A 57,671-nucleotide genomic window follows, 5' to 3' on the forward strand; every position below is an offset into this window, starting at 1 on the left:
GCCTGCCATGACCGCCCAATCTCAGCCATTTTGCAGAACTCTCCGCACACTACCCCAGGTCCCCTCACTAAGCGCGTCCAAGCATTCGGCTGCGCCTCATGCGGACTTGCTATCCTCTCCCCGAAGGGGCGAGGAAGGGGACCACAGACGCCGTCATGCCGGACTTGATCCGGCATCCAGCAGGCGAGCGTCCGCGAGCCGGGGATCCACACCGTGATCCATCCCCGACCGCAGAAGGTGGAGACATTGCGGTTCGTCATCCTCGGGTCGGTGCCCGAGGATGACGAACCGAGAGGGCAGAGAATCACGACGGCGGGGACCACCGATCTCCCCCCTTGCGGGGGAGATGTCGGCGTAGCCGACAGAGGGGGGTGAACGTGAGGCCGGCGCGAAGGGAGGGATTACCCCCCTCTGTCACTTCGTGACATCTCCCCCTCAAGGGGGGAGATCGTATGCTGCCGGGATCTCGCCCTTCTGGTCACCGCCCCGGACGTCCCGTCTTGCCGGGCCTCCGCTTGCGGCGGGCTTCCTCGGCGGGGTCCTCGTAGGAGCCGGCACCGGGTTTGGCGCGGCGGACGGGGCCGGGGTCGTCGGGCTTCTGCGGGGTCTTGCCCGGCATCGGCTTTTCGGTGCGACCGACGGTCATCTCGTCCAAGCTATTTTTTCGAAAATAGCTTGGTCTTTCCTGCGCGGATTCGCTGTCTTGGTCGGCTGCGCCTTCCAAGGCATCCGCGCGATCGTTCTTCCTGAAATAGGTGCCGGCCGGCCTTTCGAGGTCGGTGCCGGGGCCCATGTTGTCGAGGTCGGGTTTGCGGAAGTAGGAGGTCCCCTCCCCAGATCTCCCCCCTTGCGGGGGAGATGTCGGCGAAGCCGACAGAGGGGGGTGTTCTGCGGCATCCCGGGTGGGGGACGATACCCCCCTCTGCCCCTGTCGGGGCATCTCCCCCGCAAGGGGGGAGATTGAGCCAGCGGCGCCATCGCGGCCGCCATCCTTGCCCCTGCCCTTCACCGGCTTGCCGGTGGCCGCGGCTTTCCGCGAGGCGCGGGTGTTCTCGACGCCGGTGTCGCGCGCCATGGGGTCGTCCATCAGGTCGAGCTCGACCGATTTCAGGCGCTTGATCTCGTCGCGCAGGCGGGCGGCGGTTTCGAAGTCGAGGTCGGCGGCGGCGTCGCGCATCTGTTTTTCGAGCGCTTCGAGATGCGCCGACAGATTGGCGCCGACCAGCGCGCCCTCGTCCGCCTTGCCGCCCTTGCCGCCGGGGGCGGCGATGGAGGCGCGGACGTGGTCGCGTTCGTAGACCGAATCGAGGATGTCGGAAATGTGGGCCTTGACCGATTCCGGGGTGATGCCGTGGGCCTTGTTGTACTCTTCCTGCTTGGCGCGGCGGCGCTCGGTCTCCTCCATCGCCCGCTCCATCGAGCCGGTGATCTTGTCGGCATAAAGGATCACCTTGCCGTCGACATTGCGCGCGGCGCGACCGATGGTCTGGATCAGCGAGGTCTCGGAGCGGAGGAAGCCTTCCTTGTCGGCGTCGAGGATGGCGACGAGGCCGCATTCCGGGATGTCGAGGCCCTCGCGCAGCAGGTTGATGCCGACCAGCACGTCGAAGGCGCCGAGCCGCAGGTCGCGGATGATCTCAATGCGCTCCAGCGTGTCGATGTCGGAATGCATGTAGCGCACGCGCACCCCCTGCTCGTGCAGGTATTCGGTCAGGTCCTCGGCCATGCGCTTGGTCAGCACCGTGCAGAGCGTGCGGTAGCCGGCCTCGGCGGTGGCGCGGATCTCGCCGAGCACGTCGTCGACCTGGGCGCGCGCGGGGCGCACCTCGACCGGCGGATCGATCAGCCCGGTGGGGCGGATCACCTGTTCGGCGAAGACGCCGCCCGCCTGCTCCATCTCCCAGGCGCCGGGCGTGGCCGAGACGGCGACGGTGGAGGGTCGCATCGCGTCCCATTCCTCGAAGCGCAAGGGCCGGTTGTCGAGGCAGGAGGGCAGCCGGAAGCCGTATTCGGCGAGCGTCGCCTTGCGGCGAAAGTCGCCCCGGTACATGCCGCCGATCTGCGGGATCGAGACATGGCTCTCGTCGATGAACAAAAGCGCATTGTCGGGAATGTATTCGAACAGCGTCGGCGGCGGTTCGCCCGGCGCGCGGCCGGTCAGGTAGCGCGAATAGTTCTCGATGCCCTGGCAGACGCCGGTGGCTTCGAGCATTTCCAGATCGAAGCGGGTGCGCTGCTCGAGCCGCTGGGCTTCGAGCAGACGGCCCGCGGCTTCGAGCTCGGCCATCCGGTGCTTGAGTTCCTCGCGGATCGACTTGATCGCCTGGTTGAGCGTCGGCCGCGGCGTCACATAGTGCGAGTTGGCGTAGATCTTGACGCTTTTCAGGTCGCCGGTCTTCTGCCCGGTGAGCGGGTCGAACTCGGCGATGCTCTCGATCTCGTCGCCGAACAGCGAGATCCGCCAGGCCGCGTCCTCAAGGTGGGCCGGGAACAGCTCGATGGTGTCGCCGCGCACGCGGAACGAGCCGCGCTGGAAATCCATGTCGCGGCGCTTGTACTGCTGCGCCACCAGGTCGGCCAAGAGCTGGCGCTGGTCGATGCGGTCGCCGACCTGCATCTGGAAGGTCATGGCGGTGTAGGTTTCCACCGAGCCGATACCGTAGATGCAGGAGACGGAAGCGACGATGATGACGTCGTCCCGCTCCATCAGCGCGCGCGTGGCGGCGTGGCGCATCCGGTCGATCTGCTCGTTGATGGTCGACTCCTTCTCGATGAAGGTGTCGGTGCGCGGGACATAGGCCTCGGGCTGGTAGTAATCGTAATAGGAGACGAAATACTCAACCGCGTTGTCCGGGAAGAAATTCTTGAACTCGGAATAGAGCTGGGCGGCGAGCGTCTTGTTGGGCGCGAGGATCACGGCGGGGCGCTGCGTCTCCTCGATCACCTTGGCCATGGTGAAGGTCTTGCCCGAGCCGGTGACGCCCAAGAGCACCTGGTTGCGCTCGTTCTCGTTGGCGCCGGCGACGAGATCGGCGATCGCGGTGGGCTGGTCGCCGGCGGGCTTGTAGTCGGTCGCCATCTTCAGCCGGACGCCGCCCTCGGATTTCTCCGGCCGCGCCGGGCGGTGCGGGGTCCAGGTCTTGCCGTTCTTGAACAGCGGATTGCCGCTCTCGATCAGGTCGGACAGCGCTTTCACGGTGGCGGTGTTGGCACTGGTGGCGCCCGAAGCCTCCGCCTCCTCGACCGAGATGTCGAGGCCGGCGACCGCGTTGAGCCCGGCGGCGGCGCGGGCGCGCGGATCGTTGCTCGACCCGATCGAGGTGCCGCGGGCGGTCTTCTTGGCCTTGAGCTGATCGGCCTCCGCCTTCTCCGCCTCGGCGGGCGACTCGCCAGCCTTCTTGCGATGCTTGCCGGCCGCGGAGCGGATCTCGCGGTTTTCCGCCTGGCGGCGGGCCTTGACCGCGTCGCGCTCGGCTTCCTTCGCCAGCTCCGCCGCCCAGTCGGCGATCGATCCGGGCGCGGATGCGGGCACGCCCGACAGCGCGCGCTGCGGCGCTTCGCCGAAGCCGTCTGGAGCGGTGTCGTGGGACTGCGGCCCGCGCGAGCGGGCGCCTTTTTCGGAGGATTGAGCCATTCCGGCAATATGGGAGGAGTCGAAGGCGAAGGAAAGGGGCGGCGCGGCAATTGCCCGGCGCCGTGGCGGCATGCTGACAACAGGTGTCAGCAGCAACAGGCAGGTTTCGCCCCGCGCGGGCCCGGCGGGCGCTTGCGCAGCCCCCTGCTCCTGCCCGCCGCGGCCTGTATCCGGCCGCCGGCCTATTCCCTTGTCCGCATGCGAGAAACAATCTGGGTTTGGTCGCCAGATATGCTAATAAATGTTATGGAAAAAATTCCTGCACCGGTCTAGGTTCCGCCGCCGCAGCCGGATTTTCCCGAACGAACAGAGCTCAATGGACACCACCCTCTCCGCCCCGCTGATCTTCCTTGATTCCGAAGCCGTCATCAACGGCTGGAGCGAGGGTGCCACCCGACTGCTCGGCTGGAAGGCCGACGAGGCCATTGGCCGCCCGTTCAGCGACATTTACGACGACCGGGGCTTCTTCATGAGCGCCACAGGCCCGGTGGATCTCGATTCGGTGTCGGTGCCGACGCCGGACGACGGCCGCGTGGTGGCGCTGCGCAGCTCGCAGACCACGCATCTGCTGGAACGGCTCGACCTGACCATGACCAATGCCGACGTGCTCGGCGCCTGGAACTGGGACGTCTCGGAAGACCGGATCTTCGCCGACAAGCGCTTTGCGCAGATCCTGGCGCTCGATGCCAAGCTGGCCCAGGAGGGGCTGCCGCTCGAGGTGTTCCTCGACCGCATCCACGAGGGCGACCGCGCGCGGGTGGCCTCCGACATCGTCCGCACCATCGAGACCGGCGACGCCTATATGAGCGAGTTCCGGCTGATGCGGCCCGACGGCTCGGTCTCGCATGTGCTGGCGCAGGGAAAGCTGGTCAAGGGCCAGGCCGGCAAGCCCGACAGGTTCCCCGGCGTGCTGTTCGACGTGACCGCGCGCAGGCGCGCCGAGGCCGAGGCGCAGGCCCAGCGCGAGCGCTACCGCAACCTGTTCCAGAACCTCGAATCCGGGTTCTGCGTGATCCGCATGATCTGGGACGAGGACGGCAAGCCGGTGGATTACGAATTCATCGAGGCCAATGCCGCCTTCGAGCGCCACACCGGCATCGTCGATCCGGTCGGCAAGTGGATGCGCCGCGACATCGCCGCCGGCCATGAACAGCACTGGTTCGACATCTATGGCCAGGTCGCGCGCACCGGCGTGCCGATCCACGACGAATTCGAGGCCAGCCGGCTGGGCAATCGCTGGTTCGAGGTCCAGGCCTTTTCCATCGACGGGCAGGAGCGCAACAATGTGGCGATCCTGTTCACCGACATCACCTCCGCCAAGCAGGCGGAACTGGCGCTGGTGGCCAGTGAGGAGGAATTCCGCTCGCTGTCGCAGTCGCTGCTCAACCACATCTGGACCGCCAGCGCGGACGGCGGCATCGAATGGGTCAACGACCAGCTGATCACCTATAGCGGCGTATCGATCGACGCGCTCAAGGGAGACGGCTGGACCACGCTCGTCCACGCCGAGGACCTGCCGGATGCCCGTGCGGCCTGGGCCAGCGCGGTGGAGACCGGCGAGGTCTACCAGACCGAGTTCCGCATCCGCCGCCATGACGGTGCCTATCGCTGGCACGTGGTCCGCGCCACGCCGGTGCGCACCGAGACCGGCGCGATCCGGCGCTGGGTCGGCTCCAACACCGACATCGAGCACGCCAAGCTCAACGAGGCGGCGCTGGCCGATCTCAACGCCAATCTCGAACAGCGCATCGCAGAGCGCACCGAGGAGCTGCTGCAATCGCAAAAGGCGCTGCAGCAGTCGCAGAAGCTCGAAACCATCGGCAAGCTCACCGGCGGCGTCGCCCACGACTTCAACAATCTGTTGCAGGTGGTGGCCGGCAATCTCCAGCTGCTGGCCAAGGACGTGGCCGGCAACGAACGCGCCGAGACCCGGGTCAAGAACGCGCTGGCCGGCGTCGACCGCGGCGCCAAGCTCGCCAGCCAGTTGCTCGCCTTCAGCCGGCGCCAGCCGCTGGAACCGAAGGTCATCAATATCGGCCGTTTCGTGACCGGCATGGAAGACATGCTGCGCCGCTCGATCGGCGAGTCGATCGGCATCGAGGTGATCGTCGCCGAAGGCCTGTGGAACACCTCGGCCGACCCCACCCAGGTGGAGAACGCGATCCTCAACCTCGCCATCAATGCCCGCGACGCGATGGGCGACGCCGGCAAGCTCACCATCGAGGCGTCGAACACCCGGCTCGACGACACCTATACCTCTTTCTTCGACGATGTCATGAGCGGCGAGTATGTGCTGGTCGCGGTCACCGACACCGGCACCGGCATGGACGAGGACACGCTCGAGCAGGTGTTCGAACCGTTCTTCTCCACCAAGCCGGAGGGCAAGGGCACGGGCCTGGGGCTGTCGATGGTCTATGGCTTTGTCAAGCAGTCGGGCGGCCACATCAACATCTACAGCGAGCCCGGCCACGGCACCACCGTCAAGCTCTACTTGCCGCGCGTGCACGGCGAGGAGGAGGCGGACACCACCCCGGTCGCCGGCCCGGCCAAGGGCGGCACCGAAACGATCCTGGTGGTCGAGGACGACGATGACGTGCGCGCCACCGTGGTGGCGACGCTCACCGACCTCGGCTACCGGGTGCTGACCGCGCGCGACGCCCAGGCAGGCCTCGCCGTCATCGAAAGCGGCCTCGAGGTGGATGTGCTGTTCACCGACGTGGTCATGCCCGGCACGCTCAAGAGCCCGGAAATGGCGAAGATCGCGCAGGCCAACCATCCGGACCTGGTGGTGCTGTTCACCTCCGGCTACACGGAAAACTCGATCGTGCATGGCGGCAAGCTCGACGCCGGGGTGGAGCTTTTGTCCAAGCCCTATACCCGCGAGGCGCTGGACGGCCGCATCCGCCACCTGCTCGCCAACCGCAAGCAGGCCGCCAGCGCCCGCGCGACGGCTTCCTCCGGCGATCGCCCCGCCGCCTCCGGCGAGGCGACCACGCCCCCGCGGCCGCTGACCATCCTGCTGGTCGAGGACGAGGCGCTGATCCGCATCAACACCGCCGACATTCTCGGCGACATGGGCTACACCGTCATCGAGGCGGGCACGGCGGCCGAGGCGCTGAAGGCGGCGGAAGCCAGCGAGTTCGACATCCTCGTCACCGATGTCGGCCTGCCCGACATGAAGGGCGGCGAACTGGCAAGCCGTGTCCGGCGCCTCAAGCCCAGGGTCGGCATCGTCTTCGCCACCGGCGAAACCCATGTCCCCGAAGGCGCCGACGAGGACGCGATGCTGCTGACCAAGCCCTATTCCGACGAGTCGCTGAAGGCGGTGCTGGAGCGATTGCGCTAGCGCGCAGGCGGGCTCGCGCCCGGCGCGGCGCAGGCCTGGCCCTGTTCGCAGGCAAGGTCGCCCCCGCGTGCCCGCAACCGCCCTGCCCGCGGAAATGCGAGCCATCGCCTGTCGCTCCGGGAAAGCCCCGGGCCAACCGCTCGCGCGGCGTGCCGCAATCCGGCACAGCCGGCCCCGGCGGTGGCACTAAGACACCTTTAACAATCCGGGCATTACAATCGAAGGTAGATTATTGCCTTTGACCTTTTTCATGCCGGATTGCGCAGATGTCGTTCAGCATTCACACCAACCGTTCAGCGATGACGGCGCTTGCCACGCTGAGGCTGATCGATGCGCAGCTGGACACGACGATGCAACGGGTCACGACCGGGCTCAGGGTCAATGATGCTTCGGACAATTCCGCCTACTGGTCGATCGCAACCACGCTGCGCTCCGACATCAAGGCCAAGGACACGGTCCTCGACGCGCTCGGCCTGTCGCGCGCCATGGCCGACATCGCCTCGGCGGGGATGAGCCAGGCGGTCGACATCGCCGCGGAGATCAAGTCGAAGCTCGCCCTTGCCAGCGAACCCGGCGTCGACAAGACCAAGATCAACAAGGAGCTTGCCGAACTGAAGGCACAGCTCGGCAATGTCGCGCAAAGCGCCTCCTTCAACGGCCAGAACTGGCTCTACGGGTCGCCGGGGACCGTCAGCATGCCGGCCTCGATCAAGGATTACGGCGGCTTCGTCAGCGTCGGCTATATCGAGATCGACAAGGGACAGACTGTCCTGATCGACCCCGCGGACGACGCCAACGGGATCCTGACCAGGGACCGCAACGTCACGACCCAGGGCGGATCGGCCGAAGCCTTCTACCTGCTCGGCGCGGGCACCTCGCCGACGGCCAGGGAAATCGCGCTTGACGCCAACACCACGGCGGACGACCTGACCGGCATGATGCGGGCGATGGACAGGATCGAGCAGGACCTGATCGACGCCAACGCGCTGATCGGCGTCAAGGCCAAGGGCATCGAGCGGCAGGAGGCCTTCACCAAGAAGCTGATCGAGGTCTCCAAGAAGGCGCTCGGCCGACTGGTGGACGCCGACATGGCGGAGGAATCGACGCGGCTCAAGGCGCTGCAGGCGCAAAAGCAGCTGGCGATCCAGTCCCTGTCGATCGCCAACACCCAGGCGGACTCGATCCTGCAGCTGTTCCGCTAAGGGAACGGGCGGGGCGGCTGACGCAGGAACTTCGCCCCCTCACACCCCCAGCAGGTCCTCGAGATGGTGCCGGTCGATGCCGAACATTGCCTTGATCTCGGCGATCTGGCCGAGCACCGCGGCGCGGTCGCGGCCGGCGCGGCCGTCTTTTTCGGCGACGATCAGGTTGTTTTTGGGCGTGTGCGCGTCGGAGACGAACTCAAACACGCGGGTGCGGTAGCCCGACAGTTCGAGCAGCAGCGCGCGAAGCGTGTCGGTCGCCATCTCGGCCTGGCGTTCGAGGAAGATGCCGTGGCGGAGCAGCGGTTCAAGCCGGCGATCGGCCTCGCCCTCGCTCATCGCCCGGCGGATCTGCTTGTGGCAGCACGGCGCCACCGCAATCAGCGCGGCGCCGGCATCAATCCCCTTGAAGATGGCGTCGTCAGTGGCTGTGTCGCAGGCATGCAGCGCGATCACCGCGTCGGCGCCGGCGGCGTCGAATTCCATGATGCTGCCCGCCTCGAAGCAGAGGCCCGAAAAGCCCGAGGCGCGCGCGGTGGCATTGCCGGCCTCGACCAGATGCGGACGCATTTCCACACCCACGATCCGGACCGGGCGGTTCACGACGGTCGCGAGATAGTCGTAGAGCGCGAAATCGAGATAGCCCTTGCCCGCCCCCATGTCGAGGATCCGGGGCGGCTGGGCCTTGAGCGCTGCGACGAGCGGCGCGAAGATCTCCACCATCTTGTTGATCTGGCGGAACTTGTCCTGCGCGTCATGGCGGATCCGGCCGTCCTTGCCGGCAAGGCCAAGTGCCGTGAGCCAAGGCTTGCCGGTCTCGGCGAGCGGGCGGTTCTTGGCGCGGTTGTGCTCGGTCGAGGGTGCCTCGCGGGCTTCGACCTCGGTGCGCTTCAGGCGCATTTTCGCGCCGTTGCGCTCGAACATGAGATCGAAGCCGGTGGTCGACAGCCGCGCGCTGCGGAACGCGGTCGCGAGCCCTTCGCGCAGCAGGTCGAAGGCCTCGGCCTCATCGTAATTCTTGATGGTGTCGCGGGTCTTGTATTTGTACGTGAACGAGTAGCGCTCGCCCGCCTTGGTCGAAATCTTCTTGATCTCGACCGATTTCAGATCCGGCTCGTCGCCGTGATAGCCGCCGAGCCTGAGCCGGACGAGCGTGCCGTCCGCGAAGGCCTCGGCGGTGGCGGCAAGCAGCTCGGCGATACGGTCGGGCGGGGTCACGGGCACGTCCTTCAGGGAGATCCGGGATGGAGCCGGAAAACTCCGGCATTTGACGGTTCTTCTACCTCTCCTGCGCAAAGAAGCAAACCGGGCCCATGCTTGAAGCAGGGGCCCGGCTTGATCGTCTCATCTCTGCAAGAGCGCCGCGGGATCAGCCGAGCGCGCCGTTGTACCAGTCATGCAGCTTGACCTCGGTCGAGCCGCCGGCGTCGCTCAGCATCCTGGCGAAGGCTTCCGGGTCCTGTGTTCCGCCGTCGCGGCCGCGATAGTGATAGGGCACGACCATGGCCGGCGCGAACTCCGCCACCGCGCCGGCTGCCTGCTCGGCATCCATCGTGAACGGCAGGTTCATGCAGACGAAGGCGAGATCGATATCCTCGAGCGCCCGCATTTCGGGCGTGCCCTCGGTGTCGCCGGAGATATAGATGCGGCTGCCGTCGATGGTCAGCACGAAGCCGAGATCGCCGCGCGCCTTGGGGTGGAAGTCCTGCCGGTCGGCCGAGGTGTTGTAGGCGGCGATCGCCTCGATGGCGACGCCCATCTTCTCGGTGCTCTCGCCCGGTGCGATGACATCGGCGCGGCCCTGCAGATCCTCCGGCATCATGCCCTTCACATCAGCATTGGTCAGGACCGGTGCAGGAGCGAGCGCAGCCAGAAGATCGGCATTGTAGTGGTCGCCGTGGCGGTGGGTGATCAGGATCAGGTCGGGCTTGGGCAGTGCTTCATAGGCCAACGCCTCGCCGACGGGATCGACATAGATGGTGCCTGCCGGGCTCTCCATGACGAAGGAAGCGTGCTCCACGGGGTGGATGGTGATCTTGCCGTCCATCAGGTCGAGGCTGGCAGCATTCGCGGCCGCCTGGCCGAGCGACGGCAGCAGCGTGATGGCTCCCACAGCGGCGGCGCCGCCAACGATAAAGCTGCGTCTGGTGGTCATGGCAATCTCCTTCGGCATCGTTGCGGTTGGGGTATCGGGTTGTTCAGCTAAATGCGGCCGCGCGCCGGGAATTCAAGAGGCCGTCACCTCAAGACCCGCACCCAGCGCGCCAGATTGAGCAGGCTCGTCAGGGCCGCGGCGACATAGGTAAGCGCCGCGGCTTTCAGCACGCTGCGGGCGCTGGCGAGATCGTCTTCGCCGAGATAATTGCCCTCGCGCAGGATCGGCAGCGCCTTGTTGAAGCTTGCATCATACTCGACCGGCAGCGTGACGAGATGCACCACCACGCGCACGCCGAGCAGGCCGATGCCGATCACCGCGAGCGCGAGCATCGCGGCCGGCGTGCGCAGCGCGATCGCCAGCACCGGGGCTGCGATGAAGAACACCGAGGCGATGCGATCGGTGGTCATCGCAAGCCGCGCCAGCGTCTGGCGCAGCCTGAGCCCGCGCTCGCCGCGGTGATGCTGGATCGCATGGCCGACCTCGTGGGCGGCGACCGCCACCGCCGTCAGGCTGGCCCCGTCATAGTTGTCCGCCGACAGCCGCACGGTGCGGGCTTCGGGATCGTAGTGATCGCCCGCATCGGTGCGCTCCACCCGGACGCCGTCGAGCGCGAACCGCTCGACCAGATGCTGTGCCATCTCGCCGCCGGTCCCGGGGAAATCCGGCCGCGCGGCGCTGTGCTTGCGCAGCGTGTGGCCGACCCAGAATTGCGGGCCGTAGATGAGCGCCAGAACCGCGAGAAGCGCGATGATGCCGAGAAAGGCCATGTCAGGCACCGTGAGCAAGAAGAGGGATCATGGCGTGTAGATAGGCGATTCCCGCGCGCGATAAAGGGCGATCAAACCATCTCCGCGGCTGCACCGACCCGGGCGGGCACGCAGGCTCCCGGCCGTCACGCCCGCCTCTCCGACCGACAGCCTCCGTGTGAAGGGTTGACGCCCCGGCCGATCTGTCCTGTTCTAGGTGCTGCCGGCCTCCCGGACATCCGGAGGCCAGGACACCAGAAAGGAACGGACCCGATGCCCCATCCCGCCCGCCTTCCCCACCGCATGGCAGCGCTCGCCTGCGCCCTTTCCCTCAGCCTCGCGCCCACCGCAGCCTTTGCCCAGGAAGCGGCGATCTACAGTTCCATGGATGCGGTGCATCCGGTCTGGGCCAGGGAGGCGATGGTCTCGGTGCAGGAGGCGGTGGCGGCCGAAGTCGGGCTTCAGGTGATGAAGGACGGCGGCAATGCGGTCGATGCCGCAGTCGCCGTGGCGCTCGCACTGGCGGTGACGCTGCCGCGCGCGGGCAATCTCGGCGGCGGCGGCTTCATGCTGGTGCATGACGCCAAGAGCGGCGAGACCAAGGCCATCGACTACCGCGAGATGGCGCCCGCGAGTGCGACGCGCGACATGTATCTCGATGCCGAGGGCAATGCCGACAGCCAGCTGTCGCGCTATTCGGGCCTCGCCGTCGGCGTTCCCGGCACCGTGGCGGGCATGAAGCTCGCGCTCGACACCTATGGCACGATGACGCTCGCCCAAGCCGCGGCGCCCGCAATCAGGCTGGCCGAGGACGGCATCACCGTTACCGCCGACCTGGCCGACAGCCTGAAAGCGCTCGAAAAGCGGCTGAAAGCTTCGCCCGCCTCGACCAGCATCTTCTTCAAGGAAGACGGCAGCTTCTATGAGCCCGGCGATGTGCTCAAGCAGCCGGATCTGGCCGCGACCTTGAAGAAGATCGCGGCCGAAGGTCCGGACGGGTTCTACAAGGGCGAAGTGGCCGAAAGGATCTCGGCCGCGGTCGCCGACGCCGGCGGCGCGATGAGCCTCGAGGACCTGGCAGGCTACAAGGCGGTGATCCGCGACCCGGTCAAAGGCAGCTATCGCGGCTACGACATCGTCTCGATGCCGCCGCCGAGTTCGGGCGGCACCCACATCATCCAGATCCTCAATGTGATGGAGGGCTATCCGATCGGCTTTCTCGGGCACAATTCCTCCGACACGATCCACCTGATGGCCGAAGCCATGAAGCGGGCCTATGCCGACCGCTCCGACTATCTGGGCGACCCGGATTTCGTCGATGTGCCGGTCGCAGCGCTCACCTCGAAGGCCTATGCGGAGAAGATCCGCGAGGGCATCAGCCTCAACCGCGCCACGCCCTCGGCCTCGATCAAGCCGGGCGACCTCGCGCCCTACGAGAGCGACCAGACCACGCATTTCTCGATCGTCGACAAGGACGGCAACGCGGTGTCGAACACCTACACGCTCAATTTCTCCTACGGCTCGGGCATCACCGCGGCGGGCACCGGCGTGCTCCTCAACAACGAGATGGACGATTTTTCCGCCAAGCCCGGCGTGCCCAATGCCTATGGCCTGATCGGCGGCGACGCCAATGCGGTGGAGCCGCGCAAGCGGCCGCTGTCCTCGATGAGTCCCACCATCGTCCTGAAGGACGGCAAGCCCTATCTGGTGACCGGCAGCCCGGGCGGCTCGCGCATCATCACCACCACGCTGCAGGTGATCTCCAACATGATCGACCACGGCATGAACGTGGCGGAGGCCACCTATGCCTCGCGCATCCATCACCAGTGGCTGCCCGACGAGATCCGCGTCGAGAAGGGCGGATTGAGCCGCGACACGGTGGCGGCGCTTGAGGAAAAGGGCCACACCATCTCGGTCAATTCGGTAATGGGCTCGACCCAGTCGATCCATGTCGACGCGGAAAGCGGCCTGCTGCTCGGCGCTTCGGACCCGAGGCGAACGGGCTCGGCGACGGTGGGGTATTAAGGAGGCGCCGGTCTTTCCCGGCTGCCCCCTCAGCGCGAACCGACCTGTGACGGGTAGACGCCGAAGCGCAGATAGAAGGCGCGGCTGAAGCTTGAGGCATGCTTGTAGCCAAGGCGGAACGACAGTTCCTTGACCGAGACCTGCCCGGTCTGCAACGCCTTGTAGGCATGGTCCAGCCGGGCATTGGTCAGGGTCTTGAAGATGCTGGCGCCGAACAGCTCCTGGAACACATAGTCGAGCCGACGCTCGCTCATCCCGGCGGTTCGGGCAAGGTCGCTCGTCGATGGCGGCGTCCTCAGATCCGTCAGAAGCTGCTCATAGGCCTCCTTGGCTGAGCGGACCTCGCTCGACGACAGGCTGCCATAGCGCGCGTCCGAGCCGCAACATGGTCATCAGCTGGATCGTCAGGCTTTCGAATGCCAGCGAGCGCAAGGGCTCCTCATAGGTGTTGATCTGCATGACCAGCATATGCATCAGGCTCCGGTTCTTGATCGGAGCCTGCAGGCTTTGGCTGATCGTGTCGGCCGTGAAGGGGGACAAGGCCTTGGGCAGGCGTCCGCCGAACCAGTCGGCCAGGGTCTCGACCGCCACGAAGGGAACGAAGGAGCGGTTGAGCGTCGGCCCCGTGAAATCGTAAAGCGGGGCACCCGGCACCAGCCGCAGCGCCCGCGGCGCAAGGTTGGAATCATAGGGTTCGGGCCCGAGGTCGGAGATGATGATCCGCCCCTCCCCCTTGTAGGTGAGCGGAATGAAGATCAGCGGCTGCAAGGCCTCTGTCGGCATGCGTGGTTCCATCACGCCCGGCCTGCGGACATCGACGGTGCCGTCGACCCAGAACATCTTGGAATTGGAAAACTGGCCGAGACGCGCGGTCACGGTCATGCCGGGGGCTTCCACCGTGACAGCGCTGTCCTTGCTCATCCAAACCGACGTTGCCGGCTCCTGCAGCCAATCGATCAAAGCACACCGCCTGCGCGCATGAAAAGTAATTTACACGAACAACATCGTCAAAATTAAAGGATGCAGCACCTGCGGGCAAGTTCCTCTCCGTTTTTGCTATGTCGTTGCGATTTATGACATGCGTTCGCATGTGGTCAGCCCAATCGACCTTTCCTAAAACCTGGAGACGCAAGAAGAGTCCCGTCCGGACATGGCCAAACCATGCCTGCCGGACGCCGAAATCCGAGGATGACATGCCGAAATCTCCAGTGTCCGCCAAAGCCCATCGTGTTCCCGCGCAGCCGGCCGCGGGTGTGCACAAGCCAACGGCGGCGGTGCCGGGATTGCGATCCGGCCGGTTGGCCCTCTCGATCTCTGTCCTGGCCGTCGCCGCAGCCATGCCGGGACCCGCCGGGGCCGTCGACTGGCTCGGCACGCTCGACAATGACTGGTTTGCGGCCCCCAACTGGAACGGCGGCGTGCCGAACGCGGGCGTGGCTGCGATCATCGACACGCAGACGCCGAACGCCGCGGTGATCGACGGCGCCCTGGCAAACACCAAGGAACTGATCGTCGGCGACAGCGCCACCGGCGCCTTGACCTTCACCAACGGCGGGATCGCCGCCAGCGAACAGGGCTATATCGCCAACACCGCCGGCAGCAACGGAACGGTGGATTTGAGCGGCAGTTCGGTTTGGAGCATTGCCGATACGTTGCGCGTCGGCGGCGGCGGGACCGGCACCTTGACGGTGTCCGGTGGCAGTGTCCTTCTCCTCAACAACGGCTATATCGGTCACCTCGCCGCCGGTGTGGGCATGGCGACAGTCAGCGGACCGGGCTCGACGGTGTCCGCAGACCAGTTCTTTGTCGGCCATGGCGGATCAGGCGACCTGACGATTTCCGACAAGGGCCTGGTCTCCGACACCAACGGCGTCATCGGCGCCTTGCCCGGAGGCAGCGGGACCGTGACCGTGACCGGTGCGGGGTCCGGATGGAACTCGGCGGATGCCCTATCCGTCGGCTATGGCGGCACCGCCACGCTTTCCATTTTCGACGGCGGCGCCGTCACGAGCACGACAACCTATCTCGGTGTCAACGCCACCGGCAAAGGCACCGCGACGGTCAGCGGCAGCGGTTCGACGTGGACCACGGCAGACGAACTCCATGTCGGCAGCTTCGGATCCGGTACGGTCACCATTTTGAGCGGCGGCGTGCTCGATACCGGAAGCAATGGCGCCTTTACCTCGTATCTCGGCGAATTGGCCGGCGGCACCGGCGAGTTGAGCGTCAGCGGAGCCGGCTCTCTCTGGAAAGGCTCGCAAGACATCCAGGTTGGGGCGGCCGGCACCGGCACGCTGGCGGTAACGGCTGGCGGGGCGGTCACGCTCGCCCGGGACCTGCTGTTGGGTGCGGTTTCGTCCGGCACCGGCGAGGTCACGATCAACGGCAGCGGCTCATCCCTGACGGGCGTCCGCGATCTGGTCGTGGGCGATCTCGGCACCGGAACCTTCACGCTGTCCGGCGGGGCCACGGCAAGCTTCGGCGACGACCTGATCGTCGCGCAAGCGGCAGACAGTTCCGGCACCGCCACCGTGACCGGCGCCGGTTCCGCCCTGATCGCGACCAATTCCGTGGTCGTCGGGGACTCGGGCAGCGGCAGCCTTTCGATTGCCGCGGGCGGCACGGTGACCTTCGACACCGGCTCCATCGGCAACACTGTCACCGGCGCCGGCTCCGTGGCAATCACCGGTCCGGGAGCGGAACTCGCGGGCTTCACGCTCCTCGTCGGCAGCAACGGCAAGGGTGCGGCGACCCTTGCCGATGGCGGCAAGCTGATGCTGAACGGCGGCACCGGGCTTCTCTATCTGGCCAACATTGCGGGCTCAGAAGGGACCCTCAATATCGGCGCCGCGGCCGGCGATGCCGCGAAAGCGGCAGGCGTGCTCAATCTCGGCAAGGTGATTTTCGGAGACGGCGCCGGAACGCTGAACTTCAATCACACCGAAACCAACTTCGCCTTTGACGTTCAAGCCGCGGGCACCGGCGCCATCAACCAGATCGCCGGCGTGACCAGGCTGACCGCAAACAATTCCGGCTTCCTCGGCGCCACCACGGTGTCCGGCGGCAGCCTGATCGTCGACAGCCTGCTCGGCGGCACGGTCGCGGTGACGGGCGGCACGCTTGGCGGCTCGGGAAACCTCAAGGACGTCACCATCGCCTCGGGCGGCACCATCGCGCCGGGCAACTCGATCGGCACGCTCCATGTCGCCACGGCGGTGTTCGACCCGGGCTCGGTCTATGCGGTCGAGGTCGAGAGCGGCGGCAGTTCCGACCGGATCGCTGCCTCGGGCGCCGTGACCCTCAACGGCGGCACGGTCAATCTGATCGCCTATCCGGATTATGCGCTGGACACGTCCTATACGATCCTCACCGCAGCCGGCGGCGTGGCCGGAAGCTTTGACAGCGCCAGTTTTGGCGGCTCCCTCTTCATTTCGCCATTCCTGAGCTACGACGCCACCTCGGTTTACGCCAAGCTGCAAAAGACGGCGGGGTTCGAGAGCGCGGCGCTGACGCCAAACCAGAAGGCGGCGGCGGGCGGCGCCGAAAGCCTGGGCGGCGGCAACGCGCTTTACGATGCGGTGGTGATGCTCGGCAGCCAGGCCGAGGCCCAGGCCGCCTTCGACGGGATTTCGGGCGAAATGCACGCCTCGGCCAAGACGGCGCTGATCGAAGCCAGCCGGTTCGTACGCGAAGCCGCCAATGACCGCACACGTTCGGTTCTCGGCACGGCCGGAGCGGACGGGGAAGCGACAGGATCAGCCGGCGTCTGGGCGCAGGGCTTTGGCGCCTATGGCAGCACCGCAGGCGACGGCAACGCGGCCGAACTCGACCGCTCGACCGGCGGCCTGTTCATCGGCGCGGACGGCGAGGCCTTCGACGGCTGGGCACTTGGCGTTCTGGCCGGCTACAGCCGCTCCTCCCTCGACGCCGCAGCGCGCGCTTCATCTGGCGATGTCGACAGCTATCATCTGGCGGCCTATGGCGGAACGCGGTGGCAGAATTTCGCACTCCGCGTCGGTGGCGCCTATAGCTGGCACAGCGTGGATGTGAACAGAACCGTTGCCTTCACCGGCTTCAGCGACAGTCTTGCGTCCTCCTATTCCGCCGCCACGGGCCAGGTTTTCGGCGAACTCGGATATGAGTTCAGGCTGGGCGAGGCCCGGTTCGAAGGCTTCGCCAATCTCGCCCATGTCAGCCATTCGACCGAAAGCTTCCAGGAAAGCGGCGGGGTGGCTGCGCTTGCCGGCACAAACGACACCGCCAGCCTGACCTTCACGACCCTTGGCATTCGCGGGGAAACCGAACTCGCGATCGGCGGCGCCGGAACCGCGCACCTGACCGGCATGATCGGCTGGCGGCACGGCTTTGGCACGATCACGCCCGCCCAGACCCTGGCCCTTGCCGGCGGCACCGGCTTTACGGTGTTCGGCGCTCCGGTGGGGCGCGATGCGTTGCTGCTCGAAACCGGCATGAATTTCGACCTGAGCGCCAGCGCGAGCCTCGGCCTGAGCTATTCCGGCCTGATCGGCTCCGGCCTGTCCGATCACGCCTTCAAGGCCAATCTCGGCGTCAAGTTCTAGCCGTGGAAGGCGGCCCGGCCGGAAGCCGGGCCGCCCGCCGCCTTACGGCTTGCCGTTCTCCCAGGTCACATCCTGGCCGAACAGCGGCACGGTGGAGATCGCCATCTTGGCCGAGCCGTCCTGCACCTGCTGCGAATTGACCAGATAGATCAGCGTGTCGTTGGTCTTGTCGTAGATCCGGTGCACCACCAGCGACTTCCAGATCAGCGAGCGCGATTCCTTGAAGACCACGTCGCCATCCTCGTCGAGATCGATCTTGCCGATGCTGATCGGGCCGGTCTGGCGGCAGGCGATGGAGGCATTGGAGGGATCCTCGAACCAGTTGCCCTTCTGCAGCCGGTCGATCACGCCGCGGTCGAAATAGGCCACATGGCAGGTCACGCCCTTGACCTTCGGGTCGCTGACCGCGTCGATCAGGATATCGTTGCCGAGCCAGTCGACGCCGACTTCGCCGACCTGTTCGGCCCGCGCCGGCGCCATCAGGCACGACGTGGCCACGAGCGCGGCCGAGGCCGCGGTGAGCATGCGGGTAGAAAATGACATCTGCAGTCTCCTTGAGGGCGGCGCAAATCCGGAGGCTCCGGTGCGGCTCGCGTGAATCCGACGCCAAGGATATGGGGCTTTCCCGTGACAAATCAAAGATGCCTGTGGTCGCAGCCGGAAAAGGCGGGCGGCGAATGCCGGCCATACGGGCTGTGCGGAAAGCCAACAAGCCCGCCCGCGACGGCTTGGCAGAGCCCGCGCCGCGGGTTAGATAGAACCCATGACACTGCCCGACGCACCCCGCCGCCGCTCCTCCCTGCGACACCAGGCGCCGCTTGCCCTGGGGCTGGTCGCCGCTGCAGTGCTGACCGGGCTCGTCTTTGCCGCCTGGCAGAGCAACGGGCCGGCGCTGTTGTACGCGCTTGCCGCCAGCGGTCTGGCCTGGTGCCTCTGATCCGCCCATGATTTTTCAGGCCCCGGTGGCGCGGTTCTGAGCCGGCCGCCGCCCGCGCCCATCTGGAGACGTCGATGAAAACCTTCCGCATTGCCCTGTGGGTCCTGATCGCGATCATGGCCGGGATGCTCGGCTGGCTCACCTATGAATGGCAGGTCAACCAGAACAGGATCGCGGGCGAGCCGTTCGGCGTGCCGTTCGAACTGGTGGACCAGTCGGGCGCGCCGATCACCGAAGCCGCGTTCCGCGGGCGGCCGACGGCGCTGTTCTTCGGCTTCACCCATTGCCCGGAGATCTGCCCGACCACGCTCTACGAACTCAATGGCTGGCTCCAGCAGGTCGATCCGGACGGCGGAAAGATCGGCGCCTATTTCGTCACCGTCGACCCGGAACGGGACACGCCGGAGCTTCTGGGCTCCTATATTTCCGGTGTCAGCGACCGCATCACCGGCATTTCGGGCTCCCCCGACAAGGTTGGCGACGTGATCCGGGGCTTCAACATCTACGCCAAGAAGGTGCCGATCGAAGGGACGGACGGCGATTACACCATGGACCACACCGCCTCGGTGTTCCTGCTCGACGCAAAAGGCCGCTTCATTGGCACCATCGCCTATGGCGAAAATCCGGAAATCGCGGTCAAGAAGCTCGAAAATCTGCTGAAGTCGTGACCGGGCTTGGGAACAATCCCGTCCGGGAGTAGTTTAGGCGCGACACCGGCGCCCGGGCCTTCGGCCGGCTGCGGACCTTGACGGCCCGGCAACCGGACGGCGACAGGGGGCTGTCGCCAACACATGGCTGCAGCAAGGCCCGGGACACGGCGAACCGGACGCGAGGGGAACTGGCATGGACGACATCGTTCTCAAGCTTGCGGTGATCGGGGCGGCCGGCATCGGCGCGCAATGGCTTGCCTGGCGGCTGCACCTGCCGGCGATCGTGCTTCTGCTTGCAGCCGGCTTCGCCGCAGGCCCGGCGACCGGCTTTCTCGATCCCGCCGCCGATTTCGGCACCGCCTACCGGCCGATGGTCTCGATCGCGGTCGCCATCATCCTGTTCGAGGGCGGGCTCACGCTCAATTACGCGGAAATCCGCGACACCTCCACCGCCGTGCGTCGCATCATCATGTATGCGGGACCGCTGACCTGGGGCATGGCGGCCTTTGCCGCGCATCATATCGGCGGGCTGAGCTGGCCGACGGCGGCCGTGCTCGGCGCGATCCTGGTGGTGACCGGCCCGACCGTGATCATCCCGCTGTTGCGCCAGGCCCAGCTCGATGCCCGCCCCGCCTCGCTGCTGCGCTGGGAAGCCATCGTCAACGACCCGATCGGCGCGCTGTTCGCGGTTGTCGCCTTCGAAGTCATCATGGTCTATATCGGCCTGCACGAGGCCGACAACCTGTTCGTGCTGATCGTCATGGGCGCAGTGGTGGCGGTGGGCGGCGGCTGGGCGGTGGGACGGCTGCTCGTCTGGTCCTTCGTGCGCGGCCACGTGCCCGAATATCTCAAGGCGCCGGTGCTGCTGGCGACCGTGGTGGCGGCCTATGCGGCCACCAACATGGTGCTTGAGGAGGCGGGGCTGCTCACGGTCACCGTGATGGGCGTGGTGCTTGCCAACAGCCGCATCGCCTCGCTGACCGACATGCGCCGCTTCAAGGAAACCGTCACCACGCTGCTGGTCTCCGGCATCTTCATCATCCTCACGGCATCGCTGAGCCTCGAGGACATCCGCTCGCTCGACTGGCGCGCGGCGGCATTCGTGGCGACGCTGCTGCTGATCATCCGGCCGATAGCGATCATGCTCGCCACCATCGGCTCGGGCGCCACCCTGCAGGAACGGATCCTGACCTCCTGGATCGCGCCGCGCGGCGTCGTGGCTGTCGCCGTCTCCGGCCTGTTCGGCACGCTTCTGGCCGATATCGGGGTTGCGGACGCGGGCCGGATGGTGGCCTTCAGCTTCGCCGTCGTGGTCACCACCATCGTGCTCCACGGCTTCACGCTGTCGCCGCTCGCGCGCCTGCTCAAGCTCAAGAAGGCGACCCGCCCCGGCATCCTGATCGTCGGCGGCTCGCGCTGGTCGACCGCGCTTGCCAAGAAGCTCACCGAAGCCGAAGTGCCGGTGATGCTGGCCGACCAGAACTGGAACCATCTCGCCGAGGCGCGGCTTGCGAGCATCCCGGTCTATTTCGGCGAGGTGCTGTCCGAAAACGCGCACCACGTGATCGACCCCAAGCATTTCTCCTCGCTGATCGCCACCGGCGACAACGACGCCTACAACGCGCTGGTCTGCACCGATTTCGGTCCGGAACTCGGACGCGGCAACGTGTTCCAGATCGGCCGCATCGACGAGAAGGCGCGTCAGTCGCTGAGCTTCACGCTCGGCGGGCGCGCGCTGACCAAGGAGCCCGTGAGCTTTCACGACCTGCGCGAAAAACTCTTGCAGGGATGGACCTTCCAGCTCACACGGCTCACAGAGGAATATGGCTGGGACGCCTACGAATCCTCGCGCCCCGAAGGCGCGCTGATCCTGTTGTGGATCAAGCCCTCCGGTGCGATCGTGTTTGCCGCCACCACCGCCAACACGCCGGGGCCGAACGACCGGGTGCTGAGTTTTGCCATGCCCAAGGACGAGGCCCGGGCCGAGGCGGCAAGCAAGACCGCGCGCAAGGCCGAGGCGACGCCCGCGGCCAAGACCGCCAAGGACCCAACACCCCTGCCCAAGGGGGACGAAACTGACGAAGGAAAGACGCAATCGTGAGCGATCACCGGTTTTACATTGTCACCGACGAAGCCGGCGCCAGCCGCGCCCTCGACCTGCTCTCGGTGCTGTTCGAGGAAGACGGTCTGCCGATCGCCACCATGGAGACCGACGAGGCCAACAAGATCTGGGAAGCCTCCGTCTATGCCAGCGGCGAGCCGGACCCGGCGCTCAAGCAGCGCATCGCCGCATGCCTGGGCGAAGATTTCGCCGGCACTCCGATCGAGATCGAAACCTTCGGCGACACCGACTGGATCGCCAAGTCACTCGAAGGCCTGAAGCCGGTGCGCGCCGGGCGCTTCCTGGTCCACGGCGCCCATGACCGCGCCGCGGTGCGCACGAACGACCTCGCCATCGAGCTCGAAGCCGGCCAGGCCTTCGGCACCGGCCACCACGGCACCACGGCGGGATGTCTCGAAATGATCGACAGGGTCATGCGCGCCTATCCCGGCGGGCCGCGCGCCATGGATCCCGTGCTCGATCTCGGCACCGGGTCCGGCGTGCTCGCAATCGCGGTGGCAAAGCTCGGTCCGGTGCGGGTGCTTGCCACCGACATCGATCCGGTGGCGATCCGCGTCGCCCGCGAGAACGTCAAGAGCAACCGCGCCACCGCCCGCATCGCCTGCGTGACCGCGCCGGGGTTTCACTCCACCGCCTTCGCCCGCAAGGGGCCGTTCAAGCTGATCATCGCCAATATCCTGGCCCGGCCGCTGATGCGCATGGCGCCCGATATCCGGCGCAATCTCGCCCCCGGCGGCTCGGTGATATTGTCGGGCATCCTCGCCGAACAGCGCCGCCAGGTGCTTGCGGCCTATTCCGGCCAGGGCCTGCGCCATGTAAGCACGCTCTGGCGCAACGGCTGGGTGACGATACATCTGAAATGATGCCGGCAGCAGCAGTGGACACCCGGGTCGGCCCGGCGCCGTCCGTCGCCCAGCTCCGGCGACCGGCCCCAGCGACCGGCACCAGCAACCGGCATGTCGCCCCGAAACGCAAAACGGCCCCCGCGAGGGAGCCGTAGCGATCAGTCCGGGCCTTGTGGGGCGGCCCGGCAAGATGCGGGTTGCGACGACCCGGCTTAGAAGAAGTAGGCCTGTGCGCCTTCGCGCTTGAGCTCTTCGCGGGTGCGGCCGAGTGCCTTGAGCTGGGCGTCGTCCATGCTCAGAAGGGCGCCGTTGACATAGCGGCGGACCTGACGTTCACGGGCACTGACGAGGCGGTCGAAGGCGGTCTGAAAGATGTTACCGGACATGTGTATCCCCTTTGGGTAAGTGATTGCTCTGTCCTCCTGCATCTTCAAGATAGGGATTCCGGCGGCGAAAGACAGCGCTTATGTTGCAGTGCAGCTATGCACAAGCTGCATGCATGAACGGGCCATGCCGTGAATTTGTGCATAGACCTCCGCGGCCTTGTGCGTGGTGCGCCTTGCGCGGGCAAAACCGGGCGCGGGACGCCGCGCGCGGCGGCGAACAATAAGACGCCCTCGCCTGCAGCGCGCGATTTTCCTTTGCCGCGCAAGTCTGTAAGCTTGCCACGGCCCGCACCGTGGCCCGACCAACCGCAAATGCCCGACAGCCGCCAGAAAGATCAGTTCATGTTCCAGAATTTCGAAGTCCTCTCCTCTCCCGACCAGGCGGCAGGGCGCCTCGCGCGGCTGCGCGCGACATTTGCCTCCCTCGGCGTCGATGCCATCGCCGTGCCGCGCTCGGACGAGTATCTGGGCGAATATGTGCCGGCTTGCGCGGAGCGGCTGGCCTGGCTCACGGGTTTCACCGGCTCTGCGGGCCTCGTGCTGGTGCTCGCGGACACAGCGCAGATCTTCGTCGACGGCCGCTACGCGGCGCAGGTGCGGGTGCAGACCGATCCGCAGGTGTTCGGTTACCAGGACCTGATCGCCACCCCGCTTGCGTCCTATCTCTCCACCGCCGCACCCGCCGGGCTGAAGCTCGGCATCGATCCCTGGACCTGGCCGGGCAGCGAGGTCGAGCGGCTTGCGGCGGCGCTCGACAAGATCGGCGGCGAACTGGTGCTGCTTGCGTCGAACCCGGTGGATGCGATCTGGGACGACCGCCCCGCTCAACCGCTCGGCACGGTCAGCATCCAGCCGCTCGACTTCGCCGGCGTCCAGGCCGACGAGAAGCTTGAGATGATCGCCCGCACCGCCGCCGAGGCCGGGGCCGACGCGGTGATCCTGGCCGACCCGTCCTCGGTCGCCTGGAGCTTCAACATCCGCGGCCAGGACCTGCCCTCGACGCCGCATCCGCTTTCGCGCGCCATCATTCCCGCCGACGGCCGCCCGCGCCTGTTCATCGACAAGCGCAAGACCGGCATTGAGGCGGAAGCCTATCTGACGCAACTCGCCGATCTCGAACCGCCGTCGCAGTTCGACGATGCGCTTGCGGAACTCGGCCGTGCCGGTGCAAAACTGATGGTCGACCCGGCGGTCGCGCCGCATGCGATCGCCCTGCAGGTCAAGGCGGCCGGCGGCGAGGTGATCGAGGCGCCCGACCCGGCCCGGCTGCCGCGCGCCTGCAAGAACCGCGCGGAAATCGCGGCCAGTGCCAAAGTGCATGTCCAGGACGGCGCGGCGATGGTGCGTTTTCTCGCCTGGCTCGATGAGCAGGAGCCCGGCACGGTCGACGAGATTTCGGCGGCGCAGGCGCTGGAGAAATTCCGCGTGGCAACGGGCGAGAGCCTGCAGATGCCGCTCAAGGCGCTGTCCTTCGACACGATTTCCGGCGCCGGGCCCAATGCCGCGATCATGCATTACCGGGTCAACACCGCCACCAACCGGCGGGTAGAGGCCGGCGAGATGCTGCTGATCGATTCCGGCGGGCAATATGTGGCCGGCACCACCGACATCACCCGCACGGTCGCGGTCGGCGCGGTACCGGAGGAGCAGAAGCGCTTCTTCACGCTGGTGCTCAAGGGCATGATCGCGATCAGCCGGCTGCGTTTTCCCGAGGGCACACGCGGGCTCGAGATCGACGCCTTCGCGCGCATCGCACTGTGGCAGGCCGGCGCCGATTTCGCCCATGGCACCGGCCACGGGGTCGGCAGCTATCTCTCGGTGCACGAAGGCCCGCAATCGATCTCGCGGCGCGGCGCGCAGGTGCTCAAGCCCGGCATGATCCTGTCCAACGAGCCCGGCTACTATCGCGACGGCGGCTTTGGCATCCGCATCGAAAACCTCGTCACCGTGCATGAAGCGCGGGGGATCGAGGGCGGCGACAGCCCGATGCTCGGCTTCGAGACGCTGACGCTGTGCCCGATCGATACGCGGCTGGTGCAAAGGGAGCTGCTGGAGCCGGGCGAAATCGACTGGCTCAATGCCTATCACGCGCGGGTGCGCGCGGAACTGTCGCCGCTGCTCGCGGGCGATCCGGCGCTCGCCTGGCTGGAGCAGGCCACGGCCGCCCTATGACGGCTCTCCGCCCGCCCTGCTCCGCGCCCGGCAGGAGGACCTTGCGATGGTGCTCGAGATCCTGATCCTGGCCTCCGCGCTGGCCGTGGCGGCGGTGCTGTTTTCGCCGCGGGTGCGCGGCGTGAAGACCTGGAAGGCGATGTCGACGCCGCTCGCCTCGATCATCGGCAGCGGCTTTCTGGTGTTGGGGCCGCTTCTGAGCCTCTCCTACGGCAAATACGCGCCGCTGGCGATGGTGGCGCTGTGCGCGGGCGCCTATCTCTATGGCGCCGCGATCCGCTACAACATGGCGGCGATCGAGGTCGCCGAAGCGGGCGGCGGCGCAGAGCCTGCCGCGGTACCCAGGCTCGAAACCGCTTCCTCGGCCCTGCTCGGCTTCGCCTATGTGATCTCGGTCGCCTATTACCTCAACCTGCTCGGCGCCTTCGGGGTCAGTCTCACGCCCTTCAACCAGCCGCTCTATGCGAAACTCCTGACCTCCGCCGTCTATGGCGTGATCCTCGCGGTCGGCTGGACCCGCGGCTTCAAGTCGCTCGAACGCATGGAGTATGTCTCCGTCACGGTGAAGCTTGCGATCATCGCCGGGCTGCTGGTGGGGCTCGCGGACTATTTTTGGGGCACGGCGTCCGCCGGAAAACTGGTCTTCAACGCCCCCACCGTAACCGGGCTGTCGGCGCTGACGCTGGCCTTCGGCCTGATCGTGACGGTGCAGGGCTTCGAGACCTCGCGCTATCTCGGCGCCAATTACGACCGCCGCACGCGCGTGCGCTCAATGCAGTGGGCGCAATGGGTCTCCACCGCCATCTACATGGTCTATATCGTGCTGACCGCCTATGTGTTCGCGGCTGGCGAGGTCAAGCTCTCCGAGACCGCGATCGTCGACATGATGGCGGTGGTCTCGCCGATCCTGCCGGCGATGCTGGTGGCCGCGGCGCTCGCCGCACAGTTCTCGGCCGCGATCGCCGACACCTCCGGCTCGGGCGGGCTGTTTGCGGAACTGACGGCGAACCGGATCACGCCGAAGCTCGCCTATGCCGGGCTGAGCGCGATCGGGCTGGGGCTGACCTGGACCGCCAACGTGTTCGAGATCATCAGCTACGCCTCGTGCGCCTTCGCGCTGTATTATGCGGTGCAGGCGGCGATTGCCATGCTCTACGCCCGCCGGAAGCGCGAGACCGGCCGTGCCGCGGGCTTTGCAGCGCTTGCGCTGCTCGGCCTCATGATCGTGCTGTTCGGCCAGGCGGTGGAGGCCTGAAGCCGGGCCGCGTGCGCGCTACAGCCCCCACGCGCGGAGCGCCACCACCAGCGCCCAGCCGATCGCGAACATGCCCATCATCGGCAGGCGCAGGCCGATCACCAGGCAGACGGCGAGCGTGATCGCCTCCGCCGAGCCGTTGGAGACTGCGGCCGGGGCCACCAGCGTGGCCAGCACCGCCGCCGGCACCGCGTTGAGCGCGGCATCGACCCGGGGCGGAATGCTGCGCATCCGCGACAGCATCATGTGGCCGCCGACGCGCGTCGCATAGGTGACCACCGCGGCGGCGAATATGATCCAGACATTGACCGGCAGGCCCCAGAAATCCCCGTTCACGACGCCTCCTCCCGGGCCGCCGGGGCGGAACCGGCGGTGTCGGGCACCGGCGGCAGCAGCACCGCCACGATCACGCCCGCAAGCGCGCCCAGGCTCACATGCCAGGGAGAACCCACGGTATGATAGGCCGCGATCGAGGCCAGGCCCGAGGCGATGACCACCGGCAGCCAGCCCGAGCGTTGCCGGAACCCGAGCACCAGGCCCAGAAAATAGATCGGCAGCAGCGCATCGAGCCCGATCGCTTCGGGATCGGTGATCAGCCGGCCAAACACGGCGCCGAGAAACCCGCCCAGCACCCAGAAGAGATAGATCGGCACCGCCATGCCCATGTACCAGGCAAAGCTGAGCGGCTTGCCGCCGTCGGCCCGCGTCTCGGCAGAGGCGTATTGCGGATCGGTGAGAAAGAAAAAGGCAACCGCCTTGCGCCACCCCGGCATCAGCCCCATGCGCCGGCCGAGCGCCGCAGAATAAAGCACGTGCCGGAAATTGACCGCAAACACGGAGAAGACGATGATCCAGGGCGCGATCCCGGAGCTGAACAATTCGAGCCCGACCATCTGGCTTGCGCCGGCAAACAGAAGCGCGCTCATCAGCACCGCCTCGCCGACGCTCAGCCCGTTGTCGACCGCAAGCGCCCCGAACAGAAGCGCAAACGGCGCCGAGGCGGCAACAATGGGCACGCTGGCGCGAACGCCTGTCAGAAAATCCGTTCGGGATGGGGACATGGAAAGCTCTCCTGCCCCGATGGATAGGTCAGCCCTGCTGACCAGTCAAATCAATAGGATTGAAGTGGAGGTTGAAGCGGCTTGGTCGTCCGCCGCTTCCACACCTACCCCTTCCGCGCCACATAGACCGTCTGCGTGAAGGGCTGGTGGGTGAGCGGGTTGGGGAAGGTCACGGGCTCGGCGCGGGCTTCGGCGAAGACGGAGGCGAGGCGCTCGGTGAAGGCGGGATCGGGGCGGGCGTCGGACCAGAGCGCGAAGACGCCGCCGGGCTTGAGATGCGCGGACAGGCGCCTGAGCCCGTCGGGCTGGTAGAAGCTTTCGCTGCGGGCGTCGAGCAGCGCATCGGGCGAATGGTCGATGTCGAGCAGGATCGCGTCGAAGCGCCGGCCGGGGGTTTCGGGATCGAACCCGTCCGTGCCCCGCGCCAGCGCGAAGAAATCGCCCTCGGTCAGGCGGCAGCGCGCATCGCCGGTCAATTCCGGGCCGAGCGGCAACAGGCCGGTGCGGTGCCAGTCGAGCACGGCTTCGAGATATTCGACCACGATCAGCGAGGCCGTGCGCGGTTCGGCAAGGGCTGCGCGGGCGGTGTAGCCGAGGCCCAGTCCGCCGACCACGACATCGAGCGCATCGCCTTCACACGCGGCCAGGCCCAGTTCGGCGAGCGCGATCTCGGAAACCGTGAACAGGTCCGACATCAGGTGCTCCTCGCCGAGCTTGATCTCGATGACATCGACATCGAGCCGCGCCTCGCGCCGGCGGCGCAGCACCAGCGGGCCGATCGGCGTCGGGCGGTAATCGAGTTCTTCGAACAGTCTCATCCAATCCCCGCGCCCTGAGCGGGCGTTCAGTGCATATGAGGCAGGGACGCCGCATGCTCAGGCCTTATCGGCGTTTTGCCCGGGGCTGGCAAGCCGGGACGGCACTCCGGACTGCCGCGGCGGGACGGTCAGCGCGGAAGCGCAGCGCGCGCGGCAACGGAGGGCCCGGAGCGGATGCCGATCCATCCCCTGAAGGCAAGCGCGGCATAAAACAGCTCGACATCCGCGAACCCCGCATCCTCGAGCAGGGCCTCGTCCTGCGCGGGCGACAGCACGGGGAGCAGCTGCCTGAGCCTTGCGACGATCCCGGCCGCCTGCGGTGCCGGAACCCCGGAGGCTGCCGCGAACCCGGCCGCGCGGCCGAGCCATCGGTCGGGCGCGGCTCCCTCGGCTGGAAAGCTGTAATGGGCGCACACGAAAGGCGCGCCCGGCCTCAGGCGGCCTGCGAGCGCGCGCAGCGTGGCGAGCCTCTCCGGCGCCGGCAGGAAATGCAGCGTCAGCAGGCACACGGCCGCATCGAACGGCCCCTCGGGCGCCGTGTCGACATAGCCCTCGTGGAACGCGACCCGCGCGGCGGCCGCGCCGAGGTTGGACCTGGCGAGATCCAGCATCGGCCCGGAGGGATCGACGCCCACGAAGCGCCAGCCGGGCTGCATCCGCGACAGCATCCCGAGTTCCATGCCGCCGCCGGCGCCGAGCACCAGGATCCGGGCGTCGCCCGACACCCGCTCGGCCAGCAGCACGCCGGACATCCTGTGCAGGTCGTGCAGGCCGGGCACCAGTTGCGCGGTCCGCTGCCGGTAGGAAGCAACCGCCCCGGGATCGGAAAAACCGGTCATGTCCCCTCCCCTGAGCGGAAGCGCAGGTTACGCATCCGGCCACAGCAGCGAGCGGTGCAACTGGGCGCCGGCCCAGGCGCCATCGGCCACGGCAAGGGTGACCGAATGCGGCATCCGGGCCACGTCGCCGCAGGCGAACACGCCCGCAAGCGAGGTCTGTTTGGCGGCATCGGTGCGGATCTGCACGCCCATCGGCGTCTCCTCCAGCGCGCAGCCGGCCTCTGCGGCGAGCGGGCTCGAGGGAACGCAGTGCGGAGCCGTGAACAGGCCTGCGAAACCAAGCCGGCGGCCGTCGTCCAGCACCACGTCCGCGACACCGTCGATGCGGGAGATGGGCACCGGCTCGAGGCTGACAGCGCGGCCTGCCAGCGCCTGCCGTGTGGCCGCATCGGGCTCCACCGCACCGTTGGTCAGAAACGTCACCGTCCCCCAGTCCGAGACCATCTCGGCCTGGTGAGCGGACATCGGCCCCGTCGCGATCACGCCGATCCTGCCCCGGTCGAGCTCGTAGCCATGGCAGTAGGGACAGTGGAACACGGACGTGCCCCAGCGCTCGGCAAGGCCAGGAATCTCCGGCAGCTGGTCGGCAAGCCCGGTGGCAAACAGCAGGCGCCGGCCATGATGATGCCGGCCATCGGCCATGGTCACCGTGAAATCGTCCTTCCCGCCGTTCACCGCGACCGCCCGGCCATCGATCCATGACAGTGTCGGATAGGCTTCAAGCTGGCGCCGCGCCGTCGCGGCGATTTCGGCGGCGGCAATGCCGTCCTGGCCGAGGAAGCCGTGCGACGGCCCGGCAAACCGGTTGCGCCGCTCGCCCGCGTCGATCACCGTCACCGCCCGTCGTGCGCGCACCAGCTGGAGCGCCGCGGCCATTCCGGCATAGCTGCCCCCGATAACAATCACATCCTGCATTCCGCTTGTCCTTTCCGGTGCCGCCACGGCTTGGGCGCACACAAAACCGCCCACGGGCTTTCATGTAACTTTAAATGATACATGAGGGCAGGCAAGTCAACCCCGGGCTCGCCTTGGCGAAACCCGCGACCGTTGCGAAAGCCGAGGCGATGGCAGACGTGATTCGCGTCCACCGGGCGCAGCACCGGGCGGGCCCGCGGGACGATTTTCGACGCCGCGGGGCGTGACAAATCGGCCACAGACGGCGGTTTATTCGGCACAATGCGGCCGCGCCGCCCGGTCGGGATTCCTAATACAGGCCCAGCGTATTCAAGCAGGGGTCGCAGTGGACAGTGCCGTATGGCGGGCATTTGACTGAGCTTTGCCAGGGGCGGCACCTGCGCGGCCCACACGGCCGCGTTGTCCTGTCCGGGTGGGGCATCGGCAAGCCGTCCCCTGCACCAATCCTGTGCGGCATTTGCGAATTTTACAGCAGCGAAAAACGTGCAAGACAGGGACCGTGCGTTTCGCATGCCGAACTCCGTGTCGCAGAGCCGCGCCCCGTTCGTATGGTGACCACCGACCCCTTTCTCCGACATGCGCCTTGCACGATGCCGAGGCGCCGCTCCAGCCGAGGACCGCCACATGACCGCCGCCCGCTTGCCGCACACCGCCCGCGCCAACCGTTCCTCGGCGATCGCCCGGCTGATGGCGGCGACCTCGCTCGCCTTCATCGCCTTTCCGGCCGCCCATGCGGCAGACTTCGTTTCGGATGCCGGTCCGCAAACCATCAGCACCGCCGTGATCGCCGACAACTTCATCGTCGGGCAGAACGGCACGGCCGACGTCACGCTCGACACGCCCGGTTCCTTCACCACCACCTCGGCGACGGCTGGCGATATCATCCTGGGGGACGCGGTCGGCAGTGACGGAACGATCACGACCAATGGCGCCACCAGCCTGGTTGCCAACCGCTTCTATATCGGCCTTGGCGGCAATGGCACGCTGACCGTGAACAACGGCGGCACCATGACGGCCCGCGGTGACGACCGCAAAGTCTATGTCGGCTATTTCGTCGGCAGCACCGGCACCCTCAACCTCGATGGCCCGGCCACGACGATGACGGCCTACGACTTCAACGTCGCCTGGATCTCGACCGGAAACGCGACGCTGTCCAACGGGGCGACCGCGACGATCGAGCAGGATGTCACGATCGGCAAGAACCCCTACACCACGGGGACGCTGACCATCACCGGCACGGGATCACGCGTTTCCTCCGACCGCCTCTATGTCGGCGAACTGGGCGCGAGCAACGGCACGCTCACCATCGAGAACGGCGGGGCTTTTGAAGTAACGGGCACCAGCAGGGCCTATATCGGCAACACGGCCGGCAGCCGCGGCACGGTGAACGTGACCGGCAACGGCTCGTCCTTTGCTTCAAATCTCCTGTTCGTGGGCTGGAACGGCACGGCCGAGATGACCATCTCGGACAAGGCAACGACAACGATCGCGGCTGATGTCTATGTCGGAACCTATGGCCCCAGCACAGGCACACTGACGGTCACCGGGTCCGGATCGGCACTGACCGCCGACCGGATCTATCTCGGCGACAGCGGATCGGGCACGCTCAACGTGCTCGACGGCGGCTCGGTCACCGCCACGGGAACAGGCAAGATCTATCTCGGCAACACGGCCGCGGGGAAGGGTTTTGCGACCGTCAGCGGCACTGGATCGCAGATATCGGCCGTCGAGATCAATGTCGGCTGGAACGATGCCGGTGTCTTGACCGTCGACGACGGCGGCTCGGTCACCACCGCGGGCTCACTGTCGCTCGGCTACAACGCGACGGGCAGCGGCACGATGACGCTTGCCACGGCCGGCGCGGTCTCCATCGGCGGCGGAACGGGCACGGTCCATGTCGCCACCGCCGCCGGTTCGACCGGCACGATCAACATCGGCGCGGCGTCAGGCGATCCCGCGGCAGCCGCCGGCACGCTGAACGCCGCGGCCATCAATTTCGGCGCAGGCGACGGCAAGATCGTCTTCAACCACACCGATACGGCCTATCAGTTCGGCGCCAACATATCCGGCGCCGGGTCGCTCTTGCTCGAAAGCGGGACCACCATCCTGACGGGAACCAACACGTACACCGGCGGAACCACCGTCAAGGGCGGACACCTGTTGGTCAACGGCTCGGTCACCGGCGCAACCACGATCGAGAACGGCGGCGTTCTCTCTGGCACCGGTACGCTGGGCACCCTTGTCGTGCAGGGCGGCGCAACGCTGGCGCCGGGCAATTCGATCGGCACACTCACCACGGGCGATATGACCTTCGCCGATGGCTCGGTCTATGCCGTCGAGGTCAACGATGCCGGTGCGTCGGACAAGCTGGTGGTCAACGGCACGGTCACCATCGGCTCCACCGCGAGAGTGGTGGTGACGCCTGCCAACGGCATCGATGACGGTTCCACCTATCTGCCGTCCACCCCCTACACCATTGTCTCGAGCACCGGCGGCGTGACCGGCACCTTCGCCGCGGTCACGGAGTCCTTCGCCTATCTTGATGCGATGCTGGCCTATGGCAGCAACGACGTGACGCTGACGCTGACGCGCACCCCCGTTGGCCCGGGGCCCGTTCCCTTTGCCGACAAGGTTTCCACCCGCAACGGCAAGAACGCTGCCAATGCCATCGATGCGATGGATCCGGCCTCGGCCCTCTACAACGCGGCCCTCACGCTTCAGGACGGCGAGACCGAGAGCGCCTTTGCCCAGCTTTCCGGCGACATCCACGCCAATACCATGGCGGGCCTGATGCAACGCAGCGGCGCGAGCCGGCAGACCATCCTCAACCGCATCCGCGGCGCCTTCGACGGCTCGGGCACGACGACCGGCCCCGTCACCGCCTATGGCGAGGGCGCATTCGGCGATCTGCTGCCCAGGACGCTTCACCCCAATGCCTGGATGAGCGGCTTCGGCTCCTGGTCCGACCATGACGGCGACGGCAACGCGGCGGCTTCGAGCGCCAAGGGTGGCGGGGTGCTGTTTGGCGCCGACGCGCCGCTGGGCGACGGCTGGCGGCTCGGCCTTGCCGGCGGCTATGGCCACGACGACATCAAGAGCCTTGCCGTCAACTCCCTGGCCAAGGTGGACAGCTACTATCTCTCCGCCTATGGCGGGCGGCAGATCGGCCCGGCAACGATCAGCTTCGGCGCCCTGCACGCGTTCCAGCAAGTCGAAACCAGCCGCGTGGTGAGCCTCTCGTCCTACAACGACACGCTGACGGCGAGCTATGACGGCTCCACCTCGCAGGCCTTCGTCGAAGGGGCGTGGCGGTTCGAGCGGGATCTGTTCCATGTCGAGCCCTATGCCAACCTGACCTACACCTATCTCCACACCGATGGATTTACCGAGCAGGGCAGCGCCACCGCGCTCACCTCCGGCAGCAACTCCTACGACCAGCTGTCGAGCACGATAGGCGTCCGCTTCGACCGCTACATCGCCTTCAACAACATGCTCGGCAAACTCTCCGGCGGGCTCGGCTGGCGCCATGGCTATGGCGACCTGTCGCCGCAGACGAACCTGGCCTTCAGCGGATCGCAGAGCTTCACGGTCGCCGGCGCCGCGCTCGCCCGTGACACCGCGCTGGTCAATGCCGGCATCTCCTTCGACCTGACCGACAAGGCCACCGTCTCCCTGCGCTATGACGGCCAGTTCGCCGACGGGCTGGAAGACCAGACCGTGTCGTCGAGCCTCCGGGTCAAGTTCTGATCGAAGCCGCCGAACGGACAGTGCGCGCGCCCCGCAACCTGATGGATGCGGGGCGCGCGCGTGTTTTGTGAGGCAGGGTCCTGAAACCCGGAAACTGCGGCCGGATCGGGCCGCCTTTGCGGGCCGGCCGGCGTCCGGCGCATCAAGATTGCGCAAAACCCGTTGATACACCGGTCTCAACCTTGACGGATCGGCCCATGGCGTCCATCGACGGAGGAGATCCGTCGCAGAACTGCCATTCTCGACCTTTGCCACATTGAACCGGACCACGGGAAGCAGCACCAGCCATGGCAGAGAACTATCGCAAGCCCACGCTCGACAAGGACCTGGACAAGCTCGCGACCATGGAAGAGGCCACCGGCCTCATCAATCGCGGCTTCGTCACCCCCGGTCTGGCGCTGGTCTTCATCGTGCTGTGCGCGATCATCGCCGGCGTGTTCGTGACCGGCCAGCCCGGCGCGGTCACCATCATCGCAGCCGCCATGATCGGCGCCTATATGGCGCTCAATATCGGCGCCAACGATGTCGCCAACAATGTCGGCCCGGCGGTCGGCTCGCAGGCGATGACGCTTGGCATGGCGCTGGCGATCGCGGCGGTGTTCGAAAGCGCGGGCGCGCTGATTGCCGGCGGCGACGTGGTCGACACCATTTCCAAGGGCATCATCGACCCGGCCGCCGTCTCCGATCCCAGCATCTTCGTCGCCGCGATGATGGCGGCGCTGGTGGCGGCGGCGATGTGGATCCACCTCGCCACCTTCATCGGCGCGCCGGTCTCGACCACCCATTCGATCGTGGGCGGGGTGATGGGGGCGGGCATCGCCGCCGCCGGCGTCGATGCGGTCAGCTGGTCGACCATGGGCTCGATCGCCGCAAGCTGGGTGATCTCCCCCTTCATGGGCGGCATTATCGCGGCCCTGTGCCTGGCCTTCATCAAGGCCGCCATCATCTACAAGGACGACAAGATCGCCGCCGCGCGCCGCTGGGTGCCGGTGCTGATCGCCATCATGGCCAGCGCGTTTGCCGCCTACCTGTCGATCAAGGGGCTCAAGACGCTCGTCGAAATCTCGCTCGGCCAGGCCGCCCTGATCGGCCTGGCAACGGGCATCCTGAGCTGGATCATCGCCCGGCCGGTGATCGCCCGCCAGGCACGCGGGCTCGAAAACCGCAACCAGTCGCTCAGAAAGCTGTTCGGCCTGCCGCTGATCTGCTCGGCAGCGCTGCTGTCCTTCGCCCATGGCGCCAATGACGTGGCCAATGCGGTGGGGCCGCTGGCGGCGATCGTGCACACCGCCGAATATGGCGATGTCGCCAGCAATGTGACGATCCCGCTGTGGGTGATGGCTGTCGGCGCGGCCGGCATCTCGCTCGGCCTGATCCTGTTCGGCCCGAAGCTCATTCGCATGGTCGGCAACCAGATCACCAAGCTCAACCCGATGCGCGCCTATTGCGTGGCACTGTCGGCGGCCGTCACCGTGATCCTCGCCTCCTGGCTCGGCCTGCCGGTAAGCTCCACCCACATCGCCGTGGGCGCGGTGTTCGGCGTGGGCTTCTTCCGCGAATGGTACACCGAGAATTCCGCCCGTCGCGCCGACTATGTGGCCCGCCACCAGATCAATCCGCCATCGCGCACCACGGCCAACGGCAAGATCGCCGAGCAACGCCGCCGCAAGCTGGTGCGCCGGGCGCATTTCCTGCAGATCATCGCCGCCTGGGTGGTGACCGTCCCCGCCGCCGCCGTGCTTTCGGGCGTGCTGTTCGTGGTGCTGCGCGCCGTCCTGATCTGAGCCGCCCGCCGGCGCTCGCCCTCCCCTCCCCGCCAGTCGCGTCAGCCCGGCCCGCCGCGAGTTCTGTGTCGGCGGCCGCCGGGCACCGGCGCCAAGCCGTGTCGCTTTGACAGCCGGCAACGGAACAACCATCCCCGCCCCGCGTTCACTCTGCGTACACTGCCGATACCGGAAAGGACGCCCCCGATGACCATTCAAAACACGCCCCCGAAGCCCATGGCCGACGACACCATGGCAAGCGACACCATGACTTCCGACCCGATCGCCCGCCCCACGCCGGCTCCCGAAACGCCGCCGACCGCGACGATGGCTCCCGGCACCCGGGCCGCCGGCACCCGAACCGTCGAGGAGACGACGACCGAAGCCCGCCAGGGCTCGACCAGCAACGGCACCGCCCGCCGGGTGCTGTTCATCTCGCTCGGTCTGGCACTGATCTGCCTGGTCGCCGTCGTGATCGTCTACATGGGATGACGCGGCAGCCTGGATCCTAGGATCCGGACTCTTCTTTCCCGTGGCCTTGCCGCCACGCGACAGGGCTTAGGCCGGTTATCCTGAGGAATTCCCGGTTGAAATTCGACTTGGTCTGGAACCCGGCCTGATACATGGCCTGGGTGACGGACAGATCGGTTTCTGCAAGCAGCCGGCAGGCTTCGGCGATGCGGTGGGAATTGACGAATTGCGAGACATTGCCGCCGGTCAGGCGGTTGACCGCGCCCGACAGCGTGCGCGCCGGCACGCCCGCGCGCCGGGCCAGCCGCGAGAGCGTGAGATTTTCGTCGCGATAGAGATGCTGTTCGGAAAAGAGAGCCTCGATCCGCGCCAGCACATCGCGGTCGGCCGCGGCCAGCGCCGGGTCCGGCCCGGGCGCTGGCGCAGGCGCAACTGTCGCCCGGACCCGGGAGGTCGCCATCGCCGCCCAGCCGATGAACAGGAGCATCAGCACATTGGCGTTGCCGGCAAGCGCTGCGACATTGACCCCGATCGACCATTCGAAATCCGCAAGGATCACCAGATCGAAGGCTGCCGCCACCAGCAAGGCGCCGGCGGCGATGCGCAGCGCGCGGTGGGCGCCGGCAACGCTGTCGAACCGCACCTCGTCGAGCGCATCGGGACCGGCCCTGCCGAGGGCGAGGAGCGCCAGCGCATAGCCGACGAAAAGCGCGACAAGCGCCCCGTCGATCAGCCTCGGCGCGAACACCATCAGCACGAGGATGTAGGCAAGCGGCACGGCATGCACCGAAGTGCCAAGCCGGTGGACGGCCTCGTCACGATGCACGAGGCTGCGAAACCCGACATAGACAAGCGGCGGCAGACAGGCGGCGAGAACCGGCATGAGATAGCCCACCCCGGTCACGCCATAGCCCCAGCGCAGGCCGACCATCACCGACTGCAGCGCGCAGAGCGCAATCAACGCGACGAAGACCGGATTGGGGCGCTCGTCCCGGCCGCGCAGCAGGGCTGCGAGCAGGGCAAGGAGGAAGAGCGCAACCACGAACGGCAGCGGCAGAAACAGCAAACGGCATCTCCCGGGAAGGATCGGATCTCGCCGCATCATGACCCAAATCGCGATTGCGTACGACCTCAATCATGATCGAGGACGCCGCGGGCGGGTGATGGCGCGAAGCTTGCCGGCATCGACACCCACCCGGAAGGCACCCCGACCATGAAACGAGCCCTGAACTTCCTTGCCGCCGCGCTGGCGACGGCCACATTCTCCCTGGCGCCCGCGACCGCCCGCCCCGCGCTCGCTGCGGAAGCGGGCACCCGCACGCTCGCCATCCCGTCAGCGGCGCGTGGCCGGGACCTGGCCGTCACCCTCTGGTATCCGGCGCAGGGAGACGGAGAAACGGTCGCGGTCGGAGACAATCGCGTGTTTGCCGGCACTTCGGCCTCCGAGAATGCCCAGCCGGCCGCAGGCCGCCATCCGCTCGTGGTGCTTTCGCACGGCTCCGGATCGACGGTGCAGGCCATGGCCTGGCTGGCCGCGCGGCTCGCGCAGGCCGGCTATATCGTCGCCGGCCCCAATCATCCCGGCACCACCAGCGGCGATTCCAGCCCGGCCGACACGGCAAAAATCTGGGCACGCGTCGACGACCTGTCGACCGTGGTGAGCGCCCTTCTCGCCGACCCCGGCTGGAGCGGGTCGATCGATGCCGACCGGATCGGCGTGCTCGGGTTTTCGCTCGGCGGCGCCACGGCCATGGAGATGGCCGGCGCCCGGGCCGATCTCGAGGCCTATGCCGGCTACTGCGACGCCAACCCGTCGATGGCCGACTGCCGCTGGTACAGGGGCGGACGCGCCTTTGTCGACGGCGAGATGGTCGCGGTCGACCCGGTCGATCTGCGCCAGGTCGACAGAGACCTGTTCGAGCGCGACAACCGCGACCCGCGCATCAAGGCCGCCGTGCTGGTCGACCCGGCGCTGGCGCGCGCCTTTACCCCGGAAAGCCTCGAGCGGATCGCCATCCCGATGAGTTTCATCAATCTGGGCGCGCCGGGCTCCGTTCCGGTCGCCGTGGAGGCGCAGGGCCTCGCTGCCCTGACGCCACAGGGAACGCATGCCACTGTCGCCGGCGCGATCCACTACAGCTTCCTGGCCGAATGCAAGCCCGACGCAAAGGCCTTTCTCGCCTCGGTCGGCGACACCGACCCGATCTGCGACGATGGTGGCACGCGCTCGCGCGCCGAGCTGCACCGGGAACTGGTGGACCTGATCAAGGCGGAGCTCGACCGGTCGCTCGCTCCCTGAACCGAGGGCCTGCCCTGCGCGAGGGGAACATCCGGTCCGGCCGGCCTGCGCGAGATGCGCGGCCGGTCCGCCCCTCACCCGCCCGGCGTTGCCCCGATCAGCTCGAACCAGCCGTCCTCGTCCATGGTGCGCACGCCGAGTTCCTGGGCCTTGGTGAGCTTCGAGCCGGCACCGGGGCCCGCCACCAGGATATCGGTCTTTTTCGACACCGACCCCGCCACCTTGGCGCCGAGCCGCTCGGCCATGGCCTTGGCCTCGTCGCGGGTCATCTTTTCGAGAGATCCGGTAAACACGACCGTGAGGCCCGCGACGGGGGAATCCTGCGCGGGCTTTTCCGCTTCGCGGATATCGAGTTCCGCCGTGAGCCGGTCGACCATGTCGAGATTGTGCGGCTCGCCGAAGAAGCGGCCGACCGCCTCGACCACGGCGGGGCCGATATCGTCGAGCGCGTCCATCTCTTCCGCCGCCGCCGTGTCGCCCGCGGCGATCGCCTTGGCCGCCTCGTAGAGCGAGGCCCAGTCGCCATAGGCGCGCGCCAGCGTCTTCGCCGTCTGCTCGCCGACATGGCGGATGCCGAGCCCGAAGATCAGCCGGTCGAGCGCGATCTCGCGCCGCGCCTCGATGGCGTCGAACAGTTTCTGCGCCGAGGTCTCACCGTAGCCGTCGCGGTTCTTGAGCCGCTGCAGGCCGTTGGCCTCGTCGCGCGCTTTCAGTGTGAAGATGTCGGCCGGCTGGCGGATCGGCAGCAGCGTGTCGTCATAGAAGAATTCGATCTGCTTTTCGCCCAAGCCGTCGATGTCGAAGGCCTTGCGCGAGACGAAATGCTTCAGGTGCTCCTTGCGCTGGAACGGACAGGCGAATTCGCCCGAGCAGCGGCGGATCGCGCCTTCCACCCCGCCCGCGGTCTCCTCGCGGATCACTGGGGTCTGCAAGGCGCAGGGGCAGACCGTGGGAAACTCGAAGGCGACCGCATCGTCGGGCGAGTCCACCACACCGAGCACCTGCGGAATGACGTCGCCGGCGCGCTGGATCTGCACCATGTCGCCGATCCTGACACCGAGCCGCTCGATCTCGCCGGCATTGTGCAGCGTCGCATTGGTGACGACCACGCCGCCCACCGTGATCGGCTCGAGCCGTGCCACCGGCGTGAGCGCGCCCGTGCGTCCGACCTGGATGTCGATCGCGGTCAGCCGGGTGGCGGCCTTTTCGGCCGGGAACTTGTGCGCGATCGCCCAGCGCGGGCTGCGCGAGCGGAAGCCGAGCCGGCCCTGCAGGTCGAGCCGGTCGACCTTGTAGACCACGCCGTCGATGTCATAGGGCAGATCGGCGCGCGCAAGCCCGATCTCGTTGTAATGGGCGATCAGCGCCTCGATGCTGTCGAGCCGCTTGGTGAGGTCGTTGACCGGAAAGCCCCAGGACTTGAACACCTCGATCATGCCGTGCTGGGTGTCGGCCGGCATCGCCGACATCTCGCCCCAGGAATAGGCAAAGAAGCGGAGCTTGCGGCTCGCCGTCACCGAGGCGTCGAGCTGCCTGAGCGAGCCTGCCGCGGTGTTGCGCGGATTGACGTAAACCGGCTTGCCCTCGGCCGCCATGCGGGCATTGAGCGCGAGGAAATCCTCTTTCGCCATGTAGACCTCGCCGCGGATCTCCACCGTATCAGGCGCGCCGGAAGGCAGGCTGTTGGGGATCTCGGCAATCGTCTTCACATTGGCGGTGACGTTCTCGCCGGTGGTGCCGTCACCGCGGGTGGCCGCACTGACGAGTTCGCCGTTCTTGTAGCGGATCGACATCGACAGCCCGTCGATCTTGGGTTCGGCGGTGAACGCGATCGAATTGTCGGGCAACTGTCCCAGAAAGCGGTAGACCGAATTGACGAAGTCGCGCACGTCCTCGTCGGAAAACGCGTTGTCAAGCGACAGCATCGGCACGGTGTGGGTGATCTTGGAGAAGCCTTCCGCGACCGCCGCGCCGACCTTGTCCGACGGCGAGTCCACAAGCTTCAGATGCGGGAACCGCTCCTCGATCGCCAGGTTGCGCCGCTTGAGCGCGTCATAGACCGCATCGTCGACGAGCGGCGCGTCCTTGCCGTGATAGGCCTCGTCGTGGCGGGCGATTTCCTCGGCGAGCCGCTTGAGTTCGGCGCGGGCTTCTGCCTCGCTCAGGGCGTCAACGGGCTTCATCTCGTCTGTCATGGCGGCACTCCGGAATCGCAGAGTGGTTTTAGCGCATACGGCGCGAATGAAAAGCGCCCGCGCGCGGGGCTGTCCCCTTTCGGGCCGGGTCCGCGCGGGCGGATCAATCAGCGATTAGGAATTTGCCTCTATCCTCTGCTCTCGCGCGGGTCCTGTGCCGCGACAAGGACAGACGAATGATCATCGGCGCAGCTTCTTCCCTACTCTCCGGCACTCCCATCGACCGCAGTGCGCGCACATCCGCCCCCGTGGCCTCGCAGCCGGCGGCGCCGGAAGCCGCAGGCGACGCCTCCGATCCGCTCGCGTCCCTTGCCAATTTCGTCGAATCCGCGGCCCAGAGCCGCAAGGCCTTTGCCGAGGAGCGGCTCAAGCATCTCAAGGAGCAGATGAACACGCTGGCGCTGTTCAATCTGGCGCCGGGCTTTCTCGCCGGCCATTCGGCACGGATGGCCAAGGAGCTCGAAGCCGCCGCCGGCGATTTCGCAAGCTCGTTCAAGACGCTGTCCGATCTCGGCGCCGAAGCCATGATCGGCGCGGTCTTCGCCAAGCTGTTCGCCGATCCTGCCCTGCCCGCGGCCTATCTCGACGTGATCGATGCGGAAGCGCCCGCGCCGCTGGTGATGAAAGCCGAAGATGCCGAGACCGCGGCCAGCTTCGCGGACACCGCGCGCCGGCTGCGCTTCGTCGTGGACCTGGCCGAGGACGCCCACGGCGACCGCTTCACCCCCTCCGACACCGCCCAGGGCGCGCGCGAGTCAACTTCGCGCGTCGTCGACCTGATGGCGCGTCTTGCAACGCCGCAGATGGCCGCGGATCTGCCGCGCTAGCAAGCCAAGCTTCGGAACCGAACTCCGAAAAGGCCTAATCGGCCACGTCGAGCAGACGGGCGGCGGCGGCGCGGGCCTCGTCGGTCACGTGCTCGCCGGCAAGCATGCGCGCGATTTCCTCACGGCGCTGGTCGGCGCCCATGGTGCTCACGCGCGTGGAAACCGTCGCGGCACCGGCCGAGGATGGCCCCTTGGCGATCAGAAGATGCGTGGCCGCGCGCGCGGCCACCTGCGGCGCATGGGTGACGGAAAGCACCTGCACGCCGGCCGAAAGCCGTCTCAAGCGCTTGCCGATGGCGTCCGCCACGGCGCCACCCACCCCGGTGTCGATCTCGTCGAACACCAGCGTCGGCGCCGAGCCGCGATCGGCGAGCGCCACCTTGATGGCGAGCAGGAAGCGCGACAGCTCCCCGCCCGAGGCGACCTTCATGATCGGCCCCGGCCGCGAGCCGGGGTTGGTGCGCACATGGAAGGCGACGCTGTCGATGCCGGTGGGGCCGGCAGACTCCGCGTCGGTGGTCATCGCCACCATGAATTCGGCGCGCTCGAGCTTGAGCGCGGGCAGTTCCGCCATCACTGCGGCGGTCAGCGCCTCGGCCGCCTCGTGGCGGCGCACGGACAATTGCTCGGCGGCCTGCATGAAGGCCGCGCGGGTTTCGCCGACACGGGCCTGCATCGCCGCAAGCCGTTCCTCGCCGGCGTCGAGATCGCCGAGATCGGCCACCATCTTTGCGGCCAGCTCCGGCAGTTGCTCGACGGTCACGTTGTATTTGCGCGCGGCGCCGCGAAGGGCGAACAGCCGCTCCTCGGTTTCCTCAAGCTCGCGCGGATTGAAATCGGCGGCGCGCAGCGCGGCCTCCACCGCGGTCTGCGCATCGGCCAAAGCGTTCAGCACCGTGTCCAGCGCAGCCACGGTCTCGCCGAGCAGATCCGGCGCTTCCTGCGCCTTGCGCTCAAGCCGGCGCATCAGCCCGCTGATGGTGGGCATCGGCGAGGCCTGGCCATTGAGGACCTCGTTGGCCTCGTTGATGTCGCTCGCCATCTTCTCGGCCTTCATCATCCGCGCACGCCGTTCGGCAAGCTCCTCTTCCTCGCCCTCGACGGGATGCAGCTTTTCGAGTTCGTCGACGGAGGAGCGCAGGAAATCGGCCTCGCGGCGCGCGGCCTCGACCTTGGCGCGGTGGGTCTTGAGCGCGCGCTCGGCCTCGCGCCAGATCTCATGGAGCCGGCCGACATCGGCAGTGCGGTCGGTGAGCCCGCCAAAGGCATCGAGCAGCGCGCGGTGCGCGTCGGTCTCGATCAGCGCCCGGTCGTCGTGCTGGCCGTGGATTTCGACGAGTGTGAGCCCGGCCTCACGCATCAGCGCCACGCTTGCCGGCTGGTCGTTGAGGAACACGCGGGTGCGACCGTCGGCCGATTGCACGCGGCGGAAGACGAGGTCACCGTCGTCATCGATACCGTTGTCGCGCAACAGCTTGCGCGCCGGATGGTCGATGCCGACGTCGAACACGGCGGTCACCTGGCCCTTGTCGGCGCCATGGCGCACGAGCCCGCCGTCGCCGCGGCCACCGAGCGCCAGCGAAAGCGAATCAAGCAGGATGGATTTGCCCGCGCCGGTTTCCCCGGTGAGCACGGACAGGCCGGCGTCGAACTCGAGATCGAGCTTTTCGATCAGGACGATATCGCGAATCGACAGTTGGACCAGCATCGCGGCCCGCTTCAGGCGCCGACGAGGCGGGCCCCGGCGCGCGAAATCCAGGAGCCCTTGTTTTCCCGTGGCTCAAGGCCCTTGGTCTTCAGGAGCTTGTAGGAATCCGCATACCACTGGCTGTCGGGGTAGTTGTGCCCGAGCACGGCCGCCGCCGTCTGTGCTTCGCTTTCGAGCCCCATCGCATAATAGGTCTCGACCAGACGCGCGAGCGCCTCCTCGATCTGACGGGTATTGGGATAGGTCTCCACCACCTGGCGGAAGCGGTTTGCGGCCGCGACATATTCCTTGCGTTCGAGATAGTAGCGCCCGACCTGCATTTCCTTGCCGGCGAGCTGGTCGCGGGCATAGCGGAGCTTGGCCTGGCTGTCCTCGACATATTCCGAATCGGGGTAGCGCTCGATCACCTCGGTAAAGGCGGCGATGGCGCGCTGCGAGGTGCGCTGGTCGCGCGTCACTTCCGGGATCTGCCGGTAGTAGGACAGGCCCACGATGTATTGCGCGTAGGCCGCGTCCTCGTCATTGGGATAGAGGCTCAAATAGCGCGAAGCGGTGTTGATCGCCTCGGTATACTGGCCCTGGCGATAATTGGCGAAGGCGTTCATCACCATCGCCTTGCGCGCGAATTCCGAATAGGGATGCTGCTTGTCGATCGCCTCGAACTTGCGGCTGGCCTCGGTCAGCTGGCCGGCCTGCAGGTTGGCCAGACCCTGGTTGTAGAGCACGTCGGCCGGCTCCACGGACTGCGCATAGGCGGTAATGTCGATGTCCTGATCCGATTGGCACGCGCCAAGCAGAGACGAAACACCAGCCAGCCCGGCGACCAAGAACGCAACCCTTACCGCGCGCCCGCGCTCGCCCATGACGGAAGACAACATCGTACAAAACCTTTCAACTGCCGCTGAAGCATTCACCCCACGGAACCAGACCCGCGTTTCTACTCGGAAAAGACCGGACTTCGCAACGTCATGATCGCGCTTTGCCGCAATTTTGTGGCAGAGCCGCGGTCGAAAACAGCCGCATGGAAATGATTTGCGCAGGCCTGTCGGCGCCGGTGGACTCAGATGTCCCAGGGGGCGAAAGTGGCGGCATTGACGGCCACCAGTTCGCCATGGCGAACCGTGTTGCGCCGCGCCGGTGCCTCGACCACCTCATAGGCCGAATGATCGGCCAGCAGCGCCCGGAGCGCCAGCGCATTGAGCTTGTGGCCGCCGCGGTAGCTGCGGTAGCAGCCGATGAACTGTGCACCGGCGAGCGCCAGATCGCCCACGGCGTCGAGCGTCTTGTGGCGGACGAATTCGTCGCGGTAGCGCAGGCCTTCGATATTGATGACCTTGCCGTCGTCGCCGATCACCACCGAGTTTTCGAGCGAGGAGCCGAGTGCGTGGCCCGAAGCCCAGAGCCGCTCGACATCGCGCATGAAGCCGAAGGTGCGGGCGCGGGCGAGTTCGCGGCGGAAAGTGTCGGCCGTGACTTCGCCCTTCCAGGACTGGCGTCCGATCAGCTGCGTGTCGAAATCGATGTCGATTTCGAAACGGGTGCCGTTGTGCTGCGTGAATTCGGCCCAGGATCCGCCCATTTCGATGCGGACCGGCTTGATGACGCGCACATAGCGACGCTTGACCGGATGATTGATGAGGCCGGCGCTGTCGAGTGCCTCGATGAACACGGCGGCGCTGCCGTCCATGATCGGCACTTCGCTGCCGTAAAGATCGATCGAGATATTGTCGACGCCGAGCGCATAGAGCGCAGCCATCAGGTGCTCGACGGTGGCCACCGAACGGTCGGGTGCGCGGCCGAGAAGCGTGCACAGATCGGTGGAGCCGACCTGCGAAGAGACGGCGCGGACGCTGATCACTTCACCGGAAGAATGGTGCCGATTGAAAACGATCCCGGTGTCGGGATCGGCGGGATGGAAGGAAATGGAGACGTTTTCGCCTGAATGAACCCCGATACCGGACAGCGAAACGGACCGCGAAATCGTGGTTTGAAGACCAACTATATTGCCACTCATAAGGCCCGCCATTTCCCGCATGTTTTGGCACGGCCACTCATGGCCATGTTGCCCCCGAAATTCCAGAGCAATCGCACGTTACCCCCACGTGACCGACTGCCCCAACCCCTTGTTGTCGATCCGCAAGATATGATGTCAGTCCGGAGTTTCCAAATCACGCTTTTTTTCCTTCTGTTACGACACTGTAACGTGACGCCTCCCGGAATACTCCAAATTTAACAATGAGTTAGAAAAACGGCGTGGCGACCTCGCAGCCGCCACACCGGAAATGTTACACACTGTTACCGGCTGCTCACTTGCTCTGCCGGCGCAGGAACGCGGGAATCTCCAGCTGCTCGTCGTCGTGACTCGTGCGCGCCTGCGGCGTCACCCGGCCCTGGTCGTCGAGCTGCCCGCGACGCGGTGCATAGACGCTTGCCTCGGGCGACAGCGGACGCCGTGCCTGGGGGGCCGGAGCGGCCTGGGCCGCAGCCGCATGATCGTCTTCCTCGCGGCGGCCGAGCGAATTCGACAGACGCTTGAGCAGACCCATCGGACCGCGTTCGTCGCCCTGGGCATGGGCCTGCAGGCGGTGCTCGATCTCGGCCTTGACCACCGGCGGGAAGTCCTCGACCCGGGGCATGCGCACGGGCTCGGGCTCGGCGCGCATCACTGGCGCCTGCGGAACAGGCTGCGGGGCGGGGGCGGGTGCGGCCGGGCGCGGGGCAGCGGCCATCGCGGGTGCGGCAGCAACCGGCTGCGGGGCGGCGACGCTTTCAGCGGTGCCGGTGAACAGGCGGCTCTGCGGCTGGAAACCCGGCTGGGCGGCTGCCTGCTGGGGCCGGGCCATCTCGGCCTGGGTGGCGATGTCGAGTTCGCGCTCCAGTTCGGCTTCCGCCGACAGGATGGTGTCGGCAACCGGATCGCGGGGAGCCGGGGCCGGAGCGGCCTGCGCCACGGGAGCCGCGGCCGGGCGGGCGGCCTGCGGCTGCGGGGCAGCGGCCGGACGGACAGCCGGGCGCGGCGCCGTCATCGTCGGACGCTGCTCGACGGCACCTTCCACGCGGTCGATGCCGGTGGCGACGACCGAGACGCGAATCAGGCCTTCGAGCGCTTCGTCGAAGGTCGCGCCGAGGATGATGTTGGCGTCGGCATCGACTTCCTCGCGGATGCGGGTTGCCGCCTCGTCGACTTCGAACAGCGTCATGTCGCGGCCGCCGGTGATCGAGATCAGCAGGCCCTGCGCGCCCTTCATCGTGGTTTCGTCAAGCAGCGGGTTGGCGATCGCGGCTTCGGCAGCGGCCATTGCGCGGCCTTCGCCCGAGGCTTCGCCGGTGCCCATCATGGCGCGACCCATCTCGCGCATCACCGAACGGACGTCGGCGAAGTCGAGGTTGATCAGGCCTTCCTTGACCATCAGGTCGGTGATGCAGGCCACGCCCGAATAGAGCACCTGGTCGGCCATCGCGAAGGCGTCGGCGAAGGTGGTCTTGTCGTTGGCGATGCGGAACAGGTTCTGGTTCGGGATGACGATCAGCGTATCGACGCATTTCTGCAATTCGTCGATACCCGATTCGGCGAGGCGCATGCGGCGCTGGCCTTCGAAGTGGAACGGCTTGGTGACGACGCCGACGGTCAGGATGCCCTTGTTGCGGGCGGCCTGGGCGACCACGGGAGCAGCCCCGGTGCCAGTGCCGCCGCCCATGCCGGCGGTGACGAAGCACATGTGGGTGCCGTTCAGGTGATCGTTGATCTCGTCGATGCATTCCTCGGCGGCCGCACGGCCGACTTCGGGCTGCGAGCCGGCGCCGAGGCCCTCGGTCACGGCAACGCCGAGCTGGATCAGGCGATCGGATTTGGACATGGTCAGCGCCTGGGCGTCCGTGTTGGCGACGACGAAGTCGACGCCCTGGAGCCCCGCATTGATCATGTTGTTGACGGCGTTGCCGCCGCCGCCGCCCACACCGAACACCGTGATGCGCGGCTTCAGCTCGGTGATATCCGGCTTCTGCAAATTGATGGTCATGGCACCCGTTCCTTCCTTGTCACATGGCCGCACCGCCGCGTGGGCCAATTCGATAGATTCAAAAACTTTCCTTGAGCCACTGCCCCATCCGGGACAGGCGGCCCCCCGCACCGGCCATGGCGGCAAAGCCGCCCTCGCCTGCGCCGTGGGATTCGAGATGGGCGACCTGCGGATAGATCATCAGGCCGACTGCCGTAGAGAATGCGGGTCCCTTGGCCGCGGCCGGAAGTCCGGAGACCCCCAGCGGACGGCCGATGCGGACATTCCGCGCGAGGATCCGCCGCGCCGATTCGCTGAGGCCGGTGAGCTGGCTGGCGCCACCGGTCAGCACGATGCGTTTGCCCACGAGCGCCGAATAGCCCGACTGCTGGATCCGGTCGCGCAGCATTTCCAGGGTTTCCTCGACGCGTGCCCGCACGATGCGCGAGACCAGCCCGCGCGGCACATGGGTCGGAAGGTCCCGCTCGTCCTCGCCGATCGGCGGGATCGAGATCACGTCCCGGTCTTCGCCGGCCTGCGGCAGCGCCGAGCCGTGCACAACCTTGATGCGCTCGGCATCGTCGAGCCGCGTCGACAGACCGCGCGCCAGATCCATGGTCACATGGTGGCCGCCGAGCGCGATCGCGTCGGCATGCACGAGCTTGCCCTCGACAAACACGGAAATCGTGGTGGTGCCGCCGCCCATGTCGATGGCGGCGCAGCCCATTTCGGCCTCGTCGGAGACCAGCGCGGCCAGTCCCGAGGCATAGGGCGTGGCGACCATCGCCTCGACCGTGAGGTGGGCGCGGTTGATCGACAGTTCGAGATTCTTGAGCGGTGCGCGATCGGCCGACAGCACATGCATGTCGACGCCGAGCACATCGCCATACATGCCCGCGGGATCGGCGATGCCGCGCTCTCCGTCGAGCGTGTAGCTCGAGGGAAGCGAATGCAGGATCGCCCGCTCGCTGCCCTGGCCGAGGCGCGTGGCGGCATTGACCACCCGCGCGAGATCGCCGGCGGCGATTTCATGCCCGCCCAGATTGACCGAGGACGAGTGGATCTCGCTCTTCAGCCGGCCGGCGGTGACGTTGACGATCAGGCTTTCCGCGGTGACGCCGGCCATCCGCTCGGCCGCATCGACGGCGAGACGGACCGAGCTTTCGACCGCGTCCATGTCGGAAATGACGCCGGCTTTCAGCCCGCGCGACTTCTGGTGGCCGAGGCCGATGATCTCGATCCGGTGGGTGCGGCCGGCGAGCAGCTCGCTGCCTTCGACGGGCGTCAGCCGGCCGATCATGCAGACGACCTTGGACGAGCCGATATCGAGCACGGTGACGATGCTGACGCGCTTGTTCGACAGCGGCTTGAGCCGGGGCAGCACGGACGAGGGGCGGAAGAAACTCACGATCTGCTCTCCGCCTTGATGGCCTTGGCGCGGGCTTCCAGCGCCTGCTTGCGACGCTCGAAGGAGGCCTCGGAAAGCTTCAGCGTCACCCGGTCGGCAAGCCGCAGGTCGACGGCGGTGATGTCGCGCGACAGCACGTCCCGGCCGGCATCGAAGGCGGCGAAGCGGTCGAGCGCAGCACCGATATTGTCCTCGGGAAGGCTGAGCGTGACGCCGTTGTCGAGCCTGAGATCCCAGCGCCGGTCGGCGATGCGGATGGCGGCCTTCACCCGGGCGCGCAGCTCCGGGTAGAACAATAGCCGCGCTTCGAGTTCGTCGGCGGCGCGGTCGGCGCCAAGCCCCACATAGAGCGGCAGGTCGGCATGGCGGGCGCCGGTGAGCGGGGCGATCACGTCGCCGCGCGCATCGATCAGCGAGAGCATGTCGCCATGTTGCCAGATGCCCACCGGCTTGCGCTCGGTCAGCACCACCGACAGGCCGCGCGGATAGATCTTCTGCACCTGCGCATCGGTCACCCACGGCAGTTCGAGCAGCTTTTCACGCGCGGCATGGGCGCTGATGGCGACCACCGAGGTGGAGCCGTCGAGGCCGAGCTGCTGCAGGATATCGATGTCCGAGGTCTCGACATTGCCGCTGACCCGCACATCCTCGAGCGCGAAACCCGCGCCCGTGGTCACGGCCTGGGTGACGGAGTGGGTGTGGCCACCGAGCGCCATGCCGTAAACGCCGGTTGCGGCCAGAAACACGCAAGCCGCCACCGATCCGGTATGCGGGCGGATGCCGACACGGCCGGTCGCGAGAGCGGTGAAATAGCGCGCCGGACGACGCAGAAAACGCGGCAGAACAAAAGCGCCCGGGAACGCTTCGCGTCCGGACGCCGACACCACCTGGGCGGCTCTGCCTTTGTTTTCCCTTATCGACGGCACGACGCGTTCTCCACCATCCAACTGACAAATTCTTCAAACGAATGGCCCGCCTGCAGGGCCATTTCGGGCGCGAGAGATGTCGGTGTCATGCCGGGCTGGGTGTTGATTTCGAGCCAGATGACCTCCCCGTTCTCGGAAAATCGGTCATCGTAACGGAAATCTGACCTGCTCACGCCGCGACAGCCGATCGCTTGATGCGCCTTCAACGCCAATTGTCGTATTTTTTGGTAAACAATTGGTGAAATTTCTGCCGGGCAGACATGTTTGGAGCCGCCGGCGACATATTTCGAATCGTAATCATAAAAGTTGTGCCCTTGCGGCACGATCTCGGTGACCGCCAGCGCCACGTCGCCCATGACGGTGCAGGTCAGTTCGCGCCCGGCGATGTAGCGCTCGACCATCACCTCATCGCCATAGTGCCATTCGGAGGAGGCAAGAATCTGCGGCGGATGGCTCTGGTTTTCCTGGACCATCACCACACCGAAGCTCGAGCCTTCGCGGACCGGCTTGACCACATAGGGCGGCGCCATGGGATGGGAGGAACCAATGTCGTGGCGGTTCATGACTTTCGATTCCGCCACCGGAATGCCCACGCCCTTGGCCACGATCTTCGACAGCCGCTTGTCCATGGCGAGCGCGGAGGCGGTGACGCCCGAATGGGTATAGGGAATGCCCAGATATTCAAGCACGCCCTGGATCGTGCCGTCCTCGCCGAAGGGGCCATGCAGCGCATTGAAGGCGACATCGGGCTTGAGGTCGGTCAGCACCGCAGCGATGTCCTGTCCCACATCGACGCGGGTGACGCGGTAACCCGCGCGCTCGAGCGCATCGGCGCAGGGATTGCCCGAGGCGAGACTGACCGGCCGCTCCGAGGAAAAGCCGCCCATCAGCACGGCCACATGTTTTTTCGCTGCCTCTGAAGTCATTCAGGTCCTCGTTCCGTCCCGGTTCCGGGTCCGCTGATCGCCATTCCGGTCGCGCTTGTGGTGATTCGGCCTAACCCGTACCACGTTGAAAGCACTCAGTTACAGGCCAGAATAACCGGCGAAGGTTGCGCCAAGCCATCCTGTTGCATCGCGGACCGGGCCGTTTTGCGGCGAAGGCGGACAAACTTCGACCGTGCGGAAGCTTGCATGACCCGCGCGGCCCTTCCCATCGGCTTGCGCCGCAACGGACCAGCATGGCATCCATAGGATCCGCGCAATCATCCCGAGCCGACAAGGACCAAAGCCCATGCCAAGCCATCCCCTGCCCGACGCCTGGTCGACCACGCCTTCGGGCAAGCTTCGCGCGCGCGGGCTCGGGCTGCCGTTCGAAGGCCTCTGCGGGCCGTGCAACGCCATCACCGACGTGCCCGGCGTCCGCGTCGGCTACGTCACCCTCATCGAGGGGCACGGGCCTCTCAAGCCCGGCAAGGGTCCGGTGCGCACGGGCGTGACGGCCATCGTCCCGCGCGAAGCGGAACGGATGCACGAGCCGCTGTTTGCCGGTTTCTTCAGCCTGAACGGCAACGGCGAACTCAGCGGCACGCATTACATCGAGGAAACCGGCAAGTTCGGGCTGCCGATCACCCTCACCAACACCCATTCCTGCGGGATCGCCCGTGATGCCACCATCCGCTGGGCGGTCGATCGCCTGGCCGACCGCTTCCATGACGACTTCGCCCTGCCGGTGGCGGCGGAAACCTATGACGGCTTCCTCAACGACATCAACGGCTTTCACGTGCAAACCGGGCACGTGCTCGAGGCGATCGAAAATGCGCGGGGCGGCCCGATCGAGGAAGGCAGCGTCGGCGGCGGTACCGGCATGAAGTGCTTCGGCTTCAAGGCAGGCTCCGGCACCGCTTCCCGGCGGGTGAGTCAGTTTGGCGCGGACTATACGGTCGGCGTGTTCGTGCAGGCCAATTTCGGCACCCGACGGCATCTGACCATTCTCGGCCGGCCCGTCGGCACCGATCCGGAGCTTCCGCAGATGCGCGAGAACACCGCCGACACCGAACTGAGCTCGATCATCGCCGTGATCGCCACCGATGCCCCGTTCCTGCCGCACCAGCTCAAGCGTCTGGCGCGGCGGGCGACCTTCGGCATCGGCCGCACCGGCGGCATGGCCAACCACGGATCGGGCGACCTGTTCCTCGCCTTTTCCACCGCCCATGACGATCCGGGCGGCGGCGCCCTGCGCAGCCTGAGCTTCATCCCTGACGAGGATATCGATCCGTTCTTCGAAGCGGTGGTGCAGGCCACCGAGGAAGCCATCCTGAATGCCATGATCGCCAATGCGGACATGACCGGCCGGGACGGCAATTTCGTGCCGGCGCTGCCGCATGCGGCGGTGCGCCGTGCATTCGGGCTTCAGCCATGAGCCAAGATCATGCCCGTCGGCCGTGTCAGCCCGCCGAGGCCCGGGGCGCGGCGGCTGCGACAACCTCCCGCTCCGGCACCGATCCGGTGTCGTAGCACAGCTCGATCCGGTCGCGGCCCAACGCCTTGGCGGCATAGAGCGCCTTGTCGGCGCGCGAGAAGGTTTCCCGGAAACTCTGCCCCGGAAGCGCACGGGTGACCCCGCCGGAGATGGTGGCATTGATCGCGGCCGCGTCGATGCTCACCTTGAGCCCGGCTATCCGGATCCGGGCAAGTTCGCCGAGCGCGGTGAATTCGGCGAATCCCAGCTCGGCGCTGAACACGGCAAATTCCTCGCCGCCGATACGGCCGCAGACGCCCCGCCCGGCAAACACCGAGGACAGCGTCGCGCCGACCTTGACGATCACCTCGTCCCCGGCGGCGTGACCGTAGCGGTCATTGACGAATTTGAAGCGGTCGATGTCGACCACCATCAACACCTTGTCGCGGTCGCAGGCTTCGAACTGTTCCAGGAAGGACCGTCGGTTGGCGAGCCCCGACAACACGTCGGTGCGGCTGAGAAGCTCGAGTTCGGCGCGCGACACGCTCAGATCGTAGATCGCAAATCCGATCACCGCATAGGCCACGACCGCGACCGAAAAGGCGATCGCCGGCGTGAGCATCGTGGCCGTGATGAAGCCATCCATCAACGTGTAGGGAAGCAACCCCACCTGCGCGAGAAGCGCCTGGGAGGAAATGTCGATGGCATAGGCCAGCACGGCGATCTTGCACGCCATCAGCGTCGCCTTGCGCCAGACCTGGAGCGGGGATTCGAATTCACCCAGCGTCAGCTGACGGATAATCCAGTTTTGGGCTCCCGCCACGATGGTATCGATCCAGTTCATCGGCACAATATTAGAACAAGCGGATTAATATAATGCTGCGGCGAATCCGGCGTCCTGGAGCCTTTTACGCGACAACGCGGCTTTTGGGATTGAAACGGCTGCGATGGTGAACCCGGGGTAAACGGCCAGTCGCGGGCACCGGCCCGGAACGGATCAGGCAAACCCGGCGCGGACAGTCTCCGGCCAGACGGCCAGCGTCACCGAAATCGGGACCGGCCCGGCCGGCTCCTCCAGGGCGGAATCGACGATGCGGTTGCGCCCGCCGAACTTGGCCGCATAGAGCGCCTTGTCCGCAAGGGAAAAGGTTTCACCGAAGCTCTTCCCGCTCGGCCCCCGGGCGATCCCGCCCGAGACGGTGATTCCGAAACCGGACGGGCCGATCCGCAGCCTTTCCACCCGAGAGCGGGCGCGCTCCGCGAGCACCGCGAACTCGTCTGCCGCCATGTCGGCGGCGAACACCGCGAATTCCTCGCCGCCGATGCGGGCGCACAGGCACGGCGCGGGAAAGACCTCCACCAGAACCGCAGCCACGCTGGCAATCGTCACGTCGCCGGTGATGTGGCCATGGGTGTCGTTGATGGCCTTGAACCGGTCGATGTCGAACACGGCCAGCATCCTGTCACGCGTGCAGCTATCGAAGGTCTGGTGAAACGCGCGCCGGTTGGCGAGCCCGGACAGCATGTCCGTTCGGCTCAGCCGTTCGAACTCCGCGCGCGAGACGCCGAGATCGTGGATCGCGAAGCCGACCACGAGATAGGCTCCGACGGAGAGGATGAACGTGATCGGCGGCGTCAGCACGATGGCCAGGATCAGCGCGGCTCGAAAATCGTACTGAAGAAGGCCGACGCTATAGAGCAGCAGATGTGCCGCCAGATTGAGAATGAGGGCCAGAACGGAAACCTTCAGCGCGACCCAAACCGACTTGCGGCCCACGTCCCGATAGGAACGGAACTCGCCCACCATCAATTGTTTGAGAATCCAGTTCCGGACGATGCCGACCATACATGTGCTCCTTCAGGCACACAGTGGTAGGCCCGGTCGCCTTAACATTGTCCTGACACCCGGCAAGGGAAGCGCAGCCCTTGGGCCGGATCGACATAATTCAAGCTTGAAACAGATGCTATGGTGAAGAGACGGTAAACGACCGGCCTTGCGGCACTTGGCGCAAGGCGCGGCAGCACCCCGCGCGAGGATGCTCGCACGCGGGTCCGGATGCGGCATCACGCCCCCGCGTGGGCACGGTCTTGAAAGGCCGGTGCAAGTCGGCACAAAGGACGCCCGGCGGCTGCGGCCTCAGACCATCTGGCCCAGGAACTCCTGCACCAACTGGCCGGGCTCGAACAGGCCGAGCCGCTTGATTTCCCAGTCGAGCCGGACACCCGAATTCTCCAGCACCCGCGCACGCACGGTCTCGCCGAGATGCTCGAGTTCGTAGCCTGACGCGGTGCCGGTGTTGATCATGAAGTTGCAGTGCATCGGCGACATCTGCGCGCCACCGATGGTGAGCCCGCGGCAGCCGGCGTCGTCGATCAGCTTCCAGGCGGAATGACCGGGCGGGTTCTTGAAGGTCGAGCCGCCGGTCTTCTCGCGGATCGGCTGCACCGTCTCGCGGTGGTGCTGCACGGCGTCCATCGCGGCACGGATGTCGTCCTGTTCGCCGGGTTCGCCTTCGAAGATGGCGCGGGTGAAGATCAAGTTGGCGGGCGCCGAGGAATGCCGGTAGGCATAGCCCATCTCGGCATTGGAAAAGACGTGTCGGGCGCCCTTGCGGTCGATCGCATGCACCTCGACCACGCGCTCGCGGGTTTCCACCCCATTGGCGCCGGCATTCATCCTGAGCGCGCCGCCGATGGCGCCGGGAATGCCGTGATAGAAGTGGAAGCCGGCGATGCCTGCTTCGAGCGCGACCGCGGCCACATGCTTGTCCGGGCAGGAGGCGCCGGCCGAAATCCGGGTGTCGGAAATCTGCTCGGCCTGGCCAAAGCCCTTGGCCGAGAGCCGGATGACGACACCCGGGATGCCGCCGTCGCGCACCAGCAGGTTCGATCCGATGCCGACCGGCAGCACAGGCACGTCTTCGGGCAGCGCGGCGAGAAAGCCTGCAAGATCGTCCTCGTCGGCCGGCTGGAACAGCAGTTCCGCCGGTCCGCCGGTGCGGAACCAGGTGATCTTCGACATCTCGGCATTCGGCGTCAGCCGGCCGCGCACATCGCCGAGCCGGCCTTCGAGCGTCGCGAGCAGCCGCTCGCCATCGACCTGAAGCGGCTTCATGCCTTGCTCCCGAGATCCGGTTCGGGCTTGAGCGCCGCGAGTTCCTTGGGCAGTTGGTTGGCCCACTGGGTGATGGTGCCGGCGCCCAGGCAGACGACGTAATCGGTGGGCTTGGCGATCTCGGCGATCAGTGGCGCCAGCGCCTGGGGTCCGTCGATCAGCCGCGCGTCGCGATGACCGCCGGCCTTGATGCTGGAGACGAGTTCGGCCGCGCCGATGCCTTCGATCGGGTCCTCGCCCGCGGCGTAGACCGGAGCGATGATGACCGTGTTGGCATCGTTGAAGCAGGCGGCGAAATCGCTGAACAGGCTTTCGAGGCGGGTGTAGCGATGCGGCTGGGCGACGGCGATCACCCGGCCCGCGCAGGCGTCGCGCGCGGCGGCGAGTACCGCCTTGATCTCAACCGGATGGTGACCGTAATCATCGAACACCTCGACCCCATTCCAGGTGCCGGTATGGGTGAAGCGGCGCTTGACCCCGCCGAACTGGCCGAGTCCGCGGGCGATTTGTTCGGGCGTGAGCCCAAGCTCATAGGCGACCGCGATCGCGGCCACCGCGTTCGACACATTGTGCTTGCCCGGCATCGGCAGCCTGAGGTCCTTGAGCTCGACCTTGGCGCCGGTCTTGCGGCTGTGGATCACCACGTCGAACACCGAGACCGGCCCGTCCATGCGGTGCGGGTTGGTGCCATAGGTGATGACGCGGCGGTCCTCGATGCGGCTCACAAGTGCCTGCACTTCCGGGTGGTCCAGGCACATCACGCCGAAGCCGTAGAACGGCACGTTCTCGACGAACTGGCGGAACGCCGCCCGCACGGCGTCGAAATTGCCGTAATGGTCGAGATGTTCCGGGTCGATATTGGTGACAATCGCAATGTCGGCGGGCAGCTTCAGGAAGGTGCCGTCGCTCTCGTCGGCCTCGACCACCATCCACTCGCCCTCGCCCATGCGCGCATTGGTGCCGTAGGCATTGATGATGCCGCCATTGATCACGGTCGGGTCGAGCCCGCCGGCCTCAAGCAGCGTCGCCACCATCGAGGTGGTGGTGGTCTTGCCGTGGGTGCCGCCGATCGCGATGGCGTTGCGGAAGCGCATCAGCTCGGCCAGCATCTCGGCGCGGCGCACCACCGGCAGCAGCCGCTCGCGCGCGGCCACCAGCTCGGGATTGGTCTTCTTGATCGCGGTCGAGACCACCACCACTTCCGCCTCGCCGAGATTGGCGGCGGAATGGCCGATGAAGACTTCGATGCCCTTGTCGCGCAGCCGCTGCACATTGGCGCTGTCGGACTGGTCCGAGCCCTGCACCTTGTAGCCGAGATTGTTGAGCACCTCGGCGATCCCGCTCATGCCGATGCCGCCAATGCCGATAAAATGGACAAGGCCGATGGTCTGCGGCATTTTCATGCGGACGTGCTCCTAAACTGGTCGATGCTGATCCCCTCCGCAATAGCTTCTGCGAGATTGGCAAGCAAGCGCGCGGCGTCGGGTTTTCCCGTCGCCTGGGCGGCCGCGGCGGTGGCGGCAAGGCCGGCGGGATCGTTCATCCGGTCGGCGATCATCTCCGAAAGAAGCTGCGGGCTGAGATCCGCCTGGCGCACGACGCTGGCCCCGCCCTTGGCCATCAGCGCCGCCGCATTCGCCGCCTGGTCGTGGTCGAGCGCATAGGGATAGGGCACCAGGATCGCCGAGCGGCCGATCACCGCGATCTCCGACACGGTCGAGGCGCCCGAGCGCGAGATCACCAGATGCGCGGCGCCGATGCGCGCGGCCATGTCGGTGAAGAACGGCGAGACCTCGGCCTTGACGCCGAGCTCCTCGAGCCGTGCGCGCACATGCGGCTCGTCTTCCGGCCGGGCCTGCTGGGTGAGCTCGAGCCGCGGCCGCAGATCGTCGGGCAAAAGCGCGATCGCCGCCGGAATGGCGTCCGAGAAGAACTGCGCGCCCTGGCTGCCGCCGAACACGACCAGACGGAACGGCTCGCCGTCCATCGAGGGCTGATAGGGAATGGCCGCCGCCGCGATCACTTCCGGGCGCACCGGGTTGCCGGTGATCACGGTCTTGGCCGCATGCGTGCCCTTGCCTTCCGGCAGGAAGCCGCCGGCGATCACCTTGACGCGTGACGCGAGCGCCTTGTTGGCGCGGCCCATCACCGCGTTCTGCTCATGCAGCATCGAGGGGATGCCGGCATTCGACGCCGCGATCAGCGGCGGGATCGTCGGATAGCCGCCGAAGCCGATCACCGCGTCGGGCCGGATCCGGCGCAGAAGCGCACCGGCCTCGCGCACGCCCTGGAACAGCGTCCACAGCGATTTGACGACCTTGAGCGGATTCTTCGAACCGATGGTGGCTGAACGGACCACATGGATCTCGGAAGCCGGGAACTTGCCGGCAAAGCGCTCGGCGCGGCTGTCGGTGACGAGATGCACGCGGTGGCCGCGGGCGATGAGTTCATGCGCCAGCGCCTCCGCGGGAAACAGGTGGCCGCCGGTGCCGCCAGCCGACAGCAGGAAGAGTTTGCTCTGCTCCATGATGCTATTCCGCCGCTACGCCCGCCAGCGGCCGGTACATCACGCGCGGCTTGGCCCGGGTTTCGGGCCGCCGCCGCGTGAGCGCGAGCAGGAAGCCCGCCGTGATCGCCACCGCCACCATCGACGATCCGCCATAGGAAATCAGCGGCAGCGTCATGCCCTTGGCCGGCAAGAGTTCGAGATTGACGCCGATATTGATGAAGGACTGGAAGCCGATCAAAAGCGACAGGCCCGCGACCGCCAGCCGGGTGAAATCGTCCTGCTCGCGGCTCGCGCGCACAAGTCCGCGGATCACCAGGAGCGCGAACAGCAGGACCAGCACCATGCAGAAGACGATGCCGAACTCCTCGGCCGCGACGGAGAAGACGAAGTCGGTGTGGCTGTCGGGAAGGATGCGCTTGATCGTGCCCTCGCCCGGCCCCTGGCCGAACCAGTCACCGCGGATGATCGCCTCGCGCGCGGTGTCGACCTGGAAACTGTCGCCCTCGCCGAACAGGAAGCCGTTGATGCGCTCGGCCACGTGCGGAAACATGAAATAGGCCGAAATCGCACCGGCGGTGGCGGCACCGCCCAGAAGCACGATCCAGAACCAGGAC

At 66.8% G+C, this 57,671-nt stretch carries 44 protein-coding genes (1 of these 44 running past the window's edge); 16 read left to right on the forward strand and 28 right to left on the reverse strand.

Annotated features, from left to right (window positions below; translation table 11 throughout):
• Positions 1-478: 478 nt before the first annotated feature.
• Positions 479-3,634, reverse strand: coding sequence for an excinuclease ABC subunit UvrB (gene uvrB, locus AWJ14_RS05365; RefSeq protein WP_066176264.1), 3,156 nt, complete (start codon positions 3,632-3,634; stop codon positions 479-481).
• 316 nt (positions 3,635-3,950) lie between these two features.
• On the opposite strand from uvrB, the gene AWJ14_RS05370 reads away from it, so the two are divergent.
• Both AWJ14_RS05370 and AWJ14_RS05375 read left to right on the forward strand, forming a co-directional pair.
• Positions 3,951-6,980 (forward strand): PAS domain S-box protein, encoded by a 3,030-nt coding sequence (locus AWJ14_RS05370; RefSeq protein ID WP_066175989.1) that lies wholly within the window; start codon positions 3,951-3,953, stop codon positions 6,978-6,980.
• Positions 6,981-7,246: 266 nt separating this feature from the next.
• Complete coding sequence (locus AWJ14_RS05375; protein ID WP_066175992.1) at positions 7,247-8,182, forward strand: flagellin N-terminal helical domain-containing protein; 936 nt, start codon at positions 7,247-7,249, stop codon at positions 8,180-8,182.
• 39 nt (positions 8,183-8,221) lie between these two features.
• Here the strand turns inward: AWJ14_RS05375 and AWJ14_RS05380 are convergent, their stop codons facing one another.
• The 3 genes from AWJ14_RS05380 to AWJ14_RS05390 form a co-directional block, all read right to left on the reverse strand.
• Positions 8,222-9,400, reverse strand: a complete 1,179-nt coding sequence (locus AWJ14_RS05380) for a class I SAM-dependent methyltransferase (RefSeq protein WP_066175994.1) — start codon at positions 9,398-9,400, stop codon at positions 8,222-8,224.
• A gap of 151 nt (positions 9,401-9,551) precedes the next feature.
• Positions 9,552-10,337, reverse strand: a complete 786-nt coding sequence (locus tag AWJ14_RS05385; RefSeq protein WP_066176267.1) for an MBL fold metallo-hydrolase — start codon at positions 10,335-10,337, stop codon at positions 9,552-9,554.
• Positions 10,338-10,420: 83 nt separating this feature from the next.
• Positions 10,421-11,107: a zinc metallopeptidase gene (locus AWJ14_RS05390; RefSeq protein WP_066175997.1), complete on the reverse strand. Its 687-nt coding sequence runs from the start codon at positions 11,105-11,107 to the stop codon at positions 10,421-10,423.
• A gap of 252 nt (positions 11,108-11,359) precedes the next feature.
• On the opposite strand from AWJ14_RS05390, the gene ggt reads away from it, so the two are divergent.
• Positions 11,360-13,111 carry a gamma-glutamyltransferase gene (gene ggt, locus AWJ14_RS05395; protein ID WP_210183498.1) on the forward strand — a complete coding sequence of 584 codons (1,752 nt, stop codon included), beginning with the start codon at positions 11,360-11,362 and terminating at the stop codon, positions 13,109-13,111.
• 29 nt (positions 13,112-13,140) lie between these two features.
• Here ggt and AWJ14_RS05400 read toward each other — a convergent pair whose 3' ends face one another.
• Positions 13,141-13,467, reverse strand: a complete 327-nt coding sequence (locus tag AWJ14_RS05400; RefSeq protein ID WP_342587243.1) for a helix-turn-helix domain-containing protein — start codon at positions 13,465-13,467, stop codon at positions 13,141-13,143.
• Positions 13,427-14,032: a hypothetical protein gene (locus AWJ14_RS05405; RefSeq protein WP_066176003.1), complete on the reverse strand. Its 606-nt coding sequence runs from the start codon at positions 14,030-14,032 to the stop codon at positions 13,427-13,429. Before AWJ14_RS05405 ends, AWJ14_RS05400 begins: the two co-directional genes overlap by 41 nt.
• A 377-nt stretch (positions 14,033-14,409) precedes the next feature.
• Between AWJ14_RS05405 and AWJ14_RS05410 the strand changes: the two genes are divergently transcribed.
• Positions 14,410-17,691: an autotransporter outer membrane beta-barrel domain-containing protein gene (locus AWJ14_RS05410; protein ID WP_066176005.1), complete on the forward strand. Its 3,282-nt coding sequence runs from the start codon at positions 14,410-14,412 to the stop codon at positions 17,689-17,691.
• Between the two features lie 42 nt (positions 17,692-17,733).
• Here the strand turns inward: AWJ14_RS05410 and AWJ14_RS05415 are convergent, their stop codons facing one another.
• Positions 17,734-18,216, reverse strand: coding sequence for a CreA family protein (locus AWJ14_RS05415; protein WP_066176008.1), 483 nt, complete (start codon positions 18,214-18,216; stop codon positions 17,734-17,736).
• 238 nt (positions 18,217-18,454) lie between these two features.
• On the opposite strand from AWJ14_RS05415, the gene AWJ14_RS22340 reads away from it, so the two are divergent.
• From AWJ14_RS22340 to AWJ14_RS05430, 4 genes are all read left to right on the forward strand, one after another.
• A complete protein-coding gene (locus AWJ14_RS22340; RefSeq protein WP_171904820.1) occupies positions 18,455-18,628 on the forward strand; it encodes a hypothetical protein in 174 nt (57 codons plus the stop codon).
• Positions 18,629-18,702: 74 nt separating this feature from the next.
• Positions 18,703-19,296 (forward strand): SCO family protein, encoded by a 594-nt coding sequence (locus tag AWJ14_RS05420; protein ID WP_066176010.1) that lies wholly within the window; start codon positions 18,703-18,705, stop codon positions 19,294-19,296.
• A gap of 175 nt (positions 19,297-19,471) precedes the next feature.
• Entirely contained in the window at positions 19,472-21,379 is a 1,908-nt protein-coding gene (locus tag AWJ14_RS05425; protein WP_066176013.1) for a cation:proton antiporter, read from the forward strand.
• Entirely contained in the window at positions 21,376-22,263 is an 888-nt protein-coding gene (locus tag AWJ14_RS05430; RefSeq protein WP_066176016.1) for a 50S ribosomal protein L11 methyltransferase, read from the forward strand. Before AWJ14_RS05425 ends, AWJ14_RS05430 begins: the two co-directional genes overlap by 4 nt.
• 194 nt (positions 22,264-22,457) lie before the next feature.
• On the opposite strand, the gene AWJ14_RS22345 is transcribed toward AWJ14_RS05430, so the two are convergent.
• On the reverse strand, positions 22,458-22,631 hold the full coding sequence (locus tag AWJ14_RS22345) for a hypothetical protein (RefSeq protein ID WP_171904821.1): 174 nt from the start codon (positions 22,629-22,631) through the stop codon (positions 22,458-22,460).
• Between the two features lie 342 nt (positions 22,632-22,973).
• Between AWJ14_RS22345 and AWJ14_RS05435 the strand changes: the two genes are divergently transcribed.
• Together AWJ14_RS05435 and AWJ14_RS05440 are read left to right on the forward strand one after the other, a co-directional pair.
• Positions 22,974-24,803: an aminopeptidase P family protein gene (locus AWJ14_RS05435; RefSeq protein ID WP_066176272.1), complete on the forward strand. Its 1,830-nt coding sequence runs from the start codon at positions 22,974-22,976 to the stop codon at positions 24,801-24,803.
• Positions 24,804-24,849: 46 nt separating this feature from the next.
• Entirely contained in the window at positions 24,850-26,058 is a 1,209-nt protein-coding gene (locus tag AWJ14_RS05440; protein WP_171904822.1) for an APC family permease, read from the forward strand.
• An 18-nt stretch (positions 26,059-26,076) separates the two neighbouring features.
• Here AWJ14_RS05440 and AWJ14_RS05445 read toward each other — a convergent pair whose 3' ends face one another.
• The 5 genes from AWJ14_RS05445 to AWJ14_RS05465 all read right to left on the reverse strand — a co-directional run bounded on the left by AWJ14_RS05445 (position 26,077) and on the right by AWJ14_RS05465 (position 29,691).
• Positions 26,077-26,394: an AzlD family protein gene (locus tag AWJ14_RS05445; protein WP_083220049.1), complete on the reverse strand. Its 318-nt coding sequence runs from the start codon at positions 26,392-26,394 to the stop codon at positions 26,077-26,079.
• Entirely contained in the window at positions 26,391-27,119 is a 729-nt protein-coding gene (locus AWJ14_RS05450; RefSeq protein ID WP_066176019.1) for an AzlC family ABC transporter permease, read from the reverse strand. Before AWJ14_RS05450 ends, AWJ14_RS05445 begins: the two co-directional genes overlap by 4 nt.
• Positions 27,120-27,223: 104 nt before the next feature.
• Positions 27,224-27,937, reverse strand: a complete 714-nt coding sequence (locus tag AWJ14_RS05455; protein ID WP_066176022.1) for a polyamine aminopropyltransferase — start codon at positions 27,935-27,937, stop codon at positions 27,224-27,226.
• Positions 27,938-28,065: 128 nt separating this feature from the next.
• Entirely contained in the window at positions 28,066-28,776 is a 711-nt protein-coding gene (locus tag AWJ14_RS05460; RefSeq protein ID WP_066176024.1) for a class I SAM-dependent methyltransferase, read from the reverse strand.
• A 27-nt stretch (positions 28,777-28,803) separates the two neighbouring features.
• Positions 28,804-29,691, reverse strand: coding sequence for an NAD(P)/FAD-dependent oxidoreductase (locus tag AWJ14_RS05465; protein WP_066176027.1), 888 nt, complete (start codon positions 29,689-29,691; stop codon positions 28,804-28,806).
• A gap of 624 nt (positions 29,692-30,315) precedes the next feature.
• Here AWJ14_RS05465 and AWJ14_RS05470 point away from each other — a divergent pair.
• The 3 genes from AWJ14_RS05470 to AWJ14_RS05480 all read left to right on the forward strand — a co-directional run bounded on the left by AWJ14_RS05470 (position 30,316) and on the right by AWJ14_RS05480 (position 35,693).
• Entirely contained in the window at positions 30,316-33,438 is a 3,123-nt protein-coding gene (locus tag AWJ14_RS05470; RefSeq protein WP_066176030.1) for an autotransporter domain-containing protein, read from the forward strand.
• Positions 33,439-33,725: 287 nt separating this feature from the next.
• Positions 33,726-35,222: an inorganic phosphate transporter gene (locus AWJ14_RS05475; protein ID WP_066176035.1), complete on the forward strand. Its 1,497-nt coding sequence runs from the start codon at positions 33,726-33,728 to the stop codon at positions 35,220-35,222.
• A gap of 186 nt (positions 35,223-35,408) precedes the next feature.
• On the forward strand, positions 35,409-35,693 hold the full coding sequence (locus AWJ14_RS05480; protein ID WP_066176041.1) for a hypothetical protein: 285 nt from the start codon (positions 35,409-35,411) through the stop codon (positions 35,691-35,693).
• Positions 35,694-35,709: 16 nt separating this feature from the next.
• On the opposite strand, the gene AWJ14_RS05485 is transcribed toward AWJ14_RS05480, so the two are convergent.
• The gene (locus AWJ14_RS05485; protein ID WP_066176044.1) at positions 35,710-36,738 is read right to left on the reverse strand and encodes a helix-turn-helix domain-containing protein; all 1,029 of its coding nucleotides are present in this window, start codon (positions 36,736-36,738) and stop codon (positions 35,710-35,712) included.
• A 147-nt stretch (positions 36,739-36,885) separates the two neighbouring features.
• Between AWJ14_RS05485 and AWJ14_RS05490 the strand changes: the two genes are divergently transcribed.
• Positions 36,886-37,971, forward strand: coding sequence for an alpha/beta hydrolase family protein (locus AWJ14_RS05490; protein ID WP_083220052.1), 1,086 nt, complete (start codon positions 36,886-36,888; stop codon positions 37,969-37,971).
• Positions 37,972-38,045: 74 nt separating this feature from the next.
• On the opposite strand, the gene ligA is transcribed toward AWJ14_RS05490, so the two are convergent.
• On the reverse strand, positions 38,046-40,166 hold the full coding sequence (ligA, locus tag AWJ14_RS05495; protein WP_066176047.1) for an NAD-dependent DNA ligase LigA: 2,121 nt from the start codon (positions 40,164-40,166) through the stop codon (positions 38,046-38,048).
• A gap of 176 nt (positions 40,167-40,342) precedes the next feature.
• Between ligA and AWJ14_RS05500 the strand changes: the two genes are divergently transcribed.
• The gene (locus AWJ14_RS05500; RefSeq protein WP_066176050.1) at positions 40,343-40,993 is read left to right on the forward strand and encodes a hypothetical protein; all 651 of its coding nucleotides are present in this window, start codon (positions 40,343-40,345) and stop codon (positions 40,991-40,993) included.
• A gap of 34 nt (positions 40,994-41,027) precedes the next feature.
• On the opposite strand, the gene recN is transcribed toward AWJ14_RS05500, so the two are convergent.
• From recN to AWJ14_RS05535, 7 genes are all read right to left on the reverse strand, one after another.
• Entirely contained in the window at positions 41,028-42,701 is a 1,674-nt protein-coding gene (recN, locus tag AWJ14_RS05505) for a DNA repair protein RecN (RefSeq protein WP_066176051.1), read from the reverse strand.
• Positions 42,702-42,712: 11 nt separating this feature from the next.
• A complete protein-coding gene (locus AWJ14_RS05510) occupies positions 42,713-43,579 on the reverse strand; it encodes an outer membrane protein assembly factor BamD (RefSeq protein ID WP_066176054.1) in 867 nt (288 codons plus the stop codon).
• A gap of 182 nt (positions 43,580-43,761) precedes the next feature.
• The gene (gene lpxC, locus AWJ14_RS05515) at positions 43,762-44,715 is read right to left on the reverse strand and encodes a UDP-3-O-acyl-N-acetylglucosamine deacetylase (protein ID WP_066176057.1); all 954 of its coding nucleotides are present in this window, start codon (positions 44,713-44,715) and stop codon (positions 43,762-43,764) included.
• Between the two features lie 292 nt (positions 44,716-45,007).
• Positions 45,008-46,720, reverse strand: a complete 1,713-nt coding sequence (gene ftsZ / locus AWJ14_RS05520; protein WP_066176060.1) for a cell division protein FtsZ — start codon at positions 46,718-46,720, stop codon at positions 45,008-45,010.
• A 58-nt stretch (positions 46,721-46,778) separates the two neighbouring features.
• Positions 46,779-48,107 carry a cell division protein FtsA gene (gene ftsA, locus AWJ14_RS05525; RefSeq protein WP_066176062.1) on the reverse strand — a complete coding sequence of 443 codons (1,329 nt, stop codon included), beginning with the start codon at positions 48,105-48,107 and terminating at the stop codon, positions 46,779-46,781.
• Positions 48,104-48,853: a cell division protein FtsQ/DivIB gene (locus tag AWJ14_RS05530; protein WP_245304139.1), complete on the reverse strand. Its 750-nt coding sequence runs from the start codon at positions 48,851-48,853 to the stop codon at positions 48,104-48,106. Before AWJ14_RS05530 ends, ftsA begins: the two co-directional genes overlap by 4 nt.
• A 167-nt stretch (positions 48,854-49,020) precedes the next feature.
• Complete coding sequence (locus AWJ14_RS05535; protein WP_066176071.1) at positions 49,021-49,959, reverse strand: D-alanine--D-alanine ligase; 939 nt, start codon at positions 49,957-49,959, stop codon at positions 49,021-49,023.
• A 307-nt stretch (positions 49,960-50,266) separates the two neighbouring features.
• Between AWJ14_RS05535 and AWJ14_RS05540 the strand changes: the two genes are divergently transcribed.
• On the forward strand, positions 50,267-51,394 hold the full coding sequence (locus AWJ14_RS05540; RefSeq protein WP_066176075.1) for a DmpA family aminopeptidase: 1,128 nt from the start codon (positions 50,267-50,269) through the stop codon (positions 51,392-51,394).
• A gap of 25 nt (positions 51,395-51,419) precedes the next feature.
• On the opposite strand, the gene AWJ14_RS05545 is transcribed toward AWJ14_RS05540, so the two are convergent.
• From AWJ14_RS05545 to ftsW, 6 genes are all read right to left on the reverse strand, one after another.
• Entirely contained in the window at positions 51,420-52,277 is an 858-nt protein-coding gene (locus AWJ14_RS05545) for a GGDEF domain-containing protein (RefSeq protein WP_066176078.1), read from the reverse strand.
• Positions 52,278-52,430: 153 nt separating this feature from the next.
• Positions 52,431-53,279, reverse strand: coding sequence for a GGDEF domain-containing protein (locus AWJ14_RS05550; protein WP_066176081.1), 849 nt, complete (start codon positions 53,277-53,279; stop codon positions 52,431-52,433).
• A gap of 291 nt (positions 53,280-53,570) precedes the next feature.
• Positions 53,571-54,548 carry a UDP-N-acetylmuramate dehydrogenase gene (gene murB, locus AWJ14_RS05555; protein WP_066176084.1) on the reverse strand — a complete coding sequence of 326 codons (978 nt, stop codon included), beginning with the start codon at positions 54,546-54,548 and terminating at the stop codon, positions 53,571-53,573.
• The gene (gene murC / locus AWJ14_RS05560) at positions 54,545-55,951 is read right to left on the reverse strand and encodes a UDP-N-acetylmuramate--L-alanine ligase (protein ID WP_066176087.1); all 1,407 of its coding nucleotides are present in this window, start codon (positions 55,949-55,951) and stop codon (positions 54,545-54,547) included. Before murC ends, murB begins: the two co-directional genes overlap by 4 nt.
• Complete coding sequence (gene murG, locus AWJ14_RS05565) at positions 55,948-57,075, reverse strand: undecaprenyldiphospho-muramoylpentapeptide beta-N-acetylglucosaminyltransferase (protein ID WP_066176089.1); 1,128 nt, start codon at positions 57,073-57,075, stop codon at positions 55,948-55,950. Before murG ends, murC begins: the two co-directional genes overlap by 4 nt.
• A 4-nt stretch (positions 57,076-57,079) precedes the next feature.
• Positions 57,080-57,671 carry the 3' portion of a putative lipid II flippase FtsW gene (gene ftsW / locus AWJ14_RS05570; RefSeq protein ID WP_066176091.1) on the reverse strand. Its footprint extends 563 nt past the window's final position, so only the last 592 of its 1,155 coding nucleotides appear in the window; its start codon lies off the right edge, out of view; its stop codon occupies positions 57,080-57,082.

It is taken from the genome of Parahoeflea olei, from assembly GCF_001703635.1.
Taxonomy (GTDB): Bacteria; Pseudomonadota; Alphaproteobacteria; order Rhizobiales; family Rhizobiaceae; genus Hoeflea; species Hoeflea olei.

What these genes read in the sequence shown, in the direction of transcription:
- uvrB (WP_066176264.1), bottom strand. Translation starts at nt 3,634, where the DNA reads ATGGCTCAATCCTCCGAAAAAGGCGCCCGCTCGCGCGGGCCGCAGTCC.
- AWJ14_RS05370 (WP_066175989.1), top strand. Translation starts at nt 3,951, where the DNA reads ATGGACACCACCCTCTCCGCCCCGCTGATCTTCCTTGATTCCGAAGCC.
- AWJ14_RS05375 (WP_066175992.1), top strand. Translation starts at nt 7,247, where the DNA reads ATGTCGTTCAGCATTCACACCAACCGTTCAGCGATGACGGCGCTTGCC.
- AWJ14_RS05385 (WP_066176267.1), bottom strand. Translation starts at nt 10,337, where the DNA reads ATGACCACCAGACGCAGCTTTATCGTTGGCGGCGCCGCCGCTGTGGGA.
- AWJ14_RS05390 (WP_066175997.1), bottom strand. Translation starts at nt 11,107, where the DNA reads ATGGCCTTTCTCGGCATCATCGCGCTTCTCGCGGTTCTGGCGCTCATC.
- ggt (WP_210183498.1), top strand. Translation starts at nt 11,360, where the DNA reads ATGCCCCATCCCGCCCGCCTTCCCCACCGCATGGCAGCGCTCGCCTGC.
- AWJ14_RS05405 (WP_066176003.1), bottom strand. Translation starts at nt 14,032, where the DNA reads ATGAGCAAGGACAGCGCTGTCACGGTGGAAGCCCCCGGCATGACCGTG.
- AWJ14_RS05415 (WP_066176008.1), bottom strand. Translation starts at nt 18,216, where the DNA reads ATGCTCACCGCGGCCTCGGCCGCGCTCGTGGCCACGTCGTGCCTGATG.
- AWJ14_RS22340 (WP_171904820.1), top strand. Translation starts at nt 18,455, where the DNA reads ATGACACTGCCCGACGCACCCCGCCGCCGCTCCTCCCTGCGACACCAG.
- AWJ14_RS05420 (WP_066176010.1), top strand. Translation starts at nt 18,703, where the DNA reads ATGAAAACCTTCCGCATTGCCCTGTGGGTCCTGATCGCGATCATGGCC.
- AWJ14_RS05425 (WP_066176013.1), top strand. Translation starts at nt 19,472, where the DNA reads ATGGACGACATCGTTCTCAAGCTTGCGGTGATCGGGGCGGCCGGCATC.
- AWJ14_RS22345 (WP_171904821.1), bottom strand. Translation starts at nt 22,631, where the DNA reads ATGTCCGGTAACATCTTTCAGACCGCCTTCGACCGCCTCGTCAGTGCC.
- AWJ14_RS05435 (WP_066176272.1), top strand. Translation starts at nt 22,974, where the DNA reads ATGTTCCAGAATTTCGAAGTCCTCTCCTCTCCCGACCAGGCGGCAGGG.
- AWJ14_RS05440 (WP_171904822.1), top strand. Translation starts at nt 24,850, where the DNA reads ATGGTGCTCGAGATCCTGATCCTGGCCTCCGCGCTGGCCGTGGCGGCG.
- AWJ14_RS05450 (WP_066176019.1), bottom strand. Translation starts at nt 27,119, where the DNA reads ATGTCCCCATCCCGAACGGATTTTCTGACAGGCGTTCGCGCCAGCGTG.
- AWJ14_RS05455 (WP_066176022.1), bottom strand. Translation starts at nt 27,937, where the DNA reads ATGAGACTGTTCGAAGAACTCGATTACCGCCCGACGCCGATCGGCCCG.
- AWJ14_RS05460 (WP_066176024.1), bottom strand. Translation starts at nt 28,776, where the DNA reads ATGACCGGTTTTTCCGATCCCGGGGCGGTTGCTTCCTACCGGCAGCGG.
- AWJ14_RS05465 (WP_066176027.1), bottom strand. Translation starts at nt 29,691, where the DNA reads ATGCAGGATGTGATTGTTATCGGGGGCAGCTATGCCGGAATGGCCGCG.
- AWJ14_RS05470 (WP_066176030.1), top strand. Translation starts at nt 30,316, where the DNA reads ATGACCGCCGCCCGCTTGCCGCACACCGCCCGCGCCAACCGTTCCTCG.
- AWJ14_RS05475 (WP_066176035.1), top strand. Translation starts at nt 33,726, where the DNA reads ATGGCAGAGAACTATCGCAAGCCCACGCTCGACAAGGACCTGGACAAG.
- AWJ14_RS05480 (WP_066176041.1), top strand. Translation starts at nt 35,409, where the DNA reads ATGACCATTCAAAACACGCCCCCGAAGCCCATGGCCGACGACACCATG.
- AWJ14_RS05490 (WP_083220052.1), top strand. Translation starts at nt 36,886, where the DNA reads ATGAAACGAGCCCTGAACTTCCTTGCCGCCGCGCTGGCGACGGCCACA.
- ligA (WP_066176047.1), bottom strand. Translation starts at nt 40,166, where the DNA reads ATGACAGACGAGATGAAGCCCGTTGACGCCCTGAGCGAGGCAGAAGCC.
- AWJ14_RS05500 (WP_066176050.1), top strand. Translation starts at nt 40,343, where the DNA reads ATGATCATCGGCGCAGCTTCTTCCCTACTCTCCGGCACTCCCATCGAC.
- recN (WP_066176051.1), bottom strand. Translation starts at nt 42,701, where the DNA reads ATGCTGGTCCAACTGTCGATTCGCGATATCGTCCTGATCGAAAAGCTC.
- AWJ14_RS05510 (WP_066176054.1), bottom strand. Translation starts at nt 43,579, where the DNA reads ATGTTGTCTTCCGTCATGGGCGAGCGCGGGCGCGCGGTAAGGGTTGCG.
- lpxC (WP_066176057.1), bottom strand. Translation starts at nt 44,715, where the DNA reads ATGAGTGGCAATATAGTTGGTCTTCAAACCACGATTTCGCGGTCCGTT.
- ftsZ (WP_066176060.1), bottom strand. Translation starts at nt 46,720, where the DNA reads ATGACCATCAATTTGCAGAAGCCGGATATCACCGAGCTGAAGCCGCGC.
- AWJ14_RS05535 (WP_066176071.1), bottom strand. Translation starts at nt 49,959, where the DNA reads ATGACTTCAGAGGCAGCGAAAAAACATGTGGCCGTGCTGATGGGCGGC.
- AWJ14_RS05540 (WP_066176075.1), top strand. Translation starts at nt 50,267, where the DNA reads ATGCCAAGCCATCCCCTGCCCGACGCCTGGTCGACCACGCCTTCGGGC.
- AWJ14_RS05545 (WP_066176078.1), bottom strand. Translation starts at nt 52,277, where the DNA reads ATGAACTGGATCGATACCATCGTGGCGGGAGCCCAAAACTGGATTATC.
- AWJ14_RS05550 (WP_066176081.1), bottom strand. Translation starts at nt 53,279, where the DNA reads ATGGTCGGCATCGTCCGGAACTGGATTCTCAAACAATTGATGGTGGGC.
- murB (WP_066176084.1), bottom strand. Translation starts at nt 54,548, where the DNA reads ATGAAGCCGCTTCAGGTCGATGGCGAGCGGCTGCTCGCGACGCTCGAA.
- murC (WP_066176087.1), bottom strand. Translation starts at nt 55,951, where the DNA reads ATGAAAATGCCGCAGACCATCGGCCTTGTCCATTTTATCGGCATTGGC.
- murG (WP_066176089.1), bottom strand. Translation starts at nt 57,075, where the DNA reads ATGGAGCAGAGCAAACTCTTCCTGCTGTCGGCTGGCGGCACCGGCGGC.